The organism is Microbacterium sp. NPDC007973, from assembly GCF_042958465.1.
Taxonomy (GTDB): domain Bacteria; phylum Actinomycetota; class Actinomycetes; order Actinomycetales; family Microbacteriaceae; genus Microbacterium; species Microbacterium galbum.
The window spans coordinates 920,745-978,415 of sequence record NZ_JBIBJJ010000001.1; the positions used below are offsets into that span (position 1 = coordinate 920,745).

Below are 57,671 nucleotides of genomic sequence, written 5' to 3' on the forward strand. Positions count from 1 at the left end.
CCGTCGTCGCCAAAGGACCTTTCACCCGCAACGACCACGACGAACCATAATTAGTCGACGAATTTCCACTATCCGTATACGCATCCTCCGACACAAAAATACGGACGCGATTCGGATCTACTACTGACACTTGAACAGACGACGACACCACCACACCCGCAGCTTCCGCCAGCACTCCGACACGAACTACGCCCGCCTTGTGCGCGACAATGGCACCCTTTTCGTCGATGCTGAGCACCGAACTGTCGCTCGAAACGTATGAGCTCTCCGCAGAACCGGGGGCCCCCGTCCATGAGAACGCTTTGCTCAAATTAGCGACGTCACCCACCTTCATTTCAGAAGGCACCCCAGAAACGGTCGCGCCGCTGAGAACCGATGCAGGTGGCGCGTACCAGTCCTGTCCATAGTCGAACTCGAAAAGTCGGGCTTCTTGAAGCCGCCCTGGCCCCGACAGCACCAAGCGCACAGCAGTTGACCAGCGAGCACCCCCAAGAACTGCGTCGTCCCATTGCTCTGACCCGGCGTGGACGAGCGACTTGACTGTCGTCCAGCTCTTCCCGTCGGATGTCGTCTCCAGGAGGTAGCGGATCGGCGTCCCGTCTGCATTGGGCGTCCAGGCGAAACGCCCGGCCTTGAAAAGCTTCAGCCCTCCAAGGTCCCATGTCACGACAGCGCGATCACGGTTGGCGTACCAAGTAGTAGAGCGGTCATTGTCGTAGGTGTTTTCGGCGCGACCACCATCAGACGCCGAGATTTTCGCCCCTGCGATCTGAATTGCTTGACGATAGAAAGTGATCCGATACGTCCGTGGGTTCGATCCAGGCGCGGACACAGTGACCGTTGCCCACCCCGGAACGCCACCTGATTGGTTTATCTGGACACTGCCGGACTTCGCTGACGCTGACACATTCGGGGCCACGACGCCTGTCACGGGGACTTGGTAACTCACGGTGTCTGGGCGAAACGCATCTACAGCCTTGCCATCGACGGAAAGACTTGCAAGTTCCGTTGAACTCGAGACAGCGGCCCATGCCGAGAGGGGAACGACCGACCTCGGAGCGGGTACTTGTGCGCTAGCCTCCCCGGGCACGAGGGGGACGAAATCGACGGCAATCGTGGCCGAACCGATCACATCGGTTCGTACAATGAGCTTGCGTGTTCCGGAATTGTCCGCCTGCGGGGGTGAAGGCATTGTGGGCCACGGCTGAGCTGCAGCAATCTCGAACTGCGCATTCGAGGGGCTGACAAGCGTCGCAAACAAACGCTTACCATTTTGATATAGGGTCGCAGACTTACCACTTGCCGAAATTGCTATATCGGCTCCAGTATGCATCGACCACAAAATGGATGCCCTGCGAGAGGACGCTACCTCATCTTGCACCCTTACGCTTGTGCGCTGTTCGAATAATTCGACGCCTCTCCGCCAGCTTTGAACATCATTCGAGTACAAGTTGCTCACATCGGTGGTTGCGAAAGAGGTCTCGGGCGAGAATCCTGATGCCGTTGCGACCGTGGGTTCAGCTGGTTGCGGGACTACACCAGCTTGCGGGTTAATCAACAAAGTATTGTGCCCCTGAGGGCCGACGCGGTAATAGTCCCAGCGGTTCCCCTTCTCCTCAAGCAGATTGTACGTTGCCTCGTCTCGGCCCAAATCAGTCGCCCATGTCTCTCCCAAAGCTTGTAGTCCGAAGTCAGCGGCGTCCATGTGTTGGTGACTGAGCTTAGGGTTGCTAGCAGTGCGCAAGGAGACAAAGGTAGAATTAGGATCTGATCGCGAACCACGACTTGTGAAAACCCCGGTCGATTTGTCCTCGTAATCTAGCGGAGCGGAACTCGCACCGTTATCCAAGTCAGGGTTGCGCCACAGAAGGGACATAGCTGCATAGCGGGAGGACCGGGCTTGCGTCGCGGCGCTCGTATACCCTGGGTCTTGAAGCGCATATCCCAGTCCAGCAAAAGCGGGAGCTACGTCGATGGAAGCCAGATTATCTGCAAACGTCGCATATTGACCTGCTGGCATTCGTGTGCCGAGAATGAAACTCAGCCCCGCACGTATGCCCGGGCGGTCCAGAACACCGCGGTGAGAACCGGTAGCCGCCTGAAGAGTATTGGCAAGCGATGCCAAATGCCGCGTAGCGTATGCCCAGTAAGACTGCCCCTCCACGAAGCCCCCCGCATCCGCATAGGCCTGAAGGCCGTTCTGGATGCTTTCCATGCCGTGGGCGTACACCTGGCCCGGTACGGGCGAGTTGGTCTCTCGCGCTACTGCGATCGCCCCCTCGACCATCGATGCGTTGACGATTATGTTCACGTTGTCAGCGCGTCCGGTCCAGTTACCGATATTCCGATAGGGACCCGGAGAATTATCGGCCGCTTCATAGACTGGCAACGATGGCTGGAGCCCTTTTGTCACAATGGCATCGACAATGGAGGCGCGTTGCGCGGCCGTCCACCCGGAGTAACCCCAGTCAAGCGCGATTGCGAGTGCTGAGGTCATTTCCGCAGTGTCAAGAAAGTGGTCGGGGTTCCAACTCGGGAGCCGGATTGCTTGCGACACGTCACGCCAAGCCCGCGTCTGATAAGCGGTGTCGCCGGTGAGCCGTGTAGCGAGCAGAAGATCCTGCAGACGTCGCCCGAGGAGCTGAGCGTCGTCCAGCATGTTGCCGTCATCGGTGGTGTCGTACTTCAGATTCCCCGCGCTCAGGAGACTCTTCGCGGAAGACTTGACCCATTCTGCGAGCTCGGCGGATACGGGGTCTTTGGCAGCCTGAGCGCTTAGTTGCTGCATACGCGATCCGGTCGCGAGCAGGCGAGGATGCTCTCCCACATCCGGCATCTGCGGACCTGCCGCCACCGCGGGCGGTCCGGTCAAGATGCTAGCTAGCATCGTAAGAACGACGCTAGCTACGCCCATGGATGCACGAATGCCTGCCCGCATTACAAATCCCCATAACGATATTTGATGAAGAAGAGACACCTTACTGTCGCAAGTAGAACAAAAATGAGCCCCGCAGACAACCCGCCTCAAAGCGCGATCAGGAGTGACCGCCTGCCCACAGCGCCGCCTGACAAAGGGCGCCTCGCCAGGGCGTAACGAGCACCGGTGTAAGCCCACTCAGCAGAAGTCACGAGGCTCCCCTGAGCCTCCACCTGGGCCAGCTGAGCCTCATTGACCTTCGGGATAAGTGTTTACTAGGCGGGACCGCACTGTGCAGAATCCGCTCACGCGTGAGGGCTTGACGATCTCAGAACGTCGGCATCGACGGCAATAGGTGATTGCTGCCGCCGACTCCACGGGCATCCTCCACGGGCGATGTCCCTTGTTCGCCAACAACGGAGTGTTGCCAAGGAGAGGCGCCTGGCCCGGCCTGGCGCCTCCGCCAATGTCGGGTTACTCGCGAGCGCGAGTTCAAGCCAGGAGCGACATGCTCTGAGACTGGCGCGCAGCCGGTGACCGCACTGAAGCCCGTGTGACGGATGCCGGTACAGAAGACTGACAGCCGTCAGCCGGCGAACCTCTCGGTTTCGTCAGATCATCTCGAGGACAGTTCCATCGAACGTGACCGCCACGGCCCGATGTCGAGACTGGCCCTGCATTGCGCTGCGGCGCTCCACACACGCGGATCCCATCAGCGGCTCTCCGGGGCACCGGCTGCCCGGCGACTCCGGCCCATCGCGCCCCAGCCGTTGATATCTTCGACACTATTGCGCGGTGCTACATGGCGGCGTTTGTACGAATGCAATCTGCGGGGCAGCCCCTGACGGTCTATGCTCGACGAGTAGCCGCCCTCGAGAGGCGGCCGCGCGGTCCAAGACTAGGCAGCTGGGGTCTTCGGTGAAAACGATAACGCGCCCTCGACGGTTACTGCTGATCTTGGTCACGTCGCTGCTCGCGCTCTCTGTCGTCGTGGCAATCGCTTCAGTGTCGACTCGTGGCCAGCCTCTTCGGATCACGTCGAGCTCTCTACTCTTCACATCAGTAAGCGACGTGTCGATCGAGGTCAGCGGCGACCCGGGGAACATCAAATGGGAGGTGACGACTCCTTCGAAAGGCTTAGCCGCCGCGGGGAAGACTCTAAATATGGGGTCGATCTCCATAAAGCCGGCGCTGAACGCCGCCGGCTACTATACGATCCACGCAAAGAATGGCGACGAGAGTGTACAGGCCGACTTCCTTGTGACAGGGCAGATGCCCACCCAACCGGACACGTTCTTCGGTGTGTCTACGCACTGGGGGAAATCCTCCTTTTCGGAACTATGGCCGCTAGCGGAGACGGTCCCGCTCGTAAGCGAACTGGGCTTCACCAGAATTCGTGATGAAACCGCGTGGGCCAGCGTACAGCCCTCCGCAACCACGTTCAGGGTACCCGAATTTGCTTTGGAAGCGACGTCGGCCACATCGGACGCGAACTTCTCGCAAATGCTCGTCGCCGGCTATGGCAATCCTGGCGTCTTCAGCAAGCAGTCCAAGGACGGTTTGACACCACCTGTCAATAACGCAATGCGAAATGACTTCGTCGAATATATAAACACCGTCCTCGATAAGAATCCGAGGATAGAAGCGGTGGAGGTGTGGAACGAATTTAACCGACCCCAAAGAAACACGAGCGCGTGCCAGAGCGGAAAGTGCTACGCCAAACTTGTTGCAGCAGTGTACGACGGCGTGAAGGCGAAACATCCCGAAGTCAAGATAGTTGCCGGAAACACTTCGACAACACCGATTCCTTGGTTCTCGGAGTTCATCGCAGCTGGCGGCCTCAGGCACGCAGACGCCATTTCAACGCACGCGTACTCGAACGACATCCCGACCCTACTGAAGAACATTGACGCCTTGGATGATCTGCTACGCAAAAACAACGAGGCAAAAAGCATTCCTATCATAGTCAGCGAGATCGGGTTGTCGAATACGACATCGAAGTCGCCAGCCGGCGATGTCGGGCGCGTTGCCAACGAGCGGCAAGCGGCCGCGGGGCTAGTGGAGATTCTGACCTCACTAAAAGCCACACCCGCAGTCGCAGCAGTCTACTGGTACGACGCGATCGACGATGGCACTGCGCTAAGCGATGCTCAAGCACACTACGGCCTATTCCGACAACCGTCCAAGTCTGTTAGTGCCTTCCAGCCGAAACAAGCAGCCGGTTCCGCCGCAAGCCTCATTCGCCTCCTTAGCGGGTTTGAGATGACATCATCCTCCTTCGAAGGAGATGTTCGGTCTTTTCAATTTACAAACCCGTCTGGCGATCGACGGACCGTCATGTGGCTGGAAACTCCGTTCGCCGATTCCTCAGAGAAGAAGGAAAATGTTTCCTTCCGGGCATTTCCGGAATACGACACGTCCCTTGTCGATTTTCTCGGAGAGCCCATGCGGAACGAACTAGGGGTCGGCTCCACCAGCATTCAGGTCACGACCGACCCTGTGATAGTCGTAGAGACGAGGCGGACGAAGTGATCTCGCTCACACTCCGTGGATCTGCATGCAGATTAACCGTCAAGTCGCCGCCAGAACCGGAACCCCGTGACGTCGCCCTCCAAGGCGTATGACGCGGCCACCCACGGCGCCAGCCCCGCGAACAGATCCTTGTCCGCCGGACACGCGATGGAGATCCCGCACGACTCGGGCGACTCCACGATGAGAGCCGGAGGGAAAGCCGTCACCTCTGCCAGGTACTGCTCCGGCAAGCCTGCGTATCCCTGCTCGACCGGTAAAGAGTAGGTGATCGCCGTCGGCGACAGCCGCTGCGACGCCGCCAGGATCCATGTTTCGGCGCCGTGCACGAGCACACGGTCGTCGGGACTCGTCTCGGCGAGGACACGGTCGACGATCTGCGCCTGGTACGAGCCGGCGGTGAAAACGCCCGCGCCGAGCGTGGTGCGAAGGCCCTGCAGGGCGGTCGAGCTCGAGCTGGACAGCACGATCGCCGCGAGCGCAATGAGTCCGACCGCTCGGGTCGCACGCTGCCGAGCGCGTGCTTCTCTGCGCCACCACTCCCCGACCGACGACGACACCTCGGCACCGGCTCCGGCGACAGCGACGGCGAATCCGGCGATCGCCACGACGAGATAGTGCGGGTAGGGCCGGCCGGACGCCATCTGAGAGAGCGCGTCGACCACTCCGACTCCGATGAAGACGACGATGACGGTCATGGCCGGTGGCCACGTACCCCTCGCGACGATCCGTTTCATGAGGACGGCGCCGATCATGACGAGCGCGGCCGCGACAATCGCTCCCGAGACGAGCAGCTGGGCCAGCGTCGCGAAGGAAGCGACGCGCTCCCCCAGCGGCGTGCCCTCGGAGTAGAAGAGGTTGTATCGCACGTACTGGTCCACCGCCGCCCGCAGGGCATCACCCGTCCACAACCACAGGGTCAGCGCCACGCCGACCGCGGCGATGACGCCGATGACGGACGCAGCGACGGCGAGGCGCCGCCGGAAGAAGACGACGCACACACCCGCCAGCACCAGCAGACCCGCGACGTTGTTCATACGGGTGAACAGACCGACGGATACCGCGAGGCCGAGTGTCATGCCTGCTCCGACGAGGATCCTTGCGGGAGCGTCCCGCCCGAAGCGCAGCACGATGTCCGCGACGAGGCTGTAGGCGACGAGTTGGAACGGGAACAGCCACGTCTCCGTGAAGTTGCCCCCCTCGAACACCCCGAGATAGGTCACGCCGGTGATGAGCACGACCACGGCCGCCCATGCGCGGATCCACCGCGCCCAAATCAGGCCCGCGACGGTGAGCCCGAAGAAGAGGACGATCGCCTCGAGGATCGGAGCACCGACGATGCCACCCCCGAGACGCCACGCGAGGGTCTCGATCACCGCGAGGAGCGGGCCCTTGTGATCCCACGAGTCGACATAGGGCATTCCCCCGCGCGAGACGACCATTCCCGTGTAGAGGAAGACTCCGGAGTCACGCGTGATGTGACCGCTGACGATCATCGGCACGTAGGCAGACAGGCTCACAATGAGGGCGGATGCCGCCGTGAGCAGCGCGGGGCGCGCGGTCAGGCGCGTCATCCGACGGACTCGCGGACACCGACGACGTTGCGCTCACGCCACTTCTGCAGCACGCGCCGGTCCCGGGCGTGGACGGCAGCCACCGTCGCCGCCGCCGCGGCGACTCCCACCCAACCCCCCACGGTGTTGGCGACCACGTCGTTGACGGTTGCGAAGCGCGCCGGCAGCACGAAGAACTGCAGCGTCTCGAGTGCGACCGACAGGGCGGGCACGAGGGGCAGCGCCAGCCACAGGAATCGCGTCGGGAAGACGAGGGAGAGGAAATACGCCAGGGGGACGAACATGGCGATATTCGCCGAGAACTCGAGCCAGCGGTAGCCGAACCACCCCGGAGCACCGTTGCGATGCAGGATAGACAGGACGCGTTCGATGGCGCTCTCGTATCCCTGGTCTATCGGTGTCGGCGACAACGTGGCCGCCAGCACGACGGCGAGGCAGAGCCCCAGACCCGTCCAGGCGAACAGGTGACGCACGATCAGCCGCGCACGGTCGCGTCGTGCGGAACCCCGCGCCGAACGGAGCCGAGGATGTCGACCCGCCACAGTTCACCGAGCGCTCGGGCAGCGAATCGCACGAGACGACGGGGAGGCAGTACGGCACGCGCACGCCCGCCACCCCACATCGTGCCCTGTGCGACCGCGCCGCGGCGGGGGATGCTGGCGACGGAGACGTACCGCACCCGCAGCCGTTCGCGTGCTTCGGAGATGGAGAAATGCACGTGAGGGACGAGGGCGTCCGCCGGGACACCGTCGACGAGGCGGCGCAAAGCCGCCTGCCCGTAGGCGCGGAGAGGCGTGTTGACGTCGGGGACGGACCTCCCGCACAACAGGAACACCGCGAACCGCACCAGCCCGCTCAAGGCGCGCCGGAACCAGGGATCGGTGCGCCCGCGTCGCACGCCGTGCACGACATCGGCCTCGGCGTGGTCGAGAGCCGACGCTACGCGGGCGATGTCGTCTCCGTAGAACTGCCCGTCGCCGTCGACGTGCACGATGATCCCGGCTCCGCTGCGGAGGCCCTGTTCGTACGCGGCGAGCGCTGTGGGGCCGTGACCCTGGTTGCGCGGGGAGCGGATGACGTCGGCGAGGGGAGCGGCCGCGTCGCTGGTGGCATCCGTGGAAGCATCGTCGACCACGATCACGGAAACGGAGACACCGATGCTCTCGAACGAGGCGTGGATCTCTGCGAGGAAGGACGGCAGGGCCTCGGCCTCATTAAAGGCCGGTATCACGACCGCAACATGGTCTTGCGCCTGCACCCTGGCATCCCCGCTCTCAGCCGGGACGGATTCACCCGGCAATTCCCCCGAACATGTAGCGTATGACACTCGTGGGGCGCAGCCGGAATCTTAATCGCGCGGGCGCTCTGTCAGCCCGCTTCCTCGTCGTGGGCGCGATCAGCACCGCGATCGAGATCGTCTCGTTCAATCTGCTGCTCTTGACGGGGATGGGTCCCGTCGCCGCGAAGATCGTCGCGTCGCTCATCGCCCTCGTCAACGCCTACATCGGCAACCGCGAGTGGGCCTTCCGATCACGAGCGCGCACGGGCGCCGGGCGGCAGATGGTGAAGTTCCTCCTCGTCAACGCCGCGTGCACGGCACTCGGGGCGGGCGCCGTGTGGCTCGGAGCACGCGCCCTCGAGGCAGTGTTCGGATCAGCCGATCCCGTCGGCCTCAATGTGGTCAACCTTTTCGCGATCGGCGGGGTGACCGTCATCCGGTTCGTTCTCTACCACTTCGTCGTGTTCCCGCCGGCGCGAGCGATTCCGGCCGCGGAGAACCCCTCGGGTAGGCTCGCCCCGTGAAAACCGCCCCCCGCGTGCTCGGCACCCTGTCTCTGCTCGCCGCGCTCGCTTCCCTCGGGGTGCAACTGGCGGTCGTGGCGCGCCTCTGGGCAGCCTTCGTCGAGACGCTGTCGCTCACGGGCACTCTCGCCCTGAGCGCCGCGGGTGCCGTGCTCGGCCTGGCCCTCGCCGTCGTCGCGGTAATTCTGCGGCGCGGCTCGGTCGGCCTGCTCGCCCCGATCGCGGGACTGATCAACCTCGGGCTACTCGCGGCGTACGCCTACCTGTTCGTCGTTCTCTGAGGCGGTCTCAGCGCACCGGCTCCGCCCGCCGCCGCCCCGCCCCGCCGGGAACGGAAGGGGCCGAAGTTCAGCTACAGGGCACCTCGACCACGGTGGTGTTGACCGGGTTCACCATCGGAGTGTGCACGATCGCGACGTCGTCGCCATCATCCGCCGTCCCCTGGAACTGGACGGCGAGGGTGTGGACGAACTGCGGCGGATTGACCACCCACATGCGCCCGACGGGTCGCCCGAGATGCTCGCCCGTGGTGATCGAGACGTCGACGCCGTCGAGTGCCGCACCCACGAACGTCGAGCCGCTCGGTCCATAGAACTGCAGGTCTGTGCCGATCGTGCCCTTGTCGTAATGCCGCGCTCCGTCGACGTAGTCGACGAGGCCGTCCGAGGTCGCTCTATCCACCCCGTTCACGAACGTGACGACTGTCGTGTACGTCGGGAGGGCTGCGCACCGGTTCACTTGCACCTCGGCGGACATCCAGGTGTAGTAGCTGAGCTTTCCTTCGGTGAGGTCGTTCACGAACACCCCGAGGGTGGGCGTCGCGGGATCGTCCGTCGCTGGCAGAGGTCCGAGCAGACGCGAACCGGCGAAGGCCGACTCGACGTTCTCGTCGAAGGAGTGGAAGAGGACGCGGTGCTCGTCGACGGCTTTCACCACCGCCCCGGCGAAGGGGACGGGAGAGAAGTCGCCCGATGAGACGGCGTCGAACACCTCGACGGCCGCGGACGAGAAGAACGCATCCTGATCCGCGTTCTTCGGGTAGCGCGCGTACACATCGCTGAGCAGGATCTTCACCGCGTCGGACGAGGTCAGCTCGTCTCCCGTGGCGAGGGTGATGGGACCGGTCGCCTCGAGAATGTAGGAGAGCATCACCGGATCGATCGAGATCACGCCGTTGACCGGAGTACCGAAGGACTCGGTCCAGAATTGCTTCGCCAATTCAGCGGAAAGAGCGAAGTCCGGGGTGGAGGTGATGTCCTGCGAGTACCGTCCGACCTTGTCGTCGAACAGCTTCACCACTTCGGGATCGAGCGGCATGATCGGTGTCGCTCGCTTGTTGGTGAAATCACGACTCGTCGCCTGCGCAGCGATCGACAGCTTTCCCGCGTCGAAACGCAACATCACCACCGACGCGGGGATGCCACCGGTACCGCGAGCTTCGGCATTGTTCTGGACGAGTAGGAGGTAATCCTGAGGACCGTCCTGTCCCATCATCGCGGGCAGCACCGGCATGACCTCCGCCGCGCGCGAGAGAGCGGGCTGCAGCGCGGTGACCGCACCGACGAGCTGCGAGATCGGCTGCTGCAGAGCACCGGGGAGCTCCGCGGCGTTCACCCCGTGAAGGGCGTCGGCGGCCTGCTCGCCGGCGACGGCGGCAGTCGACACCGGCTCGGCCAACTGGCTGAGCGCGGCGACGTCGAAGGCTCCCCCCTGCGGCTTCAGCACCGCCGGGTCGACGTCGGACAGAACAGGAAGGACGCCGGAGGCGAGTTCGTCGACGGCAATCGTCGACGAACGGACGGCGTGGAGCGTGGATCCGACGAACGGCGCCTGCTCAGCGACCCACCACAACGGGGTGTCGGCGGCGCCGCGGGCGGCGGACGCGTGCTGCTGCAGTGAGTCGACGGATGCCGCCAGCGCCGCGCGGTCATCGGACCCGAACTGCGACTGCATCTTCGCAACAAGAGGCACCGCGGCGCGCAATTCCTTCTGCGCAATGAATGCGCCGACACCAACCGCAACAATCAGCGCCAGAAGGAACGCCGCGATGACCGCAAGAGCGATCCAGGCGATTCTGACGGGCGTCAGGCGGGCGAGAAAAGGCTGCGACATGTCCATCCGATCGCGCCGAGAGTCGGGGTTCGGCGTGCGACGCGGCAGGGGGCCGCCGCGTAGATCGGTATGCTACCGAAGTTGGGGGCAACGTCTGCTGTGTGCACACGCGCGGAATTTCGAGAAGTCGCCACCGACGCCAACCCGAAAACCCGAGGAGACGCGTGGCCGAGAACCACACGCCTGCCGTAGCCATCATTGGAACGCGCGGATACCCAAGTTATTACGGCGGATTCGAAACCGCCGTCCGGCGACTGTCGCCCTACCTGGTCGACCACGGCTGGGACGTCACCGTGTACGGCCGGCCCGGCGCAACCGATCCCGCGGACCCTGAGCGCGACCGCCGCGTCGTGTCGCGCGTGACCACGGGCGTCGATTCCAAGGCCCTCAGCACTCTCTCGTACGGGCTGACCTCCACTCTCGACGCGATGCGCCGCAAGCCCGACGTCGCGCTCATCATGAACGTCGCGAACGGCTTCTGGCTCCCGCTGCTGCGAGCCCGCGGCATCCCGACCATCGTCAACGTCGACGGACTGGAGTGGGAGCGCGAGAAGTGGAGCGCCCTCGGCAAGGCCGTCTTCCGCGCCGGCGCCCGGGTCACCGCCCGATGGGCGACGGAACGGGTCGTCGACGCGCGAACGATCGGCGACGCCTGGCAGCAGAAGTTCGGTGTCGGCGGGACGTTCATCCCGTACGGAGCCGACATTCCCCCGCCCCTGCCGATCGAGCCCGGGTTCACGCACCGCGGATACGCCCTCGTCGTGGCGAGATTCGTGCCCGAGAACACGGTCGGCCAGTTCTTCGACGCCGCCGAGCGGCTCGCTGCGACGCACGATGTGATCGTCGTCGGCTCGTCGGGGTACGGCGGAGAGCTGGACGCCCGAGCCGCTGATCTGGATCGGCGTCTCCCCCGGTTTCACTGGTTCGGCCACGTGCACGACGACAACCGGCTGCACAGCCTGTGGCAGCACGCCGGTGCCTACTTCCACGGTCACAGCGTCGGGGGCACCAATCCCGCCCTCGTGCAGGCGATGGCTGCCGGTGCGCCCATCATCGCGCGCGACACCGTGCACGCCCGCGAGGTGCTGGGTACCGATGCCGGAGCCTTCACCGGGCCCGATCCCGCAGAGATCGAGGCCGGACTCCGCGCGTTGCTCACCGACCCCGAGCGTCAGCAACGCCTCAGCGAGGCCGCGGTCGCTCGTGCGCAGGACGCATACTCCTGGGAGGGTGTGAACGCCGCCTACGAGAGGCTGCTGCGCGAGCATCTTCCCGGACGCGGGGGCCGGACGCCCTCGACCACACCGAGCGGGCGGAAGCGCTGAGCCATGGGAATCGCGGGCAAGATCATCCACGAGCAGCGTGAGCGTCTGCGCGAAGCCGGCAGCCAGCGGTGGCGCATCGTGAGCGCCCAGCTCGCCGCGAAAGTCGGTCCGATGGCCGTGCGTGGTGCGCTCCTGGCTCCGCGACTGGGCTCGTCGCGAGGCGTCCCCCTCATCGGCCGCGGCGTCCGGGTGCGAAACCCCCACCTGATCCATGCCGGTGCCGACCTGATCGTGGAGGACTTCGCCGAGATCCAGGGCCTGAGCCGTGACGGCATCCGCTTCGGCGATCGTGTCTCGATCGGAGCCGGAACGCTGATCCGCCCCAGCAGCTATTACTCGCGCGCGATCGGAGTGGGTCTGGTCATGGGCGACGGGAGCAGCCTCTCACCGGGCTGCTACATCGGCTGCTCCGGCGGAGTCACGATCGGCGAGAAGACGATGCTCGGCCCGGGCGTACGCGTCTTCGCCGAAGACCACGTCATGAGCGACCCCTCCCTCGACGTCAAGTCGCAGGGGGTCGAGTGGTCGCCCATCACGATCGGTTCCGGATGCTGGATCGCCAGTGGTGTCACCATCACCTCGGGCGTGACGATCGGCGACGGAGCGGTCGTCGCCGCCGGCGCCGTCGTGACGCGCGACGTGCCCGCGGGGGCGGTGTACGGGGGAATCCCCGCACGAGAGCTCAAGTCGCGGAGCGCCGAGTGAAGCGGGACCGTCGCTGCATCGTCATCCACCCCTCCGATGAGATGTACGGTGCGGATCGCGTGCTGCTCGAGGTCCTGCGCACCGCCCCGGACGACGTCCGGGTCGAGGTGTGGCTGCCGACCGACCTGGACTACCCCGAGCGACAGCTGTCGACGGCTCTGAGCGCGATGGGCATCCGCGTGCGCCGCCTGCCGCTACCGATCATGCGGCGGGCGTACTTGCGGCCCGCGAAGCTCCCGGGCCTTGCGTGGCGCACGATCACGACGAGCGTGCGCCTGCTCGCGGCTCGTGCCGACCTCGTCTACCTCAACACCGCCGCGGCCGCGCTGACCGCCCCCGCGGCCCGCCTGTCCGCCGCGCGGGTCGTTCTTCACCTGCACGAGCACATCGATGAGCGATCGCGAGCAGTGGTCCCCTTCCTCCGCTTCGCGCAGAAGATCATCGCGGTCAGCTCCGCGGTCGCCGACGTGCTGCCCGCGCCGCTGCGCGCGCGCACGCGCGTCGTCAACAACGGATTCGACGCTGCCGCGCCCGTCGCTCTTCCCTCCTTCACCGACGGCATCAAAGTGGTCGTCGCCAGCCGGTGGAACGCGTGGAAGGGCCATTCCGTCCTCCTCGAAGCCTGGGGCTCCACGCGGCGTGACGACCTCACCCTCGAGGTGCTCGGCGACCGACCGCCCAGCGGCGAGTCGGTCGACGTGCCGGCATTGGTTGCGAGCTCACCGAGACGGCAGAGCATCTCGATCGTCGGCCCGACCCCCGACGTGCGCGCCCACATCGACGCCGCACACGTCGTGGTGGTCCCCAGCATCCTGCCCGACCCCCTTCCGACGATCGCCATCGAGGCGCTCGGGGCGGGGCGCGCGCTCCTCGCGAGCGACGGCGGAGGGCTGAGGGAGATCGCCGGCGACAGCCCGCTCCTGGTGACCCCCGGCGACGTCGGCGCGTGGACGGCGGCGCTCGACGCGCTGGACGAAGACGCCGTGCGCGCCGCGGCCTCATCCGCTCGCGAGCGCTTCGACCGACTCTTCTCCCGCGAGACCTTCGATCGGCGGATCGCTTTCGAATTGTGGAACCGGGAGATGTCGTGAAGAACGTGTCGATCGCCGCGGCCTACAGCGCCCCGAGCCTCTCGCGACGCACGCGTCTGGTGACGTTCGGCCTCATCGTCGCCGTCGTGATCAGCTCCTTCCTCGGGCGCTACGACGCCGAGATCGCCGGCTTCCGCGTGCGCGTCGAACAGGTGGTCCCCCTGGCCCTCGCGGCCTGGATGATCATGCACCCCGCGTTACGGCCCGCGTTCCTGCGCGCGCTGCGGCATCCCGTTCCCCTCGTGTTCGCGGCGTTCGTCGCGTGGAACGTGATCTCGACTCTGGTCTTCTCGCCAAGCCTGAGCTGGAGCTCCTCGATCCTGATCTGGCTGTTCATCGATCTTCTCCTGCTGGTCTCGCTGATGACGGTCGCCGAGGGGGCCGACCTCGCCGGACGCGTCGGGCGCTGGTCGGTCGCCCCGTGGGCGCTGGTCGGTTTCGCGGCCTTCGTCGTCGCCAACCTCACGCGCGGGCAGGTGGCCCTCGGCACGGACTTCGACTGGCTCTACGAGGTCTACGTCACTCGCCTCACCGCGATCGAGGCGAACATCTACGCGTCGATCCTGATCTTCTGGACGCTGCTCACCATCACGCGCCGGGGAATCGGGCGATGGGAGACGGCGGCGATCGCGATCGCGGTCCCCCTCGGTCTCGTGGCTTCCCAGACCCGGACCGCGGTATTCAGCCTCGTGCTCGGGCTCGGCGTCTTCGCGCTGTTCACCCTGTTCTCGACTCGCTCGACCTGGCGCACGCGTTTCACGCGCATCCTGCCCACCGCGATCCTGGGCGTGACGCTCGTCGTGACGTACGGGATCGTCGCCGCCGTCGGCAACGCCGCGCCGGCGGACCGCACCCTCCCCGCCGGCGATGCGCCCTCGGCATCCGCCCCCGCTGCATCGCCCACGCAGCTCGTCGACGATGTCACGGCCTCGCCGTCGCCGTCCGCCGACAGCAGCGTCCCGGCCAGCCCCGCACCGCAGGCCACCCGCATCCCCGACCCGACCAACCCCGAGCAGCAGAACAAGATCGGCGACGTCGACTTCCAGGGCGGCACGATCGGCTTCCGTCTCGAGGTCGCCGGTCTCGCCGCGCAGGAAATGAAGGGCGTCAACCTGTGGCTCGGCAACGGCACGAACACCTTCGGCCTGCGACACGAACAGCCCGGCACCCCCGGAGTCAGCGGGCACATCATCATGCTGCCCGTGCAGGTGCTCTACGACGGAGGAATCGTCGGTCTCGGGCTGCTCGTCGCGCTGTTCGTCACGGTCTTCGTGTGCGTCCCGCGCCCGCGCAAGCCGATCGCGGCGGGCCTGCTCGCCTCGTACGCGCTGTCGGCGACGCTCACGAGCATGTTCTGGTTCGCGATCACGTGGATCCTCATCGCGGTGCTGCTGAGGCCCCTGACCGAGGACGAGCGTGACCTCGACCGCTCCTGAGGCGCCGCGACCGCATCGCGCCCGCAGCGTCGCCCTGCTGACCGGGGTCTCCGCTCTCTCGGCCATCTCGCCCCTGATCGCGCTGCCGCTCATCACCCGGGCGGCCGGACCCACGGGGTTCGCGGAGGTCGCGATCGGTCAAGCGCTCGGAACGCTCGCGGCGACCCTCATCACCTTCGGGTGGGCCGTGCGGGGTCCGGTGGAGGCGGCTCGGTCCTCGCACCCCTCCCGCGTCTTCCGCGCCAGCATCGCCGTGCGCGGTGCCAACAGCGTGGTGATCCTGCCCATCGTGGCCGTCGTCGCCGCTCTCGCGAGCCACGCCGACGATCACGCGCTCGCGATCGTCTCGGCCCTGGCCTTCTCGCTGCAGGGACTCTCCCTCAGCTGGTACGCGGTCGGCGTCGGCCGCCCCCTGCTGTCTCTCGTGTTCGACGCCCTGCCCCGCATCGTGCTGAACCTCGTCGGCGCCGTCCTGGCCCTGGTCACCGGCATCCCCCTGCTCTACCCGGTGATCCTGCTGGCCGGAACCCTCGCGGCGTTCGTCGTCGCCACGTGGCTGATCGGCCTGCGTGAGCGGTTCGCGGTCGGCGAGACCCTGCGCGACGCGCGGTCGGCCTACCGCGGGGGCTGGCGCACGGCGCTGGCCGCCGGCCTGCTGACGTTCTCGGAGACGGCGCCGCTGTCCACCCTCGGCGTGGCCACCTCACCCGCGGCGATCGGCTTCGCCCCCTTCGATCGCGTGCTGAAGTACGGCTACATCGGCGTGTACATGATCACGTCGTCGTTCCAGGGGTGGGTATCGTCCGCGGCCGGAGCCGCCGGGCTCCGACGGATGCGCCGCGCGGTCGGCCTCCACGGGCTGCTCGCGATCGGGCTCGGCGCCGGATTCGCGCTGGTGGTCCCCTGGGCGACCCCGATCGTGCTCGGTCCGGGCTTCGAGATAACCCCCCTCACCGCTCTGTTCGGTGGCGTCGCCCTCGCCGCTATGACCCTGGCGACCGCCCTCGGAATGTGCGTCGTCCTGCCATCCGGGCGCGACGGCGCCTATCTGGCCTCGGTGTGCGTGGCGGCCGTGCTGATCGTGCCCGCGGTCCTCATCGGCGCGGGCCTCGGCGGGGTCGCGGGCGCCGCCGCCGGCGTGGCTGCCGTTCAGCTCGCGGCCTTGCTGGCGCTGAGCGTCGCGGCGGTGCCGGTTCTGCGCGGTCGGTGACCCTCGTCGCGGCCGATCAGGCCAGGAGGTAACCGGCGGCCGACATCGCGACCCAGACGGCGGTGAAGATCAGACCGGCGAGCAGAGGCCCCCACGGCCGACGCGACAGGGCGACGAAGACGGATGCCGCCAGGCCGAGGCCGATGAGGAAAGCACGCGGCATCCCCGACACCGTCGGAGAGAACACGGCCGGCACGACGGCGAAGGCGAGCGTCGACGCGGCTGCAGCCGCGACCCGGCTCCAGACCGGCGTCAGGCGCGTGGCGGCGAAGGACTCGGCGGCGGGGTAGACGAAGAAGATCGCGAAGAACATCAGGCCCAGCACGACGACGAAGGGTGCGGCGACGCCGAGCAGGAGCCAGCGGGGGGACAGGGCCGCGAGAGCGGGGAACCCGAGGTCAGGGGCGAAGACGCCGGTGAGGAACGGCAGGATGACACCGAGCACGAGGGCCCAGAGCACATCGAGCGCCCGCAGCGAGAAGAATCCGGCGAAGCGCGTCCGGGCCGTCAGCGCGAGTCCCGTCGCGCCGAGGATGAGAGCGGCCGCGAGCCCGCCGATGCTGCGTCCGGAGTCTCCGTCGAAGGCGATCGAGGCGAGCGAGCCGACGGCGAGCGCGACGACGAGCGCCCCGAGCGCGGCGGCGAGGGGTTTCCACGTGCCGGCGAAGCCCGCGCCGCGCCGCGGTGTCGAAGACGCTCGGCCCACGACCCGGCTCTCGGGCCGCTCCGCGGCCGTGCCGCCGATGTCCGCCGGGATTGGAGAGTCGCCGCCGATCGCGACGCTGTTAGCGACGCGTGCTTCCCGACGGGATCGTCGGCTCGGGTCGACGGCAGCATCATTCACCCGCTCAGCATACGGGTTTCACCCGCGGCGCCCGGGTGGAGGATGCGGGGCGGCCGCGAGGCGTCGCTGCGGCTTGCGCGCCAGGGTGAAGACTCAAGTAGGCTCGCGCTCACGCGAAGGATGAAGTGGGGACGACCGGAACGCTGATGGCACGCACACGTCGCCGTGAGGGGAGCCGCACCGCAGCCGCTCCGTCCGGGGCACCCGGACCAGCCAGCGAGCTGGTCCCGCTCCCCCACAATGTGGCGGTCGAGCTGCTCGCCGCGGCCGTGAACGATTTCGCGGAGCTGCACGGCATCCGCGTTCTGACGATCAAGGGTCGTGTGCTCGCGGATCAGGGACTTCGCGCGGTCCGCGGTTCGTCGGACGTCGACGTCCTGGTCGATCCGTCGGCATTCGAACGTCTGTGGGGCCTTCTGCGCTCGAGCGGATGGACCGATCGCGACAAGGCCGTCCTGGTCGAGCTCCCTCGGGAGGGAACCGTGCTCGCGCCGCACGCCCGAACCCTGGAGCACCCGCAGTGGCCCTGTCACCTGGACCTCCATCGGTACTATCCAGGATTCCTGAGCCCCGCTCAAGACGTCTTCGACACCCTGTGGGAGGCCCGCTCGACGATCGAGCTGGCGCACCGCGTGTGCCCCGTCCCCTCAGCGACCGACCACTGGCTCGTCGCCGCTCTCCATGCCACCCGCTCCCGCGATGCCGTCCAGCTGCTCGATCTCGAGGAACGGGCAGCCGAGCGCCTGAGCGCGGACATGGGCGACCTCTCCCAACGAGCTGTGGCGACGGGAGCGGTCGGACCCCTCCGCGACACCCTGAAACGGTTGACCGGTGACACCTTCGCCCTGTCGACCGAAGCGGACCGGCTGACGGCATTGTGGCGACGACGCGTGGAGTCGCCGGACGACCTCCCCGAGACCCTTGCCGAGCAATTCGCCGGCGCGAGCTGGCCGGCCCGCGCACGCCTGGCGGCTCGCAAGCTCGTCCCCAGCCCGCGCTTCGCTCAAGCGTTCTTCGGCGTCGCCGACGATCCGCTCAGCCTGCTCCGCTTCTACCTGCGGCGCATCGTCACCGCGCCCGCCAAGCTGCTCCGCATCCTCGAAGCTGCACGTCGACGGAGGTCGTGAATGACTCACTCCACGCCCGTGTGGCAGCGCTCACCCGGAACCGGTTGGACGTGGGACGGCTCGGCGGCGTACATCGCGCTCCCCGCACGGATGACGCCGTTCGCCGTCATCCGGCTTTCCGACGTGGGAGTCGCGATCTGGGAGTTGATCGACGGGCTCCGCGACGAGGACGAGATCGTCTCGGAGATCGTCCGCGTCTGGGAGGCGGACGAGGCTGACGTGCGACCGACGGTCGCCTCCTTCCTCGACGCTCTCGCGTCGCAGGGCGTCGTGCAGCCGAGCGACGGCTGAGCCGGTCGATTTGACCCGTGAGCGCGCTTCGTCAGCGGGCCGCGCGGCGGGAGCGCCGCGAGGGCGAGGCACTTTCGCCTGTCGTCGACGCCGCCACCGCTGTGCTCCGGCGGATGCCAGGCGCGTCATCCAGGCGCGCTGACGTTCGCGCCTTCGCCTTGGAAGCCTTCGCGGGTCCCGCTGCCGTCACCGTCTCCGGAGTCGCCGACGGCGGTGCCGCGTAGTAGTCCCCGGTGTACTGGTAATCGTCGTAGCCGCGGCCGCGTCCGCGGACGGGCACCCGGTTGATGACCACCCCGAGGCAGCGCGCGTTTGCCTTCTCAAGGTTGAGCACCGCCTTCTTCAGCGTCTCGATCGTGGTCTTGCCGACGCTGGCTACCACCATCACCCCGTCGGCGTGGTGTCCGAGTACGGCGGCGTCGGTCACGGGGAGCAGCGGCGGTGCATCGATGATGATCGTCGCATCCGCCGACAGCGTGCGCATGAGATCGCGCATGCGCTCCGAGCCGAGGACCTCGGACGGGTTCGGGGGAAGCATCCCCGCTCCCAGGACCAGGAGGTTGCCGTCGACGCCGACAGGCTGCGCGACCTCGTCGAAGAGAGCGCGACCGGCCAGAACGTCGGTGAGACCCGCACCGTCGATCAGGCCGAAGATGTTCGCGACCATGGGCCGTCGGAGGTCACCGTCGATCAGCACGACGCGTTGCCCGCTCGCCGCGAGCACGATCGCGAGGTTCGCGCTGGTGGTGGACTTTCCGTCGCCGGGGAGCGGGCTGCTGATGACGATCACGCGCGGAGGATTGTCCACGTCGATGAATTGGAGGTTGGTGCGCAATTCGCGGAGCGACTCCGCCACGCGGAAGAATTTCGCACGCGCTCCGCCGCTCATCCCCCCGTCGAAGGGAACCAGCCGACCGGTGTCAGTGAAGGACTTCTCGAGAGGAATGGTACCGACGACGGGATGCCCGGTCTCGCGTTCGACCACCTCTGCGGATCGGATGCGGCGGTCGAGGACGTATCGGACCACGGCCCCCGAGACTCCCGCCGCGAGGCCGATGAGACCACCCACGGCCAGCGCGATACGCCAGTTCGGCGAACTGGGCGAGCGGGGCAGCTGCGCGGAATCGCCCGCGACGAGCTGCACGAGAGCCTGGCCCCCGTCTCGCGACTCGAGACGCGAGATCTCAGACGACATCGCCTGGATCCAGGCCTGCGCGAGATCCCGCGCCCCTTCGGGTGTCGACGCGTTCGCGACAACGAGGAGATTCACCGTGTCGACCGGATTGCTCACGCGCACCTGGTCGACGAGCGTCTCCGGACGGGTGTCGAGCCCCAACTGCGTGATGACGTCTTCCGCGACCGACCGCCACGTGCCCAGATCGATGTACGACTTGACCTTGGACTTCGCGAGATTGTCGGCGATGAGGGCGGACCCGGTATCTTCGCCCTGGCCCGTCACGGCGACGAAGCCGCTGGCATCCGCGGTGTAGACGGGCTTCTGCAGGGCGACCCAGCCCGCGGCGGCCCCGACGCCGAGAAGAGTGCCGAGAAGCAGCCACACCCAGCCCACTCGAATGATGCGCAGGTACGTCTGCAACTCCACCGGACACACTCCCTTTCACGCCGTCATCGCGACAGCCTCGCCCCCCGGGCGTCTCAGCGCGAATTCCGAGGAATGCCTCGGGCACATGATTCTAGAACCCGCTCGCGCGTCTCCGTGAACACGAACGAACGCATTCACACCCTCATTCTTAGCGCCAAGAAAAGATCCGCGTCGACCGACGTCATGCCGAAGCGGACGACGTCTCGGACAGAGCGCGTCTCATTGTGCGCTCCGATGCGAATCCACTTTGTCGGGCGATGCGCTGAACAGTCATTCCCGAATCCGCTCGGACCTCGAGGAGGGCACGCGCGAAATCGACGCGGAGCGAACGAAGATACGTCGACGGCGACGTCCCGCGTTTCTCGAAGAGGCGGTGGAGGTGTCGCGATGACATGTGCAGCTCCGCCGCGGCGGACGCCACCGAGAATCGCGGATCGGTGAACCTCGACTCGAACAGCAACCGCACGCGATTGAACGTCGACGTCCGCGCGGCCGCGACCACCTCGCGCTCCCCCGCGGAGAAGAACAGCGCGAACGCGATGTCGAGGAGCGTCCGCTCCATAACCATCGCCTCGACCATGCTCAACGACGGTCGCATTCCCGCGACCGTCGTCACGTACGCCCGCGCCGCCAGGGCCGCCGTCGTGAGGGACGGCCGGCTCGAGACGCGGTCGATGTCGAGTCCGAGGTCTTCCACCGCGGCACGCGGGAGCCAGAGCGTCGCCGCCGCTCCACGGCTCCATATGAGGCGCAGGGGCGATCCATGCCGAAGGACGACCGGCGCGCGGTCCACCCCCTCGCGCGGGGTGTCGCCCTCTACCGTCGCCTGCGCCTCGTCCACGGGGAACACGATCCCGATATAGCCGGTGTCGCCGACCTCCGACCACACCCACAGGTCACCGTGATCGACCGCGTGCAAGGTGATCGCGGCTCGTCCGGCCGAGGTGACACCGGCCGGATGCGGAATGCGCGACATCCGCAGGTGGTCCCGCAGCAGAGCGCGGATCGGGGCACGATCCACGCCCGGATCGACCGCGTGGGTCGACGATGCGATGCTGCTCATCCGACCCCCCAGCCTCGATCGCAGCGTTGCCTGTCAGGGGGTGTTGTTCCACGGACGAACGGCGTGGGCGCGCATGGCTCCCCGCCGCATCACGGCGCCCCGCCCCCGCCCCCTTACATTCGGGAAGCGGGGCGCCGTGATCCTTGATCGCACGGTAGCCGCCGGCATCCGGCGCCGATCGGCTCGACCGCGGATATCGGTACCGCGGTCAGTAGTCGCGTCGGTAGTCGGCTCACCCTCCGCCGACGCTCCTCCGTAGCCCGCCGGTATTCGATGCGGACGTCAGAGGATGCCGGCTCCGACCGGGACCAGGATGGAAGACGACGCCACCAGCGTGCGTCCCGGGAACACGATGGTCGCGGTCACCGGGAAAGACGCCAGCGCATTGATTCCGATGCCCGTGCTGACGCCCGCGAGGCCCCACACCACGGGGATGTCGAGGGTCCCGTTCGACCCGACGCTGACGTTCTTCGACGTCGTGAACGTCGTCTGCGGGAAGCCGTACTGCGTTCCGAGCGAGCTCTGGTACACCGCGGTCCGCTGGCCGGGCGTCGTGAGCGTGCTGTCGAACCGGTAGACCCCGAATCCACGCGCGCGTCCGACGGAGACGTTGATTCCGACGGGGCGCTGCACCGTGATCGTCACGGTCGCGGTTCCCGACAGCGCGCCGGCGCCGTTCGTGACCCGGAGGGTCGTCGGCACCGTGATCGCCACCCCGGCGGTCGCCGTCGACGCCGAGTCGAGGACGTTCAGGGTCAGCAGGCTCGTCACGTCGTCCGTGAGGGCCACGGTGGCGTTGTTGAGCGACGCGGAGGCCGCAGGAGCCGCGACAGCGGCCGCGATCACCGGAACCGACCACGCGGCGCCCTTCAGAACGGTTCGCCGCTCGATCCCCCGCGCCGCACCCGTCGCACCCGTCGCCTTGTCCGATGACAGCTCTTCCAACATCGATTCTCCCCTTTTGCGAAAAAGCGGGAACCGGTCGAACCCGCCACGCGATCGTCGCGAAGGGGGTTACTGGTCGACATCGGTAAGGTCTCATCCCGGCCGCGAAACGTCCGAAAGTGACCGGTCGGCAAATGCGAAACGGGCGCCGCGAACGGCGCCCGAATGTCGGAAACGGACGCCGTCAACGGCATCCGGAAACGACAAAGGCCGGGCCCGAAGGCCCGGCCTGTGCCGAGTGAAGTCTGGAAGGACTTACTTGAGGATCTTGGTGACGGTACCGGCACCGACGGTGCGGCCACCCTCACGGATCGCGTAGCCGAGGCCCTCTTCCATGGCGATCGGCTGGATGAGCTCGACCGACATCTCCGTGGTGTCACCGGGCATGACCATCTCGGTGCCCTCGGGCAGCGTGATGACGCCGGTCACGTCGGTGGTGCGGAAGTAGAACTGCGGGCGGTAGTTCGTGAAGAACGGGTTGTGGCGGCCGCCCTCTTCCTTGGACAGGATGTACGCCGTGCCCTCGAAGTTGGTGTGCGGGGTGACCGAACCGGGCTTCACGACGACCTGGCCGCGCTCGACGTCGTCACGCTTGGTGCCGCGGAGGAGCAGACCACAGTTCTCGCCGGCCCAGGCCTCGTCGAGCTGCTTGTGGAACATCTCGATACCCGTGACCGTGGTCTTCTGCGTCGGGCGGATGCCGACGATCTCGACCTCGGAGTTGATCGCGAGGGTACCGCGCTCGGCGCGACCCGTGACGACCGTTCCACGACCGGTGATGGTGAAGACGTCCTCGATGGGCATGAGGAAGGGCTTGTCCTTGTCACGCACCGGGTCGGGGATGGAGGAGTCGACGGCCTCCATGAGCTCGACGATCGAGTTGACCCACTGCTCGTCACCCTCGAGAGCCTTGAGGCCCGAGACGCGCACGACGGGGGCGTTGTCGCCGTCGAAGTCCTGCGACGACAGGAGCTCGCGGACCTCGAGCTCGACGAGCTCCAGGATCTCCTCGTCGTCGACCATGTCGCTCTTGTTCAGCGCGACGAGCAGGTAGGGCACGCCGACCTGCTTGGCGAGCAGGACGTGCTCGCGGGTCTGAGCCATCGGGCCGTCGGTGGCGGCGACCACGAGGATCGCGCCGTCCATCTGAGCGGCACCGGTGATCATGTTCTTGATGTAGTCGGCGTGACCGGGGGCGTCGACGTGAGCGTAGTGACGCTTGGGGGTCTCGTACTCGACGTGCGAGATGTTGATCGTGATACCGCGCTGACGCTCTTCGGGCGCGGAGTCGATCGACGCGAAGTCACGCTGAACGTTGGTGGCCGACGGGAACTTGTCGGCGAGCACCTTCGAGATGGCAGCGGTGAGCGTGGTCTTGCCGTGGTCGACGTGACCGATCGTTCCGATGTTCACGTGCGGCTTGGTCCGCTCGAACTTGGCCTTAGCCACTGGGTCCTCCTCAGGACGTTGGTTGCGAGGTCTCGGGCGCTGGATTGCGACCGATTCTTCGCGGGGATGGTTCTCAGATTACTAGAGAGTCGGTATTCAGTTTGTGCGGATGCCGGGAACCCGAGCAGAACCCGGGATTCCCGGCATCCGTGAGAGCGGTGTTACTCGCCCTTGTTCTTCTGGACGATCTCGTCGGCCACGGCCTTCGGGACGTCGGCGTAGCTGTCGAACTCCATCGAGTAGACGGCACGGCCCGAGGTCTTCGAGCGCAGGTCACCGATGTAGCCGAACATCTCGGACAGCGGCACGTTGGCCCGGACGACCTTGACGCCGGCGGCGTCCTCCATCGACTGGATCTGGCCACGACGCGAGTTCAGGTCGCCGATGACGTCGCCCATGTACTCCTCGGGAGTACGCACCTCGACGGCCATGATCGGCTCGAGGATGGTGGGGTTCGCCTTGCGGACGGCCTCCTTGAAGCCCATCGAGCCGGCGATCTTGAACGCCATTTCCGACGAGTCGACGTCGTGCGAAGCACCGTCGAGGAGGATCGCCTTGACACCCACCATGGGGTAGCCGGCGAGCACGCCGACGTTCATGGCGTCCTGGAAGCCCTGGTCGGTCGGCGAGATGTACTCGCGCGGGATACGACCACCGGTGACCTTGTTCTCGAACTCGTAGGTCTTGTCGGCCGTGACCTCGAGCGGCTCGATCGCGAACTGGATCTTCGCGAACTGACCCGAACCACCGGTCTGCTTCTTGTGGGTGTAGTCGTGACGCTCGACCGCCTTGCGGATGGTCTCGCGGTACGCCACCTGGGGCTTTCCGACGTTCGCCTCGACCTTGAACTCGCGCTTCATGCGGTCGACCAGGATGTCGAGGTGGAGCTCGCCCATGCCCTTGATGACGGTCTGACCGGTCTCGGCGTTCTGCTCGACGCGGAACGTCGGGTCTTCTTCGGCGAGCTTCTGGATGGCGACACCCAGCTTCTCCTGGTCGGCCTTGGTCTTGGGCTCGATGGCGACCTCGATGACCGGCTCCGGGAACGTCATCGACTCGAGGACGACCTGGTTCTGCGGGTCGCAGAGGGTGTCACCGGTGGTGGTGTCCTTCAGACCGATGACCGCGTAGATGTGACCGGCGGTGACGGAGTCGACCGGCATCTCCTTGTTGGCGTGCATCTGGAAGATCTTCCCGATGCGCTCCTTCTTGCCCTTGGTCGCGTTGACGACCTGGGCACCGGAGTCGAGGTGACCCGAGTACACGCGGATGTAGGTGAGGCGACCGAAGAACGGGTGCGTCACGATCTTGAACGCGAGCGCCGCGAAGGGCTCCTCGCGGTCGGCGTGACGCTCGATGACGACCTCTTCGTCCTTGGGGTCGTGCGCCTCGATGGCGGGCACGTCCAGGGGCGAGGGGAGGTAGTCGACCACGGCGTCGAGCATGGGCTGCACGCCGCGGTTCTTGAACGCCGAACCGCACAGCACGGGGTAGACCTCGCTGGCGATCGTCATCTTGCGGATGGCGCCCTTGATCTCCTCGTGGGTGAGCTCTTCGCCACCGAAGTACTTCTCGAGCAGGGCGTCGTCGGACTCGGCGACGGTCTCGAGGAGCTTCTCGCGGTACTCCTGCGCCTTCTCGACGAGGTCAGCCGGGATCTCCTGGATCTCGTACTTGGCACCCATGGTGACATCACCCTTGGCGTCGCCGGGCCAGACCAGGGCACGCATGTAGATGAGGTCGACGACGCCGACGAAGTCGTTCTCGGCACCGATCGGGATCTGGAGCACGAGCGGCTTGGCCTTCAGGCGGTTGACGATGGTGTCTACCGTGAAGTAGAAGTCGGCGCCCAGCTTGTCCATCTTGTTGACGAAGCAGATGCGGGGGACGTCGTACTTGTCAGCCTGACGCCACACGGTCTCGGACTGGGGCTCGACGCCCTCCTTGCCGTCGAAGACGGCGACGGCACCGTCGAGCACGCGGAGCGAACGCTCCACCTCGACCGTGAAGTCGACGTGACCCGGGGTGTCGATGATGTTGATCTGGTTCTTTTCCCAGAAGCAGGTCACAGCAGCGGAGGTGATCGTGATGCCACGCTCCTGCTCCTGCTCCATCCAGTCGGTGGTGGCCGCACCATCGTGCGTCTCACCGATCTTGTGGTTGACGCCCGTGTAGAACAGGATGCGCTCGGTCGTCGTCGTCTTGCCGGCATCGATGTGCGCCATGATGCCGATGTTGCGGACCTTGTGGAGGTCGGTGAGCACGTCTTGTGCCACGGGTGTCTTCCTTACCTGTTGGGAGGTTGATGCCGGGCCCATCGGAGGGTCCGTGACCGGGGTTCGGTCACGGACCCTCCGCGGGTTTTACCAGCGGTAGTGCGCGAAGGCGCGGTTCGACTCGGCCATCTTGTGGGTGTCTTCGCGGCGCTTGACCGCGGCACCGAGGCCGTTCGAGGCGTCGAGGATCTCGTTCTGCAGACGCTCGGTCATCGTCTTCTCACGACGACCCTTCGCGTAGCTCACGAGCCAGCGCAGCGCGAGCGTGTTGGCGCGGTGCGGCTTGACCTCGACGGGAACCTGGTAGGTCGAGCCACCGACGCGGCGGCTCTTGACCTCGAGGGTGGGACGGACGTTGTCGAGCGCCTTCTTCAGCGTGGCGACGGCGTCCTGGCTGTTCTTCGCCTCGACACCCTTGAGGGCGTCGTAGACGATCGACTCGGCGATGGACTTCTTGCCGTCGACGAGGATCTTGTTGACCAGCTGGGTGACGACGGGGGCGCCGTACACCGGGTCGTTGACGACGGGACGCTTCGGGGCGGGACCCTTACGAGGCATGGTTCTCAGCCCTTCTTCGCGCCGTAGCGGCTACGAGCCTGCTTACGGTTCTTGACAGCCTGGGTGTCGAGCGCACCGCGGACGATCTTGTAGCGGACACCGGGGAGGTCCTTCACACGACCACCACGGACGAGCACGAGCGAGTGCTCCTGGAGGTTGTGACCCTCACCGGGGATGTACGCGGTGACCTCGGTGCCGTTGCGCAGCTTGACGCGGGCGACCTTGCGCATGGCCGAGTTCGGCTTCTTGGGGGTCGTCGTGTACACGCGGGTGCACACGCCGGCCTGCTGGGGGTTCGACTTCAGCGCGGGAGCCTTGGTCTTCGAGACCTTCGGCGAGCGGCCCTTGCGAACCAACTGCTGAATGGTTGGCACGTTCTCTCCTTGATTGGCCGGGCGGTTCCTCTCGGGCCGCCCGGGGTGCTGCACGGTGACAGCGGTCGTGTCTCCCCCGTCATGTCGCTCATCTTGCGATTCGTGACGTGTCGGGCTCACGTGTGATCCACCGCGCGTCAGAATGATCGGACGCGGTTGTGGTGGATATGCCGTGGGGGTGACCTGTTCGCAGGCCAGTCCCTGAGATGGTGCGAGCGTTGATCCGCACGACCTACCCGTAGGCACGACGCACGGCGCGCGTGAACGCACACCCGCTCAATGATACGCGTTCCCCGGAGGTCGGGCAAACGTGCACGCGTCTCCCCAGCCGACGGTCAGGATGCCGCCCGCTCAGCCCAGGAGCAGCACCGCCGCCGCCACGCCGGCGGCCAGCAGCAGGACCACCGCGGTACCGATCAGCAGTGCTCGCCAGGTGCCCCGTCGAGCCGGCCGCGGCCGCACGAGGGCGGGATCGTCGCGGAGCCCGGACCGCGCGGGCGGCACGGAACGCGCCACCCGGATCGGCGCATCGACCCGCGGATCGTAGATCTCGCGCCCCAGGGCGGCGGGCACCCGCGCCTCGCGCACCGCCCCGTCGACGGCCTGCGGTCCTGCGTCCGCCGACCGTCGGCCCGCGGAGGCATCGGCCGCATCGGCACGACGCGCGCGGCGCGTACCCGCCTGGGTGTCGTCGACGCCGTCGGGCGCGCGACGCGGTCGAGTGCTGTCGTCGGGTGACTCGTCGACGGCGGGCACGGACGAGCGCCGGGCGCGGATCCCCGGCTCGGTGTCGTCGACGGGGAGAGGTTCCGGGCGGCGCGCCGTGCGCTCCTCCACCGGGGCACGACGCACGGTCGCGTCGTCGAGCTCCGCCTCCGCAGCGGCGGGCCGCGCGACCACGGTGCGATCGTCGGCGTCCGCTGCGGCGTCGACGCGCCGGGCGATCACCGTCGAGTCATCCGGCTCCTCCACGGCATCCGCGCGACGAGCGATTGCCGTCGCGTCGTCCGGCTCCCGCGCGTCGGAGCGCACGGTGGCGTCGTCGAGGTCGTCAGCGTGAGAGCGCACGGTGATGTCGTCCAGGTCGTCAGCGTGGGACCGCACGGTGGCGTCGTCGGGGTCGTCCGCGTCGGCGGCCGCGAAGGAGCCGCCGTCGGCCGGGGCCGGCGGATTCGCCGGCCAGGGCCGCAGTCGGCCCGCCCACAGCGTGACCTCGTCGGGATCGTCGGCGCGGTCGAACGGGCCGCTCACACGTTCCTCCGCGTGAGGCGCACCTCCGCGTCGCCGAGGAAGAACCGTTCGCCCGCCTCGATCTCCTCGCCGGGGGGAGCTTCCACCTCGGTGCCCATGAGCGTGGCGAACAGCACGCCGTTCGTCGACTCCAGGTCGGTGACGTACCAGGTGTCGCCGCGCAGCTCGAGGCGTGCGTGCGTCTTCGAGACCGTCCGCGTCTCGTCGACGATCGGGACGAGCTGGGCGTCGGGATGCGCGGCATCCGGGCCGGGACGACGGCCGAGGATGACGACCGACGACGTCAGATCGACCGTCTCGCCGTTGGGGGCGATCAGCGCCCACGGGATGCGCTTGCGCCGCGCCACGACCGTGCGGTCGAGAGCGTCGAAGTCGTCGTCCGACGGGACCTCCGGGCGCGTGTACAACGCCGACACCGACGTGCGGGCCGAGCGCGGAGCGCCCGCGTCGGGGGCGTCGGGTACGGCCGAGACCGCTTCGGAGAGCTCGGGGAACTCGTCGGCGGGGGTCCGGGAGACGCGGGGAGCGGGAATCGGCGTCGCCGCGGGCCGCGTGAGCGGTGCCTCCGGGATGATCGCGGGCGCCTCGTCCAGCTCCTCCGCCTCACGGCGCGCGGGAGCCTCCCAGGGCGAGGGGCCGTCGTCGACGGGATGGTCGGGTGCGGCATCCGACGAGGGGGACACCGGTGCCGCCGAGGGGAAGGCCGCCTCGACATCGGCGGGATCACCCGTGCGCCGCGCGGCCGGCGACGCGCCACGGGTCGGCGCACCGGGCAGCAGCAGCGCGCGGGTCGCGAGGGCGTCGGCATCGGGCTCGGCCGGCGGCTCGGCGAAGCGCGGGACCCATCCTGACGGGGACTCATCGGCATCCGGCTTCATGTCGGCGCCGGCGGGCTCGGCCTGCTGATCGGCCCGGTCTCGCGGCGCGGCCCCGTCGGCCCCCGCGGGAGCGCCGTCGCGCAGCGCGTCGAGCACCTCGAAGACCGATCCGGATGCGGCGGGAACCGACCGGTCCGTCGAGCGATGTCCGTCGATGCGGGCCGGGGCGAGATCGGTCGGCGGGGCCCAGTCGCTCGGCGAGGGGACGGCATCGGCCAGCGAACCGGCGGGGGCGGCGAAGGGCTGCACGACCGGCTCCGACAACGGCGGCGCCGCGTCGGCGGAGCGATCGTTGGCGGAGCGGTCTGCCGCGGCGGGCTCGGCCTCGGGCGTCCACCCGCCGATCAGCGGGACGTACGGGCCCTCGAAGTCGCGTCCGCGGCGAACGGGTGCGGAGTCCTCATCGACACCGCGGGGGACGTCGCCCTCCCACCGCGCGGAGCCGAAGCCGAGGACGCTGGCCCAGACGACGGGGATGATGGCGCCCACCACGGTGAGTCCGCCGCCCGCGCCGAATCCGACGGTGATGCGGTGGACGGCCACGACGAAGACGACATAGAAGGCGATGAAGCCGAACAGGGGCACGAGGTTGATCAGCACGAGCCACGGCGAGAACCCGCCGAGCTTCAGCACGGTGGCTACGTTGACCACCGGCACCCACGCCTTCCAGACCGGCTCGCCGATCTTGCGGAACATCGCGGCCAGGGCGAGGGCGAGCCAGACGTACAGCACCACGACCAGGGCGAGCGAGCTCGCTCCCAGCACCAGCGTCGTCGAATCGGTCATGTCGTGTCGCGCCCCGCCGTCGTGGCGGAACGCTTCCCCCTCTCGTCGCGATGCGGCGGCCCCCGCCGAGAAGGCCGGGGGGCGAGGAACCGCAGGAACGATCTCAACGATACGGCCGCGCGCACCCGGCGCCAGAAGCCGCGCTGACGGGTGAGGACGCGACGTTCGTCGTCGACGATGCGCCAGAAGGCGGTGACCTCGTCGGGGGTGATCCGGTCGGCGGCGAACACGGCGCGATCGGCATCGGCGGCCAGGCGGATGCCGGAGGGCGTCGCGAAGGCATCAGCCACCTCGCGACGGGTCGATGCGCGCGGCACGGAGCGCCCCGCGTCGAGTCCGGCGTCGACGTACTCGTCCCAACCGCCGGCGATCGCCGCTCTCGGATCGGGGTCGCGTCGGCGTCCGCGGCGGCGCAACGCCTTGGCGATGAGCACGGCGAGGAAGGGCCCGAACAGCACCAGCACGACGAGCACGGCGATCCCCGCAGTGCGCAGCAGCGGCCAGAGCCACGCGAGATCGATGCCCTCGTCGGTGCGGGTGTCATCGTCGCGGGAGTCGTCCTCCTGCACGGGCTCGGGCGGGACGACCTCTTCGACCGTGTCGGGACGCACCTCGGTGACGTTCTCGGGGTCCTGCTGCTGGGTGACCTCGAGGCTCGGCGACTGCTCCCACTGCGGGGTGACGTCGACGGCCGCCCACCGGCCGTCGGCACCCTGGACCTCCGTCCACGCGGTCAGGTCGCGCGGTCGGCACTCCCCCGCATCGCACGCCGACAGGGTAGGGTCGGCGGTCTCCAACCGCGTGCCGACGACGACGCGGGCGGGGAAGCCCAGTTCGCGGGCGATGAGCGCCGTCGCGACCGCGAACTGCTCGTCGTCGCCGACGGCGGCGACGTAGTTGCCGGTCGCCTCCGCACGCGGGTCGTCCTCGCGATCGAGGAGACGCTCGAACATGCGGTCGATGCGCGCGAGGGAATGCCCCGAGGCGCTCGGCTGCAGCTGATAGCCGGGGAGGTCGGCGGTCCACGCGGGAGCGGCGGTGCCCGGCGCCGTCAGGCTGTGGCTGAGATAACCGCGCTCCCGGAGCAGCTGGACGAGGGCCTGCAGGGCTGCGCCGTCGGAGCCCGTCGCGTGCTCCTCGACCCACCTCTTCAGGTTGTCTCCGCCCGACACCCCCTGCGGTGCTCCCGGAGGTGTCATGGACGCGAGGTCGACGGGGGCGGGCTCCACACCCGAGAGCTCGTAGCGGTCCCCCGCGCGCAGGCCTCCATCGGAGGTCTGCACCCCCGCTTCGGCGGACGCGCTGTAGTAGAAGCGGTCGGCCAGAGCGCCGCGCCGATCGCCCTCGAACGTCGCCGAGGCGAGACGGCCGGCGGTCGGCATCCAGATCCCGTCGAGATCGACGATCTCCACCTCGGCTGCGATCGTGCGACCGTCGCCGGCGTCGCGGGTCGAGGGCAGACGGACGAAGCCCGCTCCCTCCTCGCCCGAGGCGCGGAAGATCTCCCCGTCGTAGGCGTCGAGAGTGGCCAGACGGATGCGCTCGGGCAGGGTCCCCTCGCCGCTCACACGGAACAGCACCTCGTCGGCCCGGGCGTCCGAGAACATGGCGCGATACTGCGCGAGGGGACTCACGGCCTCGGCGATCTGCTCCTGCGGTCCGGCGGCGGAACGGAGGACCTCGCGCTCCGCTCCCCGCGACACCCACGGCACGACGGCGACCGTGACGACCGCGGCGAAGGTGACCATCGCGATCCCGAGCGCGGCGCGTCGGCGGTCGGTGCGGGAGCGCCCCGGGGCCACCTGCGCGGCGGAGACCTCGCTCGCGCGGCGGAGCGCGCGGGCACGCTCGTCGTGGGCGCGCCAGGCCAGCCACAGCACGGCCGACAGCAGCGCCGCCAGGCCCACCACCGTCTCCACGGGAGCGGCGAGGACGACGGGTCCGATCGTGAGCGGCGCGCTCGTCGCCGTGCGGCCGAAGAACAGGCCGAAACCGCTCATCCCGAGGCCGGGGACGACCGCGATGGCCGCCCATCGGTCGGTGCGCCCCGCGAACGCGAGGGCGAGCGCAGTGCCGACGAGGAAGACCACGAGGGCGGGGATCAGGAGGTTGCGGTACGCACCGACCGGCAGATCGACGGTGACCAGATCTTTCCAGGCGACGACCACCCCGGCATAGGACTCGCCGAGCCCGCGCAGCACGTCCAGCGGCGACGTCAGGCGCGACGGCACCGCGAGAGGGACGGCCAGGAGCGTGAAGGCGGCGACGAGCCCGGCGGCGAGAGCCCATCCGCTCACGCGCCGCCACGCGACGAGCGTCACCACGGCCGCCCCGGCGAGGGATGCCGCGACGACGAGGACGAAGAACGACACGGCCGCGTAGATGGGCCATGCCGCCACCGCGGCGAGCGCCGCGGACACCGCGGTGTACAGCGCGGCGGCGGTCCACCGCGGCGCCGACGACGCCTCACGGCGACGCCGGGGCGCGCGGTCGCGCGAGCCGCTCACGAGGTGGCTCCCCGCACGAGAAGACCGGAGAGGTCGTCGAGGGTGCCGATGGTGAGCACGGTGAGGCCCGCGACGCTCTGCATCCGCGGGTGCGCGCGTTCGTCGCAGATGACCGCGGCGACCGCGGTGTCGGCGGGGAACGCGAGCGCCGCCTGCCGCAGGCGGGCGAGGGGCACGAGGGAACCGGTGACGAGGAACGCGATCGACAGGCGCTCGTTCGCCTCGGACGCCAGCCGGCAGACGTCTTCGACGGGCATGGTGTTCTCGTGGCGCTGGATGGCGCTGAACCCGTCCAGCATCGCCCGCGGGGAGACCACCGGGATGTGACGGATCGCCCGAAGCCGGCCCTTCACCACGCGGGGGATCTCCGAGCCCGTGACGATGTCGATGTCGCGCGCATCGCGCACGGCACGCAGACCCAGCGAGGCGGCGGCCGAGACGGCGAGCTCGTACTCGTCGGCATCCGCGTACTCCTGCGTCGCGGCGGCGAGCACGACCGCCATCCGCGAGCGGCGCGACTCCTCGTACTGGCGGACCATCAAGCGCCCGGTCTTGGCCGTGGACTTCCAGTGCACCTGGCGCTGCGAGTCGCCGGGGGCGTACTCGCGGATGGCGTGGAACGACATGTCGGCGTCGACGAGACGCCGGGTCGCGTTGCCCTCGAGGTCGCGGACGAGTCCGGCGCTCGTGGACGGCAGGCCGACCGTGCGCGGATGGACGAAGAGGTCGTGGACGTCGTCGAAGGCGTGCTCGCGTCGCAGCAGTCCCACCGGGTCGCTGCGCACGGTGGTCACCGGCCCGACGCGCACGACACCGCGCGGCAGCGGCGGGATCTCGAGAGGCTCGGTGCTGCTGTGCCCCGGCCGGAGGAACGGCACCCCGAATTCGACGAGACCGCGACCGACGGGGATGTCGAGACGCCCCGGCAGCGCCGGCCGCGAGCTGTCGTTGCGGACGACGATCTGACCCGTGACGCCGTTCCCGGCGGTGACGCGCTCGTGCTCGAGAGCCAGATCGACGTCGTAGGCGCGCGCGCCGAAGAGGAACGGCACGCTCATCAGCAGCAGCAGCAGCGCCGCCGAGCCCGCCACCATCCACTCGACCCAGCCGAAGACGACGCCGAGCGCGAGGCCCACCGTGGCCGCGATCGCGACGACAGCGCCGGCGGGACGGACGGTGCGCCCCGCCCACGACAGCGCCGCGGCGACCGCCTCGGTGATGACGCGCCATGTCTCGGCGATCTGCACCACGGCGCGCACGATACGGCGCTGCCGGCGGGTGGCGGTCGAGGTGATCGACGTGCGCGAGCCCGTGGCCATGGTCGCGGCCGAGGTGCGCGTGAGCCGCGACTCGGTGACGTTCGGATCAGGCATGGCTCACCCCCCGATCCGTGCGGACATGGCGCACGGGCGTCACGCGCTCTCGCGCTGCGTCGGCGGGAGCGTGTCGAGCAGCACCTGGCCGATCACGGCCTCCTGCGTGACCCCGTCGAACTCCGCCTCGGGGTGCAGGATGAGCCGGTGCGAGAGCACGGGCACGGCGAGCGCCTTCACATCGTCGGGCGTCGCGTAGGTGCGCCCCTGCGACGCGGCCCGCGCGCGTGTGGCGCGCGTGAGGGCGAGCGCGCCGCGGATGCTGACGCCCAGGCGGACCTCGTCGGCCGTGCGGGTGGCATCCACGAGTCGGGCGATGTAGTCGAGGACGAGCGCGTCGACGTAGACGGATGCCGCGAGATCGGCCATGCCCACCAGCGCCTGGGGGGTGATGATCGGGCGCAGGTCGGCGGTGGCGACGGGGGCGCCGTCGAGGATGCGCACGGTCGCCGCGTGGTCGGGGTAGCCGAGGGACGTGCGCAGCAGGAAGCGGTCGAGCTGGGCCTCGGGCAGGCGATAGGTGCCGGCCTGCTCGACGGGGTTCTGCGTGGCGAGCACGAGGAAGGGCACGCCCACCTCGCGCGAGACGCCGTCGATGGTGACCTTGCCCTCATCCATCACCTCGAGCAGGGCCGACTGCGTCTTGGGGCTCGCGCGGTTGATCTCGTCGGCGAGCACGATGTTGGCGAAGATGGGCCCGCTGTGGAACTCGAACGCGCCGCTCTTCTGGTCGTAGACGGTGATGCCGGTGATGTCACCGGGGAGCAGGTCGGGCGTGAACTGGATGCGGGTGTTCGTTCCCTGCACCGACTGCGCGACGGCGCGGGCGAGCGAGGTCTTGCCGGTGCCGGGGACGTCTTCGAGCAGCACGTGCCCGTCGCTCAGCATCGCGGTCAGCACGAGCTCGACGACGTGGCGCTTGCCGAGCACCGCACGCTCGACGTTGTCGGCGATCTGCGAGAAGGTCTGGGAGAACCAGGTGGCCTGCTCCTGGGTGATCGTCATGTCGGTGCGTTCTTCCTGTGAGGGATGGATGGATGCCGGGATCAGCCGTTGCCCTGGGGCGGCTGCGAGGGGTCGCCCTTCGGCGGCTCGGAGGGGTCGGCCTTGCCGGGGTCGCAGGTGCCGCCCGTGACGAGCGTGGCGTCATCCAGACCCCAACCCTTGGCGGACCAGCTGACCTGGACCTTCGCGTTCTCGACGCGGATGGCGCCCTTCGGGACGACGGTCGGGTCGCTCGCGTCGAGCTTCTTGCCGCTCTTGTCGTAGTAGACGACGCCGGAGCGGTCGGTGGAGGTACGCGCCTCGCCGTTGCTGGTCTTCCACCCGAGTTTGAGCTCGCTGCCGGCGACGCAGGAGTCGATACGAGCTGTCGCCTGCACCTGGTACGGGGCGCTGCCGGAGGCCGGCTTCACGACGCCGCGGTCGGAACGCGTCGGCCAGAGGTTGTGCTGGAAGTAGACGCCGATGTTCGGGTCGCTGTCGAAGACCGATGTGCCGTTGTCCCAGTTGTCGTAGACGACACGGTTGTTGCGCGGAGGCTTCGTCCCCTCCTGGATGCCGCTGATCTTCCACCGCGCGGTGTCGCCGCTCACGTCGGGCTTCGCCCCGACACGGAACGTATAGCCCTGGGGGGCGGAGGTGTCCTGCGCGGCGTCGATGCTCTGCTCGATCTGGTCGGAGCCGTAGCTCTTGCCCTCGTAGACCGATTCGACGCACATGCGGACCGTGTAGGTCACCCCGTCGTCCTTCCCCGGGAACTCGCGGCGCGGCCCGTCGTCACCGACGCGGCACGAGCCGTCGATGGCGAAGCCGTAGCGCACCTCGGAACCGTCGCCGTTCTTCGACGCCGAACCGGTGGCGACGATCGTCACCTTGCCGCCGCCCTCGGGTTGGGACGTGAGCGTGAGGCCGAGCTGCTGCGGCTTGCCGACGCCGTGCGCGGTGAAGACGAGCGCCTGACCGCTCTGCGAGCCGCCGAGCCCCGGCGGCACGGTGAAGCGCGAGATCGGGGTGACCGTGATCTGCGTGGAGGAGTTGCTCCCGACCGGGAACGCGTCGACCGAGATGTTCTCCTGGTTGCGGCCGACGTCGACGGTGCGCTTCTGCCCCGCGGCGCTGACGATCTCGAGGGAGCCGGTCTCGGCGGAGTCGATGCCGCGGATGGTGAGATCAGCGACGCCTCCGTCGCCGCCGTTGTTCACGGGCGCGAAGTCGCCGGACTTCGGCCGATCGGGTGAGGCATAGGCCCATGCCGTCGTGCGCACGGCGCCGCGCGACTCGCCGACGCTGTTCACCGCCGTCACCACGTACTCGCGCTGCTCGCCGTTCGGGGCCGAGATCACGGGGCAGCCGCCATCGGGGCCGCACTGCGCGACGACCTCGCCGCCGGAGCGGACCGTGAACCCGCTGAGCGCCGGGTAGGCGCGACGGGCCTCGCCCGGATCGACCCGGAGCGTCAGCGAGCCGTCGGCGAAAGCCGTCTGCCGCACGCTCGCGGGCGAACGGGGGTAACCGAGCAGGTCGAGCACGACACGGGCATCGCGCGTGGACGCGGTCGAGCGCCCCTGGGCGTCGCGGAGCGTGACGCTGGCGCTGCAGGTGGCGCCGGGGGCATCGGCTGTCCACGAAGCGACGACGCTCGACGCCGAGCCGACGGCGAAGGTCACGCCCGTGCACGCCGCCGTGGGCCGCACGCCCACGACCTCGAGCGGGGTCCGCGGCAGCGGGTTGACCTCCCCGCTGATGCCGATGACGTCGATCGAGCAGCTCGAGCCCTGAGCCTGCGAGCACTGCGACGACGTCGTTCCGCCCTGGGGCAGCGTCGAGGGCGCCGCGCCGACGCGGAGTACGAGCCGCGCGGGGGCGACGGCGTTGTGGCTGGTGACGGAGATGACGGCGGCGTTGTCGGTGCCGGGCACGGAGCGGTCGCCGCCGACCACCGTCACGACCGATCCGTCGAGCGAGACCTGGAACGCGGAGCCGCTGTAGTCGAGGGCGTACCGGATCCCGGCCCAGTCCTCACGCCCCAGCTGCCACGAGGTCATGTTGCGCAGGTCGAAGGTGGCCGTCTCACCGGGGCCCACCGTGAGCGAACCCGGGCGCAGCTCCGGCTGCGGATCGCGGGCGACCACCCCGATGGGCACAGAGAGCACGGTCCAGTCCTGCGTCCCCGCCACCCGCACGGGCACCTGGCACGCGTCGGTCCACGGCGAGCCCGTCCCGGCGTCGTACTGCACGACCGACCCGGTGACGGAGCAGCGTCCCTCGGCGCGGACGCCGGTGGTCGAGACGTCGGTGCCGACCTCGAGCGCGGCCCGACGGGGAAGGGCGACGAGGGATGTCATGTCGAACTGCACCGAGGCCAGCTCATCGACCCGCTGCGCCGACCCGGGGCGAAGCGCGAGGGTCAGGTCGTCGTCGCCCGGCACGCGGAGGAACGCGTAGGTCGTGACGTCGGCGTCGCCGACACGGCCCGTGATCGCGAACGGGATGACGCGACGGGTCGCGGGCAGCTCCCCGGAGATGCGCCGGCCGTCGAGGCGCACGTCGGTGGGCTGCCCCCACAGCGCCACCTCGAGGTCGCCGACCTCACCACCGGACCAGGTTGCGCGGCCCGCGATCACGTCGACCCCGGTGGTGAAGTCGTCGCGGTTCTCGACCGTGAGCACGGTGTCGGTCACCACGGGGTAATCGGGCACGCTCTCGCGCACCACCTTGACCACGATGAGTCCGCGCCCGGTGTTGCCGGAATCGGACTCCACGTCGTACAGGAACGACATCGTGCCGGGCTCGTCGCCCGCGCGCAGGACCACGCCGGTGTCGCTGACGCTGTCGACGAACCCGTCGAGTCGCGCGTACTCCGGGTTGGCGCTGCCGTCGACGAGCGTCTCGGGAAGGTCGGGCCGCACCGCCGTGAGCGTCAGTCGCCCCTGCGTGGGATCGATGTCGTTCGCGAGCGGACTGACCCGGATCGTGCGGTCTCCCCCGGCCTGCACCTGCACGTAGTCGGTGAAGGTGATCGGGCTCGGGTTGGCCTCGGCATCCAGGATTCCGATGCGCACGGTGCCCTCGCCCGTGGCACCCGAGGAGTCGGCCACGCGGTAGCGGAACGACACCTGCCCCCGGTCGCCCGGCACGGACGAGTAGACGATCGACGACCCGTCCGGGGAGACGGATGCCGTGCCCCGGTCGGGCTGAGCGACGATGCGGTCGAGCGAGACGGCGTCACCGTCGGGGTCGACGCCGAACCCCTGGAAATCGATCGTCGTCATGCCTCCGCTGAGGACGCGCCCCTGGAGGGTGTCGGGGAGGGGCGCCCGATTGGCCTCGCCGCCGAGGACCGTGATGCGCACGGTCGCCTCGTCCCAGAGGGCGGGCGTACCGGTGGTGTAGACGCGGTACGTCACCTCGTAGGAGCCGGGCGTGGTCGGCGCCAGATAGCGCAGCACGCCGCCCGACGCGAAGGCGAGCGCGTCGCTCGCCGGCCGAGCCTGCACGCTGGAGGGGTCGAGGCTCGGTCGCCCTCCGGCCGGCGAGATGTCGTTGTCGAGCACCGGGATGTCGATCTGCGCCCCCGCGCGCACCGTGACGGTGTCGTCGACGGCGATCGGCGCGATCTCGGGAGCCGGCGGGAGAAGGTAGACGGTCGCCTCGCCGCTCACGCGGGAGCCCTCGTCGTCGGTTCCGTCGCTGACGGTGTAGTCGACGGTACCGAGCAGCCCCGCGCCGCCGTCGGCGGTGGAGCCCGAGACGCGCAGATCGTTCTGCCCGACGGTGTCGACGGTGAGGGAGGCCCCCTCCTCGGCCGCGGGCGTCACGTCGCTGAGCAGCAGCACGCGGCCGGTGGGGTTGGACACCGCGCTGAACACGTCGAGGGTCGCATCCTCCTGCGGGCGCACGAAGGCCACGACGGGGGCGGTCGACAACTGGGCGGGCGCATCGGCGGGGAGGAGCGTGATGCGAGCCGTCCCCGTGGCGTCGCGACCCCCGGCGTTGACGGTGAAGTCGACGCGGTACACACCGGGCTCGGATGCCGTGAAGTCGAACACCGTGCTGCCGCCGACCACGGTCGCGGTCGCGGCGGCATCGTCGAGGACGCGGACCGAGCCGAGGGAGATCTCCCCGGCGGTGCCGGTGACGTGAGGGCCGACGTCGACGGCGAGGGAGGTGCCGACCGTGTCGACCGTGGCGAAGGACTGCACCGCGAGAGTGGGATCGGGAGCCACCCGGATGACGAGGGGCTTGGTCGTGGTGGCCCCTGCGGTGTCGGCGATCGTGACGTCGAGCTGGATGCTCTGTTCGCCGCCCGACCCGTCGTCGGCATGCTGGTAGACGACGTCTCCGCCGGGGGTGGCGGCGACCGTGCCGACGCCGCTCGGGTTGTCGACCGAGAGCAGCAGGAGCGGGTCTCCGTCGGGGTCTACCCAGCCGGGCATGACGGGGACCGTGAGGGTGCCGCCGCGCGCGACCTCGGGGGTCGGCCACTGCTGCAGGCATTTGTCGGTGCCGCACCACACGGGGGCGGCGTTCGACTCCGCCGGCGAGACCGTCAGGGTGACCGTGGTGGGTGCCGACGTGAGTCCGTCGGCCGTCGTGCCGTCGGTCACCGCGTAGCTGAACGTCGCGGTGCCGGTCGCTCCCGGCTCGACGCGCACCGCCAGGCGCTGACCGGAGTCGATGAGCGAGAGCCTGCCGAAGCCGGGATCGAGCCCGGTGACGCTCTCGGGCACGATGCTCAGCACGTCTTCGTTCGGATCGTGGTCGTTCAACAGCACCGGAAGGGTGTTGAGCCGCCCCGCCCGCACCCCGAAGGCATCGGGTTCGGCGATGGGCGGCTTCGGGTCGAGGACGACGCTCAGCTGCTCCTCGCTCTGGACGGCGGCCTCTTCGGTGCGGTCGTCGAGCGACCAGTTCTGACTGGATGCCACGAGGGTGCCGTCGGGCACCGTCCACACCCAGCCGGTGCGCGTCTCGTTCAGGATGACGGCGTGATCGGTCGCGACGAAGACCGGGCGCCGCTGGTCGGGCATGGTGGCTCCGTCGTAGGCGAGGTCGGTCTCGCCCTGGTCCGACCGCCACAGGGTGCCCCGACTGTCGCCCGGGAGGAGCCACGCGGCGTAGGTGACGCCCTGGTGGGTGAGCGGGCGCGCCGGCTGCCCGAGGATGTTGCCTCCCCCGCCCACCTCGCGCCGGGGTCCGGAACCGTCGGCCGGGATCGTCCAGAGCGACTGATCGTCGGCGACGAAGACGGCATCGGCTCCCGCGTCGGCGTCGCCGACCGAGACCTGCTCCCCCAGGTCGAGGTCGACCGGGTCGGTGCCGCGCATCCACACGCGGCCGACCTCGGGATCCACGAGCACCCAGGTGTCGCCGGCCGCCGAGATCACCGGAGCGGTCGCCGTCACATCGAGGGCGTCGCGCGCGCGCACCTCGTCGGCGTCGATGTCGTACCGGATCACGGACTGGTCCACCGAGGAGTAGGCGAAGAGCATCCCCCGGTCGTCGAGGGCGATGGCATCCGCCGTGTACGACACGGCCTCGTCGTCACCGGCGGTTCCGAAGGGGTCGAGCTCGGCGGCGCGCTGACCCGCCTGGCTCAGCCGCCCCGCGAAGAGGGCTCCCGTGTCGGTGCGGTAGACGACGTAGTCGCCCGCCGTGGCGACCGAGGTGGTGCCGGGCGGGGTGTCGGGGGCGGCCTCGAGCTGGTCCTGCTCCAGGTCGACGGGCTGCGCCTCGTCGATGCGGGTGAGCTTGCTGTAGCTGTCGGTGAACAGGTACGCACCGTCGTGCGCTTGCGCCACCTGGCTCGGATTGCCCGCGGTGCGCACCGTGTCGAGCTCGCCGACCGTCGTGTTCACGCGTGCGTAGCGCTGCCCCTCACCCGTCTGCAGCGCCCACACCGAGGTGTCGACCTCGGGGGTCTGCTGCGCGTCGAGGCCGGGCCACACGATGCTCGCGGTCACGACGAGGGTCGCGGCGACGAGGGTGGAGGCGAGCCCGACCAGCGTGCGGCGTTTCACCGCAGCACCCCCGTGGCGTAGAGCGCCGCGACGACGACCGCACCGGCGGTGACGAGGGTCGCGGAGGCCAGCACCCAAGGCAGCGCCCGCGACGCGGTCGAGACCGGGGCCTGGATGTCGGTGTCTTCGTCACGTGCGTACCCGGTGATACCCGAGGAGTCCCGCGTCTTGCGCGAGATCTCTCGCTCGATGCGCGAGCGAGCGGGGCCGCGGACGGTGCCGTCGGCGAAGTCGATGGAGCGGGCGGCGGGTGCCCACTCGGCCGCGGGGACCTCCAGCGGGGTCGCCGGCAGGCCCATCTCGGCCTGCACCCCCTGCAGCGCCTCGCCGAAGGCGCGCGCGCTGGGGTAGCGCTGGGCGGGGTCGCGCGCCATGGCCTTCGCGAGGACGTCCTGCACCGACGGCGGGACGTCGGACCGGGAGATGGCCGTGTAGGAGGCGCGAGCGATGCGGCGGCGCAGCTGCTCGCGCGAGTTCTGCCCCTTCTCGCGCCGCTCGAACGGACTCTGCCCCGCCAGCAGCGAATAGACGGTGGCGCCCAGACTCCACACCTCGCTCGAGATCGTGCCGGCGGTCTGCTCCGCGATGACCTCGGGGGCGCTCCACGGCACGCTCATGGCGAGCATCTCATCGGCCCCCTGACGCACGAGCGACGACGAGATGCCGAAGTCGGCCAGCACGGGGGCACCGAAGGTGGTGACGAGGATGTTGCTGGGCTTGACGTCGCGGTGGATGAGCCCCGCGTGGTGCGCCGACTCGAGAGCTCCGGCCATGCGCACGCCGATCGACAGCACCTCGGCCACCGGCATGCGCTCGACGCGGTAGCGCTGGGCGAGCGAGCCCGGGCAGAACTCCATCACGATGTACGGGCGCCCGTCGGCCGAGATGCCCGCCTGGTAGACCGTCACGATCGAGGGGTGCGCCGACAGGTGTGCGAGCACGTCGGCCTCGGCGTTGAACATGCGCAGCAGGTCGGTGTCGCGCACATCGCTGGGGAGGACCTTCACCGCGACGTCGCGACGGGGCATGTCCTGCCCGTAGAGGAAGACGTCGGCGAAACCGCCCGACCCCAGAGGACGGATGTAGGCCAGCCCGGGCAGGATGGGCGGCGACGACGGAAGCCGCTGCGGCATCGAGCCCCCTCCCCCGGACGACGCGCCCGCACCTCAGCGAGCGCACAACCCGTCGATGCTAACAAAGCAGTCTCGATCGCCCCTGCGCGTTGTGCACAGGTGACCGCAGGACACCGAGCGCGCTCAGGATGCCGGGGCGTCGGGCTCGCGCGGATCGAACGGCGCGTCGAGGGAGCGGGTGAGGTCGTCGAGCAGCGCCGCGATCTGCGGCTCGACGTACTCCGCCACGGCCGCCTGAATGCGCAGGCGATGGTGGAGGAGGATCGTGCACACCTCCCGCCCGATCATGTTCGCGTAGTCGTCGGCCAGACCGACCTCCTGCCGCAGCGCCGCCTTGGCGGCATCCGACAGGGGCGGGAGGGCCGGGATCTCGGCGTCCTCCTCCGCGGCGAGACCCGACAGGGTGAAGAGGAAGGGCGATCCGGGTTCGGGGTCGGGGTCCAGCGGCATCCCGTCGAACTCCGGCTCGAGCCCCTCGGCGGGCCGATACGAGCGACGGCGATTGCGCTCGGCCTGCTGATCGAGCTCGGCCTGCAGCATCGGGAGGTTGCGCGAGGTGTAGTCGGCGACGGCGTGGTCGACGATGCCCTTCACGCGCGTCGAGAGACCGTGCTGCACCCCGTGCGGAACGTCGGAGCCCAGCCCCGCGGCAGACAGGACCGGCGAGCCGAAGCACCGGCGACACGGGGCGACGCGACCGCGATGGTTCGCGGGCTCCCAGCGCGGCAGCCATCGTAGCCAGGCATCCACGGCCTGGCTGACCTGACTCTCGAGCGACCGCTCCACGGCGCCTACGTTAGTGCGACACGCCCGGGCACGTGGGGATGCCACGGCGCGGAGGCACCACGACGACCACGCGGAGGCGCCCGGCCGACCGCACGGGAGTGCCGGATGGGCCGTCCGCGATCATCAGGGGGCGTCCTCGTCGTCCTCCCACCGCCATCGGGGCCCCTCGGACCGGGTCCGGCACAGGAACACCCCGAGAAGGCCGGCGAGCAGCCCGGCCGCCGCGACCACGGGCCCGGGGAAGCCCAGCACGACGCTCCCGGCAGCGGCGAGACCGCGAGCCGGGTCCGCTCCGCTGACGACCGCGCCGACGACGATCCCTGCGGCCTCGCCGACGAAAGCCGCGATGGCGCACGGAACCGCGGTGAGGTATCCCGGCGGGTCCGCCCGCAGGCCCCACAGCAGCACCCCGGCGAAGAGGGCGAGAGCGGCGACCTGCCCGATGACGCCGGGGATCGAGCCGAGCCCTCGGACGGGGATGACGTCGGCGTCCAACGCGAGGCTCGCCACCCCGAGCCCGCCGATCGAGAGGGCGATGAAGGCGACCGCCGCGAAGACGACCGCGACCGGCGGGGTGACCCCCGCCGGTCGCGGCTCGTTCGTCATGGCATCCGTGTCGATCTCAGCGCTGCGAGAGCTGAGGACCGGCCTCGAGCGTGCGCTCGTACTCGCGCTGCGCTTCGGCGTTGATCTCGGTCACGCGGCGACCCCGTGCCGAGACCCAGGCGCCGAACCAGATGGTGAGCTCGCGACCCAGCACGAAGGCCACGATCGCCAGCGGCGCGAGGACGTTGTTCTGCAGCAGGTCGAGCGACTCGCTCGAGGTGATGCGCCAGAAGGGGGCGGCGAACAGCACGCCCAGCAGGTGCCCCGCCCAGGCGATGACGCCCACGACCAGACCCCACACCACCCAGTGGCCCCAGCGACCCCGGTTGATGAGGGCGCCCAGGAACCAGAAGCCGAGGAAGAACGCCACGGTCGGCACCCACAGGCCCGCGGTGGCGAGCGCCGCCAGCGCCTCGCTTCCGAGCTCCGAGACGCCGAAGGCGCCGGTCAGCAAGCCGAGGCCGAGCGTCGCCGCGAGGTAGAGCACCGCGAAGACGACGGCGGCGAGCAGGCCGATCGCGCCGGCGGCGCCGCGGTTGCCGCGCGGACGCGGCGCCTCGGGAGCCTGCACGAAGATGGGCTGCGGTGCGCCGACGGCGCGGGTGGGCTCGTCGGCGACGGGCGCCGCGGTCGCGGCGGACGCGCCCGCGGCGGTCCCTGCGGCCCCCGCGGCGACGGCCGGTGCGACCGTCGTCGGCGCGTCGTCGTGACGGGGCGCCTCGGTCTCGGCGGTCGCGTAGCGCGCGGTGGGCGCGTCGTGCTCGGGTTCGGCCGACGCGGCGTAGGCGGCCCAGCGTGCGTCCTCGTCGTCCAGATCGACGGATGACGTGCGCCCGGCGGCGGAGGCCTGGGGCTCGACGGGAGACGCATCGTGCACGACCGGAGCCGTGTGCTCGCTCCGGGCGTCGCGCAGTGCGGCGGCCTCATCGCGCTCGTGCGCCTCGCGCTCGTCCCAGGCGGCCTGGGCCGCGTCGGTGTCGACGGCGTCGCGCTGCGCGGCCTCGGCGTCGGCGAGGCCCTCGTGGGCGCGCCCGACCACGTCGTGCGCGTCGTCACGGGGCTCGGCGACGGGGTCTCCGTACGAGTTCGTGGGCTCAGCGACGGGGTCGCCGTGCGGCTGGTGGTCGCTCATGGGGTCTCCTCACGCGGTGCTTGCGCCGCAAGGCTAACCCGCGCCCGGCGTGTCGCCCGGAAGGCGTGCCGTGGATGTGCGTCTCGCCTGAGTCCGATGAGACGCCTAGGCTGAACGCATGCCCGGTCGCCTGACTCGCACGGCCCTCGTCGCCGCGATCGTCGGCGCGGCCGCGCTCGGCACGACGGCGTGCGCACCCTCGGCCGACGAGGCGTCTCCGCAGGAGTCGGCGCCGGTCGTCTCCACCAGCCCCACCCCGATCCCCACCATCACGCAGACCGCGACGGCTGTGCGCATCCCCGCGGACTGCCGCGCGATGCTCTCCGCCGACGTCCTCTCGCAGCTCGGGACGGTGCCGCTCAACGACCCCTCGCTGGGGCCGTCCGGCGTGCAGTCGGACGGATCGCTGATCTGCATCTGGCGCGATCCCGCCGCCGACACCACGAGCCTGATGACGACCATCTCGCGCATGGACCGCGGCCCCGCCCTCGACATGCTCAACGACCTGGTGACCACCCAGGGCTTCAGCTGCTACACGCCCGATGAGGGCACCCGCTGCGAGAAGACCTGGATCAACGACACCTACCCCGTCAACGACGGTCGCACCCTCTTCTGGCGCGACGACGTGCTGGTCGACACCCAGTACTCCAACCTCGCCCCGACGGGCTACACCGCGAGCATCATCTCGTCGGTGTTCGGCTGATCGCGCGTCGGCCCGCGCTCACTCCCCGAAGAACGCGTGGGATGCCACGGTCGCGGCGTACGCGTCCGGCATCCAGCCCGTGAGGGTCGACGAGACCCAGCGATCCCCGCGCAGGTCGTGGACCTCGAGGACGTCGCCGGTCGCGCGTTCGCAGTGCGTGACATCGCCGTCGGCCGCGCAGCCGAATCCCTGCGCGGCGAGCGTCGCCTGCGCCGCGGCCGCACCCTCGGGCGTGACCGTCGAAACGGTCGTCTCCACGAAACGCCCGTCGACGCCGCGCCAGTGGCACGTGACGACGACGGTGGGACTCGCGGCCGCCACCGCCTCGGGGGTCGAGAGCGGGGCGGTGCGGCGCTGCCACAGCAACGCCTCGGGCGACCACACCAGGGACGACCACAGGGGCTGAGAGTAGAGGTGGCGGCAATCGCCCGCGGGCTCCGCGGCAGGGGCCGCAGTGGCCGTCGGCGTCTCGGTCGTCGCGCGCAGGGTGTCGCCCACGAAGCTCACGGCGGTCGGGATGCCGGGCGCGGCGAGGATCCCCAGCGCCGCCACGGCCGCGGCGCAGAAGATGCCGGCCGGCCATGCCAACCACAGGCTGCGTCCACCGATTCGGGCCATACGTTCCTCCGCATCCACGGTAGGCGCACACCCCCGGCGCACCCTCCCCTCGACACGCCGCGTCCCGGTCCCGACACCCGCGCCGCACGCCGCCGGCACGACGCGACCCGGCGCCGTCCACACGAGACGCCCCGCACGCACGACGAAGGCCCCCGGCGCGAGCCGGGGGCCTTCGGGGTGATCGGGATGCCGCGCCGAGGCGTGGCATCCGTCGATCAGGGTGGAGCCGGCGAGCGGCTCCACCCCGCGATCAGTTGTAGGTGCCGGGCGTGAAGTCGTCCGTCGAGAAGCTGTCGAAGTCGACGTAGCTCAGGTCGGCGTCGGAGTACGCACCGTCGGACGCGAAGATGCGGTTGGGGTACCGCTCGCTCTTCGCCTCTTCCGTCGCCTCGACCGTGACGTTGCGGTACTTCGCAAGACCGGTTCCGGCGGGGATGAGCTTTCCGATGATGACGTTCTCCTTGAGGCCGACGAGAGGGTCGCTCTTGCCCTCCATGGCCGCCTGCGTCAGGACGCGGGTGGTCTCCTGGAACGACGCGGCCGACAGCCACGACTCGGTCGCCAGCGACGCCTTGGTGATACCCATCAGCTCGGGACGACCCGACGCGGGGCGCTTGCCCTCGCCGACCGTCTCGCGGTTGATGGTCTGGTAGCGCTTGAAGTCCACCATCTCACCGGGCAGCAGATCGGTGTCGCCGTGGTCGACGACGGTGACCTTGCGGAGCATCTGTCGGACGATGACCTCGATGTGCTTGTCGTGGATCGGCACACCCTGCGAGCGGTACACGCCCTGGACGCCGTTGACGAGGTACTTCTGCACCTCGCGGGCACCCTGCACGCGCATGACCTCCTTGGGGTCGAGCGTTCCGACCTGGAGGGGCTCACCCACCGAGACGTGCTGGCCGTCCTCGACCAGGAGCGTCGCGCGCTTCAGGACGGGGTAGACCACCGGCTCGTCGCCGTTGTCGGGCGTGAGGATGACCTTCTTGGCCTTGTCGGTCTCGTCGATCGTGATGCGACCGTCGGCCTCGGCGATCGGGGACGCACCCTTGGGGGTACGCGCCTCGAACAGCTCCTGCACGCGGGGCAGACCCTGCGTGATGTCGTCGGCCGACGCGGAACCACCGGTGTGGAAGGTACGCATCGTCAGCTGGGTACCGGGCTCACCGATCGACTGGGCCGCGATGATGCCGACGGCCTCGCCGATGTCGACGATCTTTCCGGTCGCGAGCGAACGGCCGTAGCACTTCGCGCAGACACCGACGGCCGAGTCGCAAGTCAGCACGGAGCGGACCTTGATCGTCTCGACGCCACCGGCGACCAGCTTGTCGATGAGCACGTCGCCCACGTCGTCGCCGGCCTCGGCCAGCACGGTGCCCTGCGCGTCGACGACCGCCGTGGCGAGCGTGCGGGCGAACACCGAGTTCTCGACGTTGGCGTCCTTGACCAGCGAACCGGTCGAGTCGGCCGCGGCGATCGGGAGCTCGAGGCCCTTCGACGTGCCGCAGTCCTCCTCGCGGATGATGACATCCTGCGAGACGTCGACGAGACGACGCGTCAGGTACCCCGAGTCGGCCGTACGGAGGGCCGTGTCGGCCAGACCCTTACGGGCACCGTGCGTCGCGATGAAGTACTCGGCGACCGACAGACCCTCGCGGTACGAGGAGATGATCGGACGCGGGATGATCTCACCCTTGGGGTTGTTCACCAGGCCGCGCATACCCGCGATGTTGCGGATCTGCAGCCAGTTACCACGGGCGCCCGACGAGACCATGCGGTTGATGGTGTTGTCGGCGGGGAAGTTGTCCCGCATCGCCTTCTGGACCTCGTCGGTCGCCTCGGTCCAGATCTTGATGAGCTCCTGACGACGCTCGGCGTCGGTGGTGAGACCCTTCTCGTACTGGCCCTGGACCTTCGCGGCCTGCTTCTCGTAGCCCGCGACGATCTCCGCCTTGTTCGGCGGGGTGAGGATGTCGCTCAGCGCCACGGTGACACCCGAACGGGTGGCCCAGTAGAAACCGGCGTCCTTGATGCGGTCGAGCGATGCAGCGACCTCCACCTTGGGGTACTCCTCGGCGAGCTTGTTGACGATCTGCGACAGCTTGCCCTTGTCGGCCTGCTCGCGAACGAACGGGTAGCCCTTGGGGAGCGTGTCGTTGAAGATCGCCTGGCCGAGCGAGGCGTCGACGAGACCGTGGGTCTCGTAGCCCTCGGGCGCCTGACCCTCGAGGAACGTCAGTCCGGGGATGCGGATGCGCGCCTTGGCCTGCAGGTCGAGGGTGCCCTCGTCCTTGGCCAGGATCGCCTCGCCCACCGAACCGAACGCACGGCCCTCACCCACAGCACCCTCCTTGAGGGTGGTGAGGTGGTGCAGACCGATGATCATGTCCTGCGAGGGCAGGGTCACCGGGCGGCCGTCCGACGGCTTGAGGATGTTGTTCGAGGCGAGCATCAGCACGCGGGCCTCGGCCTGGGCCTCGACCGACAGGGGCAGGTGAACGGCCATCTGGTCACCGTCGAAGTCGGCGTTGAACGCCGCGCACACGAGCGGGTGCAGCTGGATCGCCTTGCCCTCGACGAGCTGGGGCTCGAACGCCTGGATGCCGAGACGGTGCAGGGTGGGTGCACGGTTCAGCAGCACGGGGCGCTCGCGGATGATCTCCTCGAGCACGTCCCAGACCTCGGGACGGTAGCGCTCGACGGCGCGCTTGGCGGCCTTGATGTTCTGCGAGTGACCGAGGTCGATCAGGCGCTTGATCACGAACGGCTTGAACAGCTCGAGGGCCATCTGCTTGGGCAGACCGCACTGGTGGAGCTTGAGCTGGGGTCCGACGATGATGACGGAACGGCCCGAGTAGTCCACGCGCTTTCCGAGCAGGTTCTGGCGGAAGCGACCCTGCTTTCCCTTGAGCATGTCGCTCAGGGACTTCAGGGCGCGGTTGCCGGTACCGGTGACGGGGCGACCGCGGCGGCCGTTGTCGAACAGCGCGTCGACGGCCTCCTGCAGCATGCGCTTCTCGTTGTTGACGATGATCTCGGGGGCACCGAGGTCGATCAGGCGACGGAGGCGGTTGTTGCGGTTGATCACGCGACGGTAGAGGTCGTTCAGGTCGGAGGTCGCGAAGCGGCCACCGTCGAGCTGCACCATCGGACGAAGCTCCGGCGGGATCACCGGGACGACGTCGAGCACCATCGAGGCCGGCGACATGCCGGTCTGCAGGAACGAGTTCACGACCTTCAGGCGCTTGATCGCGCGGATCTTGCGCTGACCCTTGCCCTCGGAGATCTGCAGGTGGAGGCTGTCGGCCTCGGCCTGCAGGTCGAAGGTCTCCAGGCGACGCTTGATCGACTCCGCGCCCATGTGGGCCTCGAAGTACTGGCCGAAGCGGTCCTGGAGCTCGTGGAACACGTCGTCCTCGGGCTTCAGGGCGCCGACCTCGAGCGTGCGGAAGTCCTCCCACACGCGCTCGAGCTTGGCGATCTGCTCGTCCGCGTTCTTGCGGGCCGCCGTCATGTCCTTCTCGGCGGCGTCCTTGACCTTCTTCTTCTGGTCGGCCTTGGCACCCTCCGCCTCGAGAGCGGCGAGCTCCTCCTCGAGCTTGGCGAGGCGAGCGGCGACGCGGGCGTCGCGGCGGTCGCCGAGCGTCTTCAGCTCGAGACGGATGTTGTTCTCCTGCGTGGCCAGGTCGCGGTGACGAGCATCCTCGTCGACCGAGATGACCATGTAGGCGGCGAAGTAGATGACCTTCTCGAGGTCCTTCGGCGCCATGTCGAGCAGGTAGCCGAGGCGCGAGGGCACGCCCTTGAAGTACCAGATGTGCGTGACGGGCGCGGCGAGCTCGATGTGGCCCATGCGCTCGCGGCGGACCGAGGACTTGGTGACCTCGACGCCGCAGCGCTCGCAGACGATGCCCTTGAAGCGGACGCGCTTGTACTTGCCGCAGGCGCACTCCCAGTCGCGGGAGGGTCCGAAGATCTGCTCGCCGAAGAGGCCGTCCTTCTCGGGCTTCAGCGTGCGGTAGTTGATCGTCTCGGGCTTCTTGACCTCACCGAAGGACCAACGACGGATGTCGTCGGCGGTGGCCAGACCGATACGGATCTGATCGAAAGTGGTTGATTCGAGCACTGGTTCTCCTGTGTCGGAATTCTCTGAAATCTGAGCTGGGTCGCTGAGCTGGAAGCTCAGATCTCGTCGATCGACGAGGACTCGAAGCGGCTGGAGATGTTGATGCCGAGCTCCTCCGCGGCGCGGAAGGCGTCGTCATCCGTGTCGCGCAGGTTGACGGCGGTGCCGTCGGCCGAGAGGACCTCGACGTTCAGGCAGAGCGACTGCATCTCCTTCATGAGCACCTTGAAGGACTCGGGGATGCCGGGCTCCTGGATGTTCTCGCCCTTGACGATGGCCTCGTACACCTTGACGCGGCCGAGGATGTCGTCGGACTTGATCGTGAGGAGCTCCTGCAGCGCGTACGCGGCACCGTAGGCCTCGAGCGCCCACACCTCCATCTCACCGAAGCGCTGGCCACCGAACTGGGCCTTACCGCCGAGCGGCTGCTGGGTGATCATCGAGTAGGGACCCGTCGAACGCGCGTGGATCTTGTCGTCGACCAGGTGGTGCAGCTTCAGGATGTACATGTAGCCGACCGAGATGGGCGCCGGGAACGGCTCGCCGGAGCGGCCGTCGAACAGCAGCGTCTTGCCCGAGGAGTCGACCATGCGGTCGCCGTCGCGGTTGGGGATCGTCGAGTCGAGCAGACCCGCGATCTCCGCCTCGAAGGCGCCGTCGAACACCGGGGTCGCGACCTTCGTGCCGGGGGCGGCCTCGCGAGCCGACTCGGGCAGCTGGGCGGCCCACTCCGGGGTGCCCTCGACCTTCCAGCCCTGCTGGGCGATCCAGCCGAGGTGGAGCTCCAGGACCTGACCGAAGTTCATTCGACCGGGGATGCCGAGCGGGTTGAGGATGATGTCGACCGGCGTGCCGTCGGGCAGGAAGGGCATGTCCTCGATCGGGAGGATCTTGGCGATGACGCCCTTGTTGCCGTGGCGGCCGGCGAGCTTGTCGCCCTCGGTGATCTTGCGCTTCTGGGCGATGTAGACCACGACGCGGCGGTTGACGCCCGAGCCGAGCTCGTCGTCGCCGTCCTCGGCGTTGAACTCCTTGACCGCGATGATCGTGCCCTGCTCGCCGTGGGGCACCTTCAGCGAGGTGTCACGGACTTCGCGGCTCTTCTCGTTGAAGATCGCGCGGAGCAGGCGCTCCTCGGCGCTGAGCTCGGTCTCGCCCTTGGGCGTGACCTTGCCGACGAGGATGTCACCGGGCCGCACCTCGGCGCCGATGCGGATGATGCCGCGGTCGTCGAGGTCCTTCAGCAGGTCGGGGCTGACGTTGGGGAGGTCACGGGTGATCTCCTCCTTGCCGAGCTTGGTGTCGCGCGCGTCGACCTCGTACTCCTCGATGTGGATCGACGACAGCGTGTCGTCCTTCACGAGGTCCTGGCTGAGGATGATCGCGTCCTCGAAGTTGTGACCCTCCCACGTCATGAACGCCACGAGGAGGTTCTTGCCGAGGGCGAGCTCGCCGTTCTCGGTCGCGGGACCGTCGGCGATGACCTCGCCGGCCTCGATGCGCTCACCCGCGGAGACGACCACGCGCTGGTTGTACGACGTGCCCTGGTTGGAGCGGTCGAACTTGCGGAGGAAGTAGTCCTGCGTTCCGCCCTCGTCGAGCTGGATGGTCACGACGTCGGCCGAGACCTCCAGGACGACACCCGACTTCTCGGCGGTGACGACGTCACCGGCGTCGATCGCGGCGAAGCCCTCCATACCGGTACCGACGACGGGCGACTCGCTGCGCACGAGCGGCACGGCCTGGCGCTGCATGTTCGCACCCATGAGGGCGCGGTTGGCGTCGTCGTGCTCGAGGAACGGGATGAGCGAGGTCGCCACCGACACCATCTGGCGCGGCGAGACGTCCATGTAGCCGATCTCGTCGACGGGGAACAGGTCGACCTCGCCACCCTGACCGCGGCGGGCCAGGATGCGGTCCTCCACGAAGTGACCGTCGGCCTGCAGGGCCACACCGGCCTGGGCGACGATGTGGTCGCTCTCCTCGCTGGCGGTGAGGTAGTCGATCGTGTCGGTCACACGGCCGTCGACGACGCGACGGTACGGCGTCTCGATGAAGCCGAACGCGTTGATGCGGGCGAACGAGGCCAGCGAGCCGATCAGGCCGATGTTCGGGCCTTCCGGGGTCTCGATGGGGCACATGCGGCCGTAGTGCGAGGGGTGGACGTCACGGACCTCGACGCCGGCGCGCTCACGCGACAGACCGCCGGGGCCCAGGGCCGACAGGCGCCGCTTGTGGGTCAGACCCGCGAGCGGGTTGTTCTGGTCCATGAACTGCGACAGCTGCGACGTTCCGAAGAACTCCTTGATCGCCGCGACGACGGGGCGCACGTTGATCAGGGTCTGCGGCGTGATCGCCTCGATGTCCTGCGTGGTCATGCGCTCGCGGACGACGCGCTCCATGCGCGACAGACCGGTGCGGACCTGGTTCTGGATGAGCTCGCCGACGGCGCGGATGCGACGGTTGCCGAAGTTGTCGATGTCGTCGGTGTCGAGGCGGATCTCCGCGGCCTGGCCGTTGCGGGTGCCGTCGAACGTGACGTCACCGCGGTGCAGGCGGACGAGGTACTTGATGGTCGCGACGATGTCGTCGACGGTCAGCACCGAGTCGCTCAGCGGCTTGTCGAGACCGAGCTTCTGGTTGATCTTGTAGCGACCCACCTTGGCCAGGTCGTAGCGCTTGGCGTTGAAGTAGAAGTTGTCGAGCAGCGCGCGCGCGGCCTCGGCGGCGACCTGCTCGCCCGGACGCAGCTTGCGGTAGATGTCGCGGAGGGCGTCTTCCTTGGTGAGGATCGTGTCCTTCGACAGCGTCTCTTCGATCGAGTCGAAGCCGCTGAACTCGGCGAGGATGTCTTCGCTGGTCAGGCCGAGGGCCTTGAGGAAGACGGTGACCGACTGCTTGCGCTTGCGGTCGATGCGCACGCCGACCTGATCGCGCTTGTCGATCTCGAACTCGAGCCAGGCACCGCGCGAGGGGATGACACGGGCCGAGACGATGTCCTTGTCGGAGGTCTTGTCGGGCGTCTTGTCGAAGTAGACGCCGGGCGAGCGGACGAGCTGCGACACGACGACACGCTCGGTGCCGTTGATGATGAACGTGCCCTTGTCGGTCTGGAGCGGGAAGTCGCCCATGAAGACCGTCTGCGTCTTGATCTCACCGGTCTGGTGGTTCATGAACTCGGCCTCGACGTACAGCGGGGCGGCGTAGGTCTTGCCGCGCTCCTTGCACTCTTCGATCGAGTACTTCTCGGGCTCGAGGTAGGGGTTCGTGAACGAGAGCTGCATGGTCTCGCTCAGGTCTTCGATCGGGGAGATCTCCTCGAAGATCTCTTCCAGACCGCTGATCTCGGGCACGTCGGTGCGACCGGCGGCCTGGGCCTCGGCGACGCGCGCCTTCCAGGCCTCGTTGCCGACGAGCCAGTCGAACGACTCGGTCTGCAGCGCGAGCAGATCGGGAACGGTCAGCTTGTCGGAGATCTTCGCGAACGAGAGGCGGGATGCTCCGCGTCCGCTCTTCGGGGTGGTGGTGGTGGATGCGTTGCTCGCAGCAGCCAAGGGAATAACCTCCAGAAGCCCGGGCGAGGGGCTCGTGATTCCTTGTCGTCAGGTGGAGTGCGTTCCTGCCCCGATAACCTGCTCGTCGCACACCGCGGTGAGGCGGGGACGGGCAGGCTCAGCCGACCACCATATGAGGGCAGGGGGAATCGAGGAGCGCAAAGTCCAAGCATACGCGGCAGGACTCGCCGTGTCCAGTCCAATTCTTGACGCGTCTGCGGACCTGCGGTATAACCGCGTGCGCCCGTCGTCCATTCCCTCTCGGGCCCGCCCTCAGGCGCGCCGGAACCGCACGCGATCGCCCGGTCTCACCTGCGCCAGCGTGTCGAGCGCGGCATCCGTCACCACGCCGATCACGGGATAACCGCCGGTGACGGGACCGTCGGCCAGCAGGACGACGGGGCGGCCGTGCGGAGGCACCTGGATCGCCCCCGGGCGCATCCCCTCGCTGGGCAACTCGTCGTGTCGACCGCGGTCGAGGGCGGGGCCGTCGAGACGGACGCCGACGCGATCCACGTCGCTCGAGACGCTCCAGGGGGTGTCGAGAAGCGTCGCCCACGCGTCGGCCGCGAACCATTCGGCACGGGGACCCTCCGCGACGGCGACCTCGTGCAGCGAGGGCGGGACCGTCCAGGGGAAGGCGTCGACCACGGGAACGGCGGATGCCGCGGACCCGGCATGCAGCACATCGCCCGCGCGCACGGGAGCGGGGCCGAGCCCCGCCAGCACGTCGCGCGCTCGCGAGCCCAGAGCGGCCGGGGCGGCGATCCCCCCGCGGACGGCGAGGTAGGCCCGCAGCCCCGCACGAGCGGACCCGAGGCGCACCTCGGCCCCGGCGAGAACGAACTGGGGCGCGTAGGCGTCGACCGCGCGGCCGTCGACGACGACGTCGACCAGGGCTCCGGTCACGCACACCCACGCGTCGCGCTCGGCGCGGGCGACGAAGCCGCCGAGGGCGATCTCGAGACCGGCGGCCGCCTCGTCGTTGCCGACCAGGCGGTTGGCCACGCGCAGCGCCCGCCGATCGAGCGCCCCCGAGCGCGCGACGCCGAGGGCGGCGCGACCGGCGCGGCCGAGGTCCTGCACGGTGGTGAACGCGCCGGGGTGGAGGACGCGGAGGGCGGGGCGGGCGTCAGCGGTCGCGACAGCTAGGGAGGGGGCTGAGCCCGGCGATGCCTCCGGGGGCGGCGGCGTGGCGAGGGGTCCGGCGGCGACGCGCTCGCGCTCCGGGACGAAGCGCACGCGCGCTCGCGGGGGCAGCAGCACCGGGGTGGCGGCATCCGGGTCGAAGAGCACCGCGTCGGTCGAACCGATCAGCCGCCAGCCTCCCGGGGTCTCGCGCGGATAAGCCCCGCTGAAGGCGCTCGCGATCCCCACGGCCCCGGCCGGCACGCGGGTGCGCGGCTGCGCCAGGCGCGGAACGTCGAAGGGCCAGTCGGCACTGACGAGGTAGGCGAAGCCCGGGGCGAAGCCCGTGAAGGCCACCGTCCATTCCACCCCCGCGTGCCGGGCCACGAGATCGCCCGCGGGGATGCCCAGCAGCGCGGCGGTCTCGTCGAGATCGGCTCCGTCGTAGCGCACCGGCACCTCGACGAGAGGGCCGGGCGGCACGGCTCCGGCGGGCGAGAGGGCGGCGTGGCGGATCCACTCCTCGACCGCCGCGCGACCCATGCGGCGCGGGTCGAACACGACGAGGACGGTGCGCGCGGCCGGGACCAGCTCCTCCACGCCCGCGGGCGGCGCGACGGCGAGGGCCGCGTGCAGGGCCACGACACCGGCGAGGTCGGCGACCTCGGCCAGCACGGCCCGCTCCCCCATGGGCCGCAGGGTGACGGATGCCGCGCGATCGGCATCCCCCGAGGGCGTCACCACGGAGCGCGCACCGAGACACCGGCGTCGTCGAGAGCGATGCGCACCGCCCGCGCCATCTCGACCGCGGCGGGGCTGTCGCCGTGCAGGCAGAGGGAGGCCGCGTCGACCGGGAGGGAGGTGCCGTCGACGGCGTCGACCACTCCCTCGCGCACGAGCCGCAGCGCGCGCTGCGCCACCCGGGCGGGGTCGTCGAGCAGGGCTCCCGGGGTTCCGCGCGGGACGAGCGCACCGTCGCGGGTGTAGCCGCGGTCGAGGAAGGCCTCGCGCACGAAAGGAAGTCCCGCGGATGCCGCTGCCTCGGCGATCGCCCCCGACAGACCGAGCACGGGCAGGGGCCGACCGAGGCGGGCGGAGTGGTCGGCGACGGCGGCGACGACCGCGGCCGCCTGCCCCGCGTCGTCGATCATCGCGTGGTACAGCGCGCCGTGGGGTTTGACGTAGCGCAGTTCGGCACCCGCCGCGGCGAGCGCGTCGAGCTGCGCCGCGATGCTCGCGCGGAGGTCGGCGGGGGCGGGGTCACGGCGCACGCGGCCGAAGTTGTCGCGGTCGTCGTACGAGGGGTGCGCTCCGACGGCGACGCCGAAGCGGCGGGCCCGCTCGACCGAGGCCCGCATCGAGGCGACGTCGCCCGCGTGCGCGCCGCAGGCGACGTTGGCGCTCGACACGACGGCGAACATCGCCTCGTCGTCGGCGGTCGGCATCCCGTCGACCGTCTCGCCGAGGTCGGCGTTGAGGTCCACCTGCATGCTGCCACGGTAGCGGCGGGGCGGGCCGGTAGCGTGAACGCATGGCCCGCATGCGCATCGAACCCGACGACGCCCCGACGGCTCGACTGTCGGACGGGTCGCTCGCGCGCGTCTCTCCTTCGGGGTTCGTCTCGGGCTGGGAGCTCGTCGTCGACGGCACCCCGCAGTCGCACGTCGACCTCGACGACCCGACGCACCTGCACTTCGAGTACGTCGCGCGGATGGGCGCCGTCATCGACCGGCTCCGGATGCCGGGCCAGCCCCTCACCGCCGTGCACCTGGGCGCGGGTGCCCTCACGCTCCCCCGCTACGTGGAGGCCACGCGGCCGGGGTCGCGACAGCAGGTGATCGAACTCGAGCCCGCGCTGTGGGACCTCGTGCGCGAGAACCTGCCCCTTCCTCGCGGCGCCTCGGTGCGCGTGCGCATCGGCGACGCGCGAGAGGGACTCGGCCGGCTGCCCGCGGGCCTGGACGGGGCCGTCGACCTGCTCGTCAGCGACGTGTACTCGGGTGCACAGACCCCGGCCCACCTCACCACGGTGGAGTTCTACCGCGCGGCATCCCGTCTCCTGGCACCCGACGGTGTCCTCCTGGTCAACGTCTCGGACGGACCCGGCTTGGCCTTCGCCCGTCGGCAGGTCGCGACCATCCGCGAGGTCCTCCCCGAGGTCATCGTGCTCGCCGAGGTGCAGGTGCTCAAGGGACGCCGGTTCGGCAACCTCGTGGTCGCCGCCTCCGCTGCGCCCCTCCCCGTCGAGTGGCTGCCGCGCCTGATGGCGGCGGGACCCCACCCCGCGAAGGTGGCCCAGGGCGGCGAGATCGTCGAGTTCATGCGCGGGTCGCGTCCCGCCACGGATGCCGATGCGACGCCGTCGCCGAAGCCCTCGGCATCCATCTTCGAACGCTGACGTCGCCGGATGTCGAGGAGGGGCTTTCGCCCCTCGACCGCGTGGCGCGTGCGGTGTCGGCACGAGGTCGGCGCAGACTGGAACTCCTGCCCGACCGAGAGGAGCGACGGTGAGCTACATCCACGGGTACGACCCCGACACGTTGCGTGAGATCACCGACTCCCGCGAGTGCCAGGAGCGTCTCGACGAGATCGGGTCGCAGCGCAGTCTGCACGCCCTCCTCGAGCGGGTGTGGCTGCTGAAGGTGCTCGACCGGTTCGACGAGGCCCTGGCCGTCTCGGAGCAGTCCGTGCGCGTGGCCCGCATGGCCGGAACCCGCCGCGATCTGCTGCGCGCGCGCATCCTGCACGCCACGATCATGCAGTGCCGGGGCGCCTACGCCGCCGCCGAGCAGGAGCTCACCATGTGCGCCGAAGAGGCTGAGGGACAGGGCTGGGC

Annotated in this window: 41 protein-coding genes (1 of these 41 only partly in view); 13 read left to right on the forward strand and 28 right to left on the reverse strand. The window is 69.1% G+C overall.

Going from position 1 to position 57,671, the window contains the following annotated elements:
* Positions 1-2,836 (reverse strand): heparinase II/III family protein (locus tag ACFZA2_RS04630; RefSeq protein WP_391401197.1); only part of this gene is annotated, 2,836 nt, incomplete at its 3' end.
* 1,152 nt (positions 2,837-3,988) lie between these two features.
* Between ACFZA2_RS04630 and ACFZA2_RS04635 the strand changes: the two genes are divergently transcribed.
* Entirely contained in the window at positions 3,989-5,449 is a 1,461-nt protein-coding gene (locus ACFZA2_RS04635) for a glycosyl hydrolase (protein WP_391401200.1), read from the forward strand.
* Positions 5,450-5,481: 32 nt separating this feature from the next.
* Here the strand turns inward: ACFZA2_RS04635 and ACFZA2_RS04640 are convergent, their stop codons facing one another.
* The 3 genes from ACFZA2_RS04640 to ACFZA2_RS04650 are packed head-to-tail and all read right to left on the reverse strand — an operon-like array spanning position 5,482 to position 8,251.
* Positions 5,482-7,020: a hypothetical protein gene (locus tag ACFZA2_RS04640; protein WP_391401203.1), complete on the reverse strand. Its 1,539-nt coding sequence runs from the start codon at positions 7,018-7,020 to the stop codon at positions 5,482-5,484.
* Positions 7,017-7,493 (reverse strand): VanZ family protein, encoded by a 477-nt coding sequence (locus ACFZA2_RS04645; RefSeq protein ID WP_391401206.1) that lies wholly within the window; start codon positions 7,491-7,493, stop codon positions 7,017-7,019. Before ACFZA2_RS04645 ends, ACFZA2_RS04640 begins: the two co-directional genes overlap by 4 nt.
* Positions 7,494-7,495: 2 nt before the next feature.
* Entirely contained in the window at positions 7,496-8,251 is a 756-nt protein-coding gene (locus ACFZA2_RS04650; RefSeq protein WP_076673662.1) for a glycosyltransferase family 2 protein, read from the reverse strand.
* A gap of 89 nt (positions 8,252-8,340) precedes the next feature.
* Here ACFZA2_RS04650 and ACFZA2_RS04655 point away from each other — a divergent pair, with 89 nt between their 5' ends.
* Together ACFZA2_RS04655 and ACFZA2_RS04660 are read left to right on the forward strand one after the other, a co-directional pair.
* Positions 8,341-8,823 (forward strand): GtrA family protein, encoded by a 483-nt coding sequence (locus tag ACFZA2_RS04655; protein ID WP_391401209.1) that lies wholly within the window; start codon positions 8,341-8,343, stop codon positions 8,821-8,823.
* Complete coding sequence (locus ACFZA2_RS04660) at positions 8,820-9,104, forward strand: hypothetical protein (RefSeq protein ID WP_391401212.1); 285 nt, start codon at positions 8,820-8,822, stop codon at positions 9,102-9,104. Before ACFZA2_RS04655 ends, ACFZA2_RS04660 begins: the two co-directional genes overlap by 4 nt.
* A 67-nt stretch (positions 9,105-9,171) precedes the next feature.
* Here the strand turns inward: ACFZA2_RS04660 and ACFZA2_RS04665 are convergent, their stop codons facing one another.
* Positions 9,172-10,935: a DUF4012 domain-containing protein gene (locus tag ACFZA2_RS04665; protein WP_391401215.1), complete on the reverse strand. Its 1,764-nt coding sequence runs from the start codon at positions 10,933-10,935 to the stop codon at positions 9,172-9,174.
* A gap of 164 nt (positions 10,936-11,099) precedes the next feature.
* Here ACFZA2_RS04665 and ACFZA2_RS04670 point away from each other — a divergent pair, with 164 nt between their 5' ends.
* Genes ACFZA2_RS04670 through ACFZA2_RS04690 form a run of 5 tightly spaced genes read left to right on the forward strand, consistent with a single transcriptional unit; the run spans position 11,100 to position 16,702 of the window.
* Positions 11,100-12,260, forward strand: coding sequence for a glycosyltransferase (locus tag ACFZA2_RS04670; protein WP_391401218.1), 1,161 nt, complete (start codon positions 11,100-11,102; stop codon positions 12,258-12,260).
* Between the two features lie 3 nt (positions 12,261-12,263).
* Positions 12,264-12,965 carry an acyltransferase gene (locus tag ACFZA2_RS04675; RefSeq protein WP_391401221.1) on the forward strand — a complete coding sequence of 234 codons (702 nt, stop codon included), beginning with the start codon at positions 12,264-12,266 and terminating at the stop codon, positions 12,963-12,965.
* Complete coding sequence (locus ACFZA2_RS04680; protein WP_391401224.1) at positions 12,962-14,056, forward strand: glycosyltransferase family 4 protein; 1,095 nt, start codon at positions 12,962-12,964, stop codon at positions 14,054-14,056. The genes ACFZA2_RS04675 and ACFZA2_RS04680 overlap by 4 nt, the downstream gene beginning before the upstream one ends.
* On the forward strand, positions 14,053-15,492 hold the full coding sequence (locus tag ACFZA2_RS04685; protein WP_391401227.1) for a hypothetical protein: 1,440 nt from the start codon (positions 14,053-14,055) through the stop codon (positions 15,490-15,492). The genes ACFZA2_RS04680 and ACFZA2_RS04685 overlap by 4 nt, the downstream gene beginning before the upstream one ends.
* Entirely contained in the window at positions 15,473-16,702 is a 1,230-nt protein-coding gene (locus ACFZA2_RS04690; protein ID WP_391401230.1) for a hypothetical protein, read from the forward strand. The genes ACFZA2_RS04685 and ACFZA2_RS04690 overlap by 20 nt, the downstream gene beginning before the upstream one ends.
* A 16-nt stretch (positions 16,703-16,718) precedes the next feature.
* Here ACFZA2_RS04690 and ACFZA2_RS04695 read toward each other — a convergent pair whose 3' ends face one another.
* Positions 16,719-17,546 carry a hypothetical protein gene (locus tag ACFZA2_RS04695; protein ID WP_391401233.1) on the reverse strand — a complete coding sequence of 276 codons (828 nt, stop codon included), beginning with the start codon at positions 17,544-17,546 and terminating at the stop codon, positions 16,719-16,721.
* Positions 17,547-17,692: 146 nt separating this feature from the next.
* On the opposite strand from ACFZA2_RS04695, the gene ACFZA2_RS04700 reads away from it, so the two are divergent.
* Positions 17,693-18,673: a nucleotidyltransferase family protein gene (locus tag ACFZA2_RS04700; protein WP_391401236.1), complete on the forward strand. Its 981-nt coding sequence runs from the start codon at positions 17,693-17,695 to the stop codon at positions 18,671-18,673.
* Positions 18,674-18,964, forward strand: a complete 291-nt coding sequence (locus ACFZA2_RS04705) for a PqqD family protein (protein WP_391401239.1) — start codon at positions 18,674-18,676, stop codon at positions 18,962-18,964.
* Between the two features lie 31 nt (positions 18,965-18,995).
* Here ACFZA2_RS04705 and ACFZA2_RS04710 read toward each other — a convergent pair whose 3' ends face one another.
* From ACFZA2_RS04710 to ACFZA2_RS04790, 17 genes are all read right to left on the reverse strand, one after another.
* Entirely contained in the window at positions 18,996-20,567 is a 1,572-nt protein-coding gene (locus ACFZA2_RS04710; protein WP_391401241.1) for a polysaccharide biosynthesis tyrosine autokinase, read from the reverse strand.
* Between the two features lie 181 nt (positions 20,568-20,748).
* Complete coding sequence (locus ACFZA2_RS04715; protein WP_391401243.1) at positions 20,749-21,630, reverse strand: helix-turn-helix domain-containing protein; 882 nt, start codon at positions 21,628-21,630, stop codon at positions 20,749-20,751.
* A 282-nt stretch (positions 21,631-21,912) separates the two neighbouring features.
* Entirely contained in the window at positions 21,913-22,578 is a 666-nt protein-coding gene (locus tag ACFZA2_RS04720; RefSeq protein ID WP_391401246.1) for a hypothetical protein, read from the reverse strand.
* 252 nt (positions 22,579-22,830) lie between these two features.
* The gene (gene tuf / locus ACFZA2_RS04725) at positions 22,831-24,024 is read right to left on the reverse strand and encodes an elongation factor Tu (protein WP_076673648.1); all 1,194 of its coding nucleotides are present in this window, start codon (positions 24,022-24,024) and stop codon (positions 22,831-22,833) included.
* A gap of 161 nt (positions 24,025-24,185) precedes the next feature.
* Positions 24,186-26,300, reverse strand: coding sequence for an elongation factor G (gene fusA / locus ACFZA2_RS04730; protein WP_391401250.1), 2,115 nt, complete (start codon positions 26,298-26,300; stop codon positions 24,186-24,188).
* Positions 26,301-26,387: 87 nt separating this feature from the next.
* The gene (gene rpsG, locus ACFZA2_RS04735) at positions 26,388-26,858 is read right to left on the reverse strand and encodes a 30S ribosomal protein S7 (RefSeq protein WP_013584050.1); all 471 of its coding nucleotides are present in this window, start codon (positions 26,856-26,858) and stop codon (positions 26,388-26,390) included.
* A gap of 5 nt (positions 26,859-26,863) precedes the next feature.
* Positions 26,864-27,232, reverse strand: coding sequence for a 30S ribosomal protein S12 (gene rpsL / locus ACFZA2_RS04740; protein WP_013584051.1), 369 nt, complete (start codon positions 27,230-27,232; stop codon positions 26,864-26,866).
* A gap of 351 nt (positions 27,233-27,583) precedes the next feature.
* The gene (locus ACFZA2_RS04745; RefSeq protein ID WP_391401256.1) at positions 27,584-28,483 is read right to left on the reverse strand and encodes a hypothetical protein; all 900 of its coding nucleotides are present in this window, start codon (positions 28,481-28,483) and stop codon (positions 27,584-27,586) included.
* A complete protein-coding gene (locus ACFZA2_RS04750) occupies positions 28,480-30,147 on the reverse strand; it encodes a DUF5684 domain-containing protein (RefSeq protein ID WP_391401259.1) in 1,668 nt (555 codons plus the stop codon). Before ACFZA2_RS04750 ends, ACFZA2_RS04745 begins: the two co-directional genes overlap by 4 nt.
* Positions 30,144-32,654, reverse strand: a complete 2,511-nt coding sequence (locus ACFZA2_RS04755) for a transglutaminase domain-containing protein (RefSeq protein WP_391401262.1) — start codon at positions 32,652-32,654, stop codon at positions 30,144-30,146. The genes ACFZA2_RS04750 and ACFZA2_RS04755 overlap by 4 nt, the downstream gene beginning before the upstream one ends.
* A complete protein-coding gene (locus ACFZA2_RS04760; RefSeq protein ID WP_391401265.1) occupies positions 32,651-34,027 on the reverse strand; it encodes a DUF58 domain-containing protein in 1,377 nt (458 codons plus the stop codon). Before ACFZA2_RS04760 ends, ACFZA2_RS04755 begins: the two co-directional genes overlap by 4 nt.
* A gap of 39 nt (positions 34,028-34,066) precedes the next feature.
* Positions 34,067-35,032, reverse strand: coding sequence for an AAA family ATPase (locus tag ACFZA2_RS04765; protein WP_391401268.1), 966 nt, complete (start codon positions 35,030-35,032; stop codon positions 34,067-34,069).
* 41 nt (positions 35,033-35,073) lie between these two features.
* Positions 35,074-41,049: an Ig-like domain-containing protein gene (locus ACFZA2_RS04770; RefSeq protein ID WP_391401271.1), complete on the reverse strand. Its 5,976-nt coding sequence runs from the start codon at positions 41,047-41,049 to the stop codon at positions 35,074-35,076.
* Positions 41,046-42,182: a serine/threonine-protein kinase gene (locus ACFZA2_RS04775; protein ID WP_391401274.1), complete on the reverse strand. Its 1,137-nt coding sequence runs from the start codon at positions 42,180-42,182 to the stop codon at positions 41,046-41,048. Before ACFZA2_RS04775 ends, ACFZA2_RS04770 begins: the two co-directional genes overlap by 4 nt.
* Before the next feature lie 123 nt (positions 42,183-42,305).
* A complete protein-coding gene (locus tag ACFZA2_RS04780) occupies positions 42,306-42,968 on the reverse strand; it encodes a spermidine/putrescine ABC transporter substrate-binding protein (RefSeq protein ID WP_315993657.1) in 663 nt (220 codons plus the stop codon).
* Positions 42,969-43,091: 123 nt separating this feature from the next.
* Entirely contained in the window at positions 43,092-43,574 is a 483-nt protein-coding gene (locus ACFZA2_RS04785; protein ID WP_391401277.1) for a hypothetical protein, read from the reverse strand.
* Between the two features lie 16 nt (positions 43,575-43,590).
* Entirely contained in the window at positions 43,591-44,706 is a 1,116-nt protein-coding gene (locus ACFZA2_RS04790) for an ABC transporter (RefSeq protein ID WP_391401280.1), read from the reverse strand.
* A gap of 118 nt (positions 44,707-44,824) precedes the next feature.
* Between ACFZA2_RS04790 and ACFZA2_RS04795 the strand changes: the two genes are divergently transcribed.
* The gene (locus tag ACFZA2_RS04795) at positions 44,825-45,409 is read left to right on the forward strand and encodes a hypothetical protein (RefSeq protein WP_391401283.1); all 585 of its coding nucleotides are present in this window, start codon (positions 44,825-44,827) and stop codon (positions 45,407-45,409) included.
* Positions 45,410-45,427: 18 nt separating this feature from the next.
* Here the strand turns inward: ACFZA2_RS04795 and ACFZA2_RS04800 are convergent, their stop codons facing one another.
* From ACFZA2_RS04800 to pxpA, 5 genes are all read right to left on the reverse strand, one after another.
* Entirely contained in the window at positions 45,428-46,027 is a 600-nt protein-coding gene (locus ACFZA2_RS04800) for a hypothetical protein (RefSeq protein WP_391401285.1), read from the reverse strand.
* A 250-nt stretch (positions 46,028-46,277) separates the two neighbouring features.
* Positions 46,278-50,153, reverse strand: a complete 3,876-nt coding sequence (rpoC, locus tag ACFZA2_RS04805) for a DNA-directed RNA polymerase subunit beta' (protein WP_315993662.1) — start codon at positions 50,151-50,153, stop codon at positions 46,278-46,280.
* 56 nt (positions 50,154-50,209) lie between these two features.
* On the reverse strand, positions 50,210-53,707 hold the full coding sequence (locus ACFZA2_RS04810; RefSeq protein ID WP_391401289.1) for a DNA-directed RNA polymerase subunit beta: 3,498 nt from the start codon (positions 53,705-53,707) through the stop codon (positions 50,210-50,212).
* A gap of 273 nt (positions 53,708-53,980) precedes the next feature.
* On the reverse strand, positions 53,981-55,579 hold the full coding sequence (locus ACFZA2_RS04815) for a 5-oxoprolinase/urea amidolyase family protein (protein ID WP_391401292.1): 1,599 nt from the start codon (positions 55,577-55,579) through the stop codon (positions 53,981-53,983).
* Entirely contained in the window at positions 55,573-56,325 is a 753-nt protein-coding gene (gene pxpA / locus ACFZA2_RS04820; protein ID WP_391401295.1) for a 5-oxoprolinase subunit PxpA, read from the reverse strand. Before pxpA ends, ACFZA2_RS04815 begins: the two co-directional genes overlap by 7 nt.
* Before the next feature lie 41 nt (positions 56,326-56,366).
* On the opposite strand from pxpA, the gene ACFZA2_RS04825 reads away from it, so the two are divergent.
* Positions 56,367-57,233, forward strand: a complete 867-nt coding sequence (locus ACFZA2_RS04825; RefSeq protein WP_315993666.1) for a fused MFS/spermidine synthase — start codon at positions 56,367-56,369, stop codon at positions 57,231-57,233.
* Positions 57,234-57,342: 109 nt separating this feature from the next.
* Positions 57,343-57,671: the 5' portion of a hypothetical protein gene (locus ACFZA2_RS04830; protein WP_315993667.1), read on the forward strand. 199 nt of this gene lie beyond the right edge of the window; the window shows 329 of its 528 coding nt (coding positions 1-329); its start codon is at positions 57,343-57,345; its stop codon lies off the right edge, out of view.

Coding starts and splice junctions, on each gene's coding strand:
- ACFZA2_RS04640 (WP_391401203.1), bottom strand. CDS start 7,020: ATGACGCGCCTGACCGCGCGCCCCGCGCTGCTCACGGCGGCATCCGCC.
- ACFZA2_RS04655 (WP_391401209.1), top strand. CDS start 8,341: ATGACACTCGTGGGGCGCAGCCGGAATCTTAATCGCGCGGGCGCTCTG.
- ACFZA2_RS04665 (WP_391401215.1), bottom strand. CDS start 10,935: ATGTCGCAGCCTTTTCTCGCCCGCCTGACGCCCGTCAGAATCGCCTGG.
- ACFZA2_RS04675 (WP_391401221.1), top strand. CDS start 12,264: ATGGGAATCGCGGGCAAGATCATCCACGAGCAGCGTGAGCGTCTGCGC.
- ACFZA2_RS04700 (WP_391401236.1), top strand. CDS start 17,693: ATGGCACGCACACGTCGCCGTGAGGGGAGCCGCACCGCAGCCGCTCCG.
- ACFZA2_RS04705 (WP_391401239.1), top strand. CDS start 18,674: ATGACTCACTCCACGCCCGTGTGGCAGCGCTCACCCGGAACCGGTTGG.
- ACFZA2_RS04715 (WP_391401243.1), bottom strand. CDS start 21,630: ATGAGCAGCATCGCATCGTCGACCCACGCGGTCGATCCGGGCGTGGAT.
- ACFZA2_RS04720 (WP_391401246.1), bottom strand. CDS start 22,578: ATGTTGGAAGAGCTGTCATCGGACAAGGCGACGGGTGCGACGGGTGCG.
- rpsG (WP_013584050.1), bottom strand. CDS start 26,858: ATGCCTCGTAAGGGTCCCGCCCCGAAGCGTCCCGTCGTCAACGACCCG.
- ACFZA2_RS04750 (WP_391401259.1), bottom strand. CDS start 30,147: ATGACCGATTCGACGACGCTGGTGCTGGGAGCGAGCTCGCTCGCCCTG.
- ACFZA2_RS04760 (WP_391401265.1), bottom strand. CDS start 34,027: ATGCCTGATCCGAACGTCACCGAGTCGCGGCTCACGCGCACCTCGGCC.
- ACFZA2_RS04765 (WP_391401268.1), bottom strand. CDS start 35,032: ATGACGATCACCCAGGAGCAGGCCACCTGGTTCTCCCAGACCTTCTCG.
- ACFZA2_RS04775 (WP_391401274.1), bottom strand. CDS start 42,182: ATGCCGCAGCGGCTTCCGTCGTCGCCGCCCATCCTGCCCGGGCTGGCC.
- ACFZA2_RS04785 (WP_391401277.1), bottom strand. CDS start 43,574: ATGACGAACGAGCCGCGACCGGCGGGGGTCACCCCGCCGGTCGCGGTC.
- ACFZA2_RS04790 (WP_391401280.1), bottom strand. CDS start 44,706: ATGAGCGACCACCAGCCGCACGGCGACCCCGTCGCTGAGCCCACGAAC.
- ACFZA2_RS04795 (WP_391401283.1), top strand. CDS start 44,825: ATGCCCGGTCGCCTGACTCGCACGGCCCTCGTCGCCGCGATCGTCGGC.
- ACFZA2_RS04800 (WP_391401285.1), bottom strand. CDS start 46,027: ATGGCCCGAATCGGTGGACGCAGCCTGTGGTTGGCATGGCCGGCCGGC.
- pxpA (WP_391401295.1), bottom strand. CDS start 56,325: ATGCAGGTGGACCTCAACGCCGACCTCGGCGAGACGGTCGACGGGATG.
- ACFZA2_RS04825 (WP_315993666.1), top strand. CDS start 56,367: ATGGCCCGCATGCGCATCGAACCCGACGACGCCCCGACGGCTCGACTG.